At 73.0% G+C, this 57,671-nt stretch carries 43 protein-coding genes; 28 read left to right on the top strand and 15 right to left on the bottom strand.

From position 1 onward, the window contains the following. Window positions 1–235: 235 nt before the first annotated feature. The 3 genes from tuf (at window position 236) to helR (ending at window position 5,327) form a co-directional block, all read left to right on the top strand. The gene (tuf, locus tag ABTW87_RS06320; RefSeq protein ID WP_350649083.1) at window positions 236–1,423 is read left to right on the top strand and encodes an elongation factor Tu; all 1,188 of its coding nucleotides are present in this window, start codon (window positions 236–238) and stop codon (window positions 1,421–1,423) included. A 140-nt stretch (window positions 1,424–1,563) separates the two neighbouring features. Then, complete coding sequence (locus ABTW87_RS06315) at window positions 1,564–2,787, top strand: trypsin-like serine peptidase (RefSeq protein ID WP_350649081.1); 1,224 nt, start codon at window positions 1,564–1,566, stop codon at window positions 2,785–2,787. A 395-nt stretch (window positions 2,788–3,182) separates the two neighbouring features. Then, the gene (gene helR, locus ABTW87_RS06310; protein WP_350649079.1) at window positions 3,183–5,327 is read left to right on the top strand and encodes an RNA polymerase recycling motor ATPase HelR; all 2,145 of its coding nucleotides are present in this window, start codon (window positions 3,183–3,185) and stop codon (window positions 5,325–5,327) included. A gap of 66 nt (window positions 5,328–5,393) precedes the next feature. Here the strand turns inward: helR and ABTW87_RS06305 are convergent, their stop codons facing one another. From ABTW87_RS06305 to ABTW87_RS06270, 8 genes are all read right to left on the bottom strand, one after another. Then, a complete protein-coding gene (locus tag ABTW87_RS06305) occupies window positions 5,394–8,183 on the bottom strand; it encodes a DUF5682 family protein (RefSeq protein ID WP_350649077.1) in 2,790 nt (929 codons plus the stop codon). Further along, window positions 8,180–9,295, bottom strand: coding sequence for an ATP-binding protein (locus ABTW87_RS06300; protein WP_350649075.1), 1,116 nt, complete (start codon window positions 9,293–9,295; stop codon window positions 8,180–8,182). The genes ABTW87_RS06305 and ABTW87_RS06300 overlap by 4 nt, the downstream gene beginning before the upstream one ends. A 30-nt stretch (window positions 9,296–9,325) precedes the next feature. Continuing rightward, complete coding sequence (locus tag ABTW87_RS06295) at window positions 9,326–10,669, bottom strand: VWA domain-containing protein (protein WP_350649073.1); 1,344 nt, start codon at window positions 10,667–10,669, stop codon at window positions 9,326–9,328. Then, a complete protein-coding gene (locus ABTW87_RS06290; protein ID WP_350649071.1) occupies window positions 10,666–12,033 on the bottom strand; it encodes a hypothetical protein in 1,368 nt (455 codons plus the stop codon). The genes ABTW87_RS06295 and ABTW87_RS06290 overlap by 4 nt, the downstream gene beginning before the upstream one ends. After that, on the bottom strand, window positions 12,033–12,530 hold the full coding sequence (locus tag ABTW87_RS06285; RefSeq protein WP_350649069.1) for a hypothetical protein: 498 nt from the start codon (window positions 12,528–12,530) through the stop codon (window positions 12,033–12,035). Before ABTW87_RS06285 ends, ABTW87_RS06290 begins: the two co-directional genes overlap by 1 nt. Before the next feature lie 61 nt (window positions 12,531–12,591). Further along, window positions 12,592–16,194: a CHAT domain-containing protein gene (locus ABTW87_RS06280; protein ID WP_350649067.1), complete on the bottom strand. Its 3,603-nt coding sequence runs from the start codon at window positions 16,192–16,194 to the stop codon at window positions 12,592–12,594. Further along, entirely contained in the window at window positions 16,191–16,376 is a 186-nt protein-coding gene (locus ABTW87_RS06275) for a hypothetical protein (RefSeq protein WP_350649065.1), read from the bottom strand. Before ABTW87_RS06275 ends, ABTW87_RS06280 begins: the two co-directional genes overlap by 4 nt. Then, window positions 16,373–16,957, bottom strand: a complete 585-nt coding sequence (locus tag ABTW87_RS06270) for a hypothetical protein (protein WP_350649063.1) — start codon at window positions 16,955–16,957, stop codon at window positions 16,373–16,375. Before ABTW87_RS06270 ends, ABTW87_RS06275 begins: the two co-directional genes overlap by 4 nt. Before the next feature lie 390 nt (window positions 16,958–17,347). On the opposite strand from ABTW87_RS06270, the gene ABTW87_RS06265 reads away from it, so the two are divergent. Both ABTW87_RS06265 and ABTW87_RS06260 read left to right on the top strand, forming a co-directional pair. Next, window positions 17,348–21,271 (top strand): ThuA domain-containing protein, encoded by a 3,924-nt coding sequence (locus tag ABTW87_RS06265; protein ID WP_350649061.1) that lies wholly within the window; start codon window positions 17,348–17,350, stop codon window positions 21,269–21,271. A 153-nt stretch (window positions 21,272–21,424) separates the two neighbouring features. After that, window positions 21,425–22,891 carry a carboxyl transferase domain-containing protein gene (locus tag ABTW87_RS06260; RefSeq protein WP_350649059.1) on the top strand — a complete coding sequence of 489 codons (1,467 nt, stop codon included), beginning with the start codon at window positions 21,425–21,427 and terminating at the stop codon, window positions 22,889–22,891. A gap of 78 nt (window positions 22,892–22,969) precedes the next feature. On the opposite strand, the gene ABTW87_RS06255 is transcribed toward ABTW87_RS06260, so the two are convergent. Next, a complete protein-coding gene (locus ABTW87_RS06255; RefSeq protein WP_350649057.1) occupies window positions 22,970–23,830 on the bottom strand; it encodes a bile acid:sodium symporter family protein in 861 nt (286 codons plus the stop codon). 212 nt (window positions 23,831–24,042) lie between these two features. Between ABTW87_RS06255 and ABTW87_RS06250 the strand changes: the two genes are divergently transcribed. After that, entirely contained in the window at window positions 24,043–24,510 is a 468-nt protein-coding gene (locus ABTW87_RS06250; protein ID WP_350649055.1) for a hypothetical protein, read from the top strand. A gap of 6 nt (window positions 24,511–24,516) precedes the next feature. Here ABTW87_RS06250 and iolD read toward each other — a convergent pair whose 3' ends face one another. Genes iolD through iolC form a run of 4 tightly spaced genes read right to left on the bottom strand, consistent with a single transcriptional unit; the run spans window position 24,517 to window position 29,112 of the window. Continuing rightward, a complete protein-coding gene (gene iolD, locus ABTW87_RS06245; RefSeq protein ID WP_350649053.1) occupies window positions 24,517–26,361 on the bottom strand; it encodes a 3D-(3,5/4)-trihydroxycyclohexane-1,2-dione acylhydrolase (decyclizing) in 1,845 nt (614 codons plus the stop codon). Continuing rightward, window positions 26,361–27,257 (bottom strand): 5-deoxy-glucuronate isomerase, encoded by an 897-nt coding sequence (gene iolB / locus ABTW87_RS06240; protein WP_350649051.1) that lies wholly within the window; start codon window positions 27,255–27,257, stop codon window positions 26,361–26,363. The genes iolD and iolB overlap by 1 nt, the downstream gene beginning before the upstream one ends. Continuing rightward, window positions 27,254–28,141, bottom strand: a complete 888-nt coding sequence (locus ABTW87_RS06235; protein ID WP_350649049.1) for a Cgl0159 family (beta/alpha)8-fold protein — start codon at window positions 28,139–28,141, stop codon at window positions 27,254–27,256. Before ABTW87_RS06235 ends, iolB begins: the two co-directional genes overlap by 4 nt. Continuing rightward, window positions 28,138–29,112, bottom strand: a complete 975-nt coding sequence (iolC, locus tag ABTW87_RS06230; protein WP_350649047.1) for a 5-dehydro-2-deoxygluconokinase — start codon at window positions 29,110–29,112, stop codon at window positions 28,138–28,140. Before iolC ends, ABTW87_RS06235 begins: the two co-directional genes overlap by 4 nt. A gap of 188 nt (window positions 29,113–29,300) precedes the next feature. Here iolC and ABTW87_RS06225 point away from each other — a divergent pair, with 188 nt between their 5' ends. The 9 genes from ABTW87_RS06225 (at window position 29,301) to ABTW87_RS06185 (ending at window position 40,568) form a co-directional block, all read left to right on the top strand. Beyond that, window positions 29,301–30,038 carry a GntR family transcriptional regulator gene (locus tag ABTW87_RS06225; RefSeq protein ID WP_350649045.1) on the top strand — a complete coding sequence of 246 codons (738 nt, stop codon included), beginning with the start codon at window positions 29,301–29,303 and terminating at the stop codon, window positions 30,036–30,038. Between the two features lie 155 nt (window positions 30,039–30,193). Further along, entirely contained in the window at window positions 30,194–31,591 is a 1,398-nt protein-coding gene (locus tag ABTW87_RS06220) for an extracellular solute-binding protein (RefSeq protein WP_350649043.1), read from the top strand. Beyond that, complete coding sequence (locus ABTW87_RS06215) at window positions 31,566–32,513, top strand: carbohydrate ABC transporter permease (RefSeq protein ID WP_350649041.1); 948 nt, start codon at window positions 31,566–31,568, stop codon at window positions 32,511–32,513. The genes ABTW87_RS06220 and ABTW87_RS06215 overlap by 26 nt, the downstream gene beginning before the upstream one ends. Then, a complete protein-coding gene (locus ABTW87_RS06210; RefSeq protein ID WP_350649039.1) occupies window positions 32,510–33,391 on the top strand; it encodes a carbohydrate ABC transporter permease in 882 nt (293 codons plus the stop codon). Before ABTW87_RS06215 ends, ABTW87_RS06210 begins: the two co-directional genes overlap by 4 nt. Beyond that, on the top strand, window positions 33,391–34,566 hold the full coding sequence (locus tag ABTW87_RS06205) for an ABC transporter ATP-binding protein (RefSeq protein WP_350649037.1): 1,176 nt from the start codon (window positions 33,391–33,393) through the stop codon (window positions 34,564–34,566). Before ABTW87_RS06210 ends, ABTW87_RS06205 begins: the two co-directional genes overlap by 1 nt. A gap of 2 nt (window positions 34,567–34,568) precedes the next feature. Next, entirely contained in the window at window positions 34,569–35,777 is a 1,209-nt protein-coding gene (locus ABTW87_RS06200; RefSeq protein ID WP_350649035.1) for a CehA/McbA family metallohydrolase, read from the top strand. Then, a complete protein-coding gene (locus ABTW87_RS06195; RefSeq protein ID WP_350649033.1) occupies window positions 35,768–36,679 on the top strand; it encodes a sugar phosphate isomerase/epimerase family protein in 912 nt (303 codons plus the stop codon). Before ABTW87_RS06200 ends, ABTW87_RS06195 begins: the two co-directional genes overlap by 10 nt. Continuing rightward, complete coding sequence (locus ABTW87_RS06190; RefSeq protein WP_350649031.1) at window positions 36,676–37,824, top strand: Gfo/Idh/MocA family protein; 1,149 nt, start codon at window positions 36,676–36,678, stop codon at window positions 37,822–37,824. The genes ABTW87_RS06195 and ABTW87_RS06190 overlap by 4 nt, the downstream gene beginning before the upstream one ends. Then, on the top strand, window positions 37,821–40,568 hold the full coding sequence (locus ABTW87_RS06185; RefSeq protein ID WP_350649029.1) for a glycoside hydrolase family 38 N-terminal domain-containing protein: 2,748 nt from the start codon (window positions 37,821–37,823) through the stop codon (window positions 40,566–40,568). Before ABTW87_RS06190 ends, ABTW87_RS06185 begins: the two co-directional genes overlap by 4 nt. Window positions 40,569–40,606: 38 nt before the next feature. Here the strand turns inward: ABTW87_RS06185 and ABTW87_RS06180 are convergent, their stop codons facing one another. Then, the gene (locus tag ABTW87_RS06180; protein WP_350649027.1) at window positions 40,607–41,167 is read right to left on the bottom strand and encodes a GNAT family N-acetyltransferase; all 561 of its coding nucleotides are present in this window, start codon (window positions 41,165–41,167) and stop codon (window positions 40,607–40,609) included. A 118-nt stretch (window positions 41,168–41,285) separates the two neighbouring features. Here ABTW87_RS06180 and ABTW87_RS06175 point away from each other — a divergent pair, with 118 nt between their 5' ends. The 13 genes from ABTW87_RS06175 to ABTW87_RS06115 all read left to right on the top strand — a co-directional run bounded on the left by ABTW87_RS06175 (window position 41,286) and on the right by ABTW87_RS06115 (window position 56,601). After that, entirely contained in the window at window positions 41,286–41,996 is a 711-nt protein-coding gene (locus ABTW87_RS06175; protein ID WP_350649025.1) for a siderophore-interacting protein, read from the top strand. After that, a complete protein-coding gene (locus ABTW87_RS06170; RefSeq protein WP_350649023.1) occupies window positions 41,993–43,252 on the top strand; it encodes an MFS transporter in 1,260 nt (419 codons plus the stop codon). The genes ABTW87_RS06175 and ABTW87_RS06170 overlap by 4 nt, the downstream gene beginning before the upstream one ends. A 96-nt stretch (window positions 43,253–43,348) precedes the next feature. Next, entirely contained in the window at window positions 43,349–44,905 is a 1,557-nt protein-coding gene (locus ABTW87_RS06165) for a pyridoxal phosphate-dependent decarboxylase family protein (RefSeq protein ID WP_350649021.1), read from the top strand. Between the two features lie 24 nt (window positions 44,906–44,929). After that, complete coding sequence (locus ABTW87_RS06160; RefSeq protein ID WP_350649019.1) at window positions 44,930–46,222, top strand: lysine N(6)-hydroxylase/L-ornithine N(5)-oxygenase family protein; 1,293 nt, start codon at window positions 44,930–44,932, stop codon at window positions 46,220–46,222. After that, a complete protein-coding gene (locus ABTW87_RS06155; RefSeq protein WP_350649017.1) occupies window positions 46,219–46,788 on the top strand; it encodes a GNAT family N-acetyltransferase in 570 nt (189 codons plus the stop codon). Before ABTW87_RS06160 ends, ABTW87_RS06155 begins: the two co-directional genes overlap by 4 nt. After that, window positions 46,785–48,569 carry an IucA/IucC family protein gene (locus ABTW87_RS06150; protein ID WP_350649015.1) on the top strand — a complete coding sequence of 595 codons (1,785 nt, stop codon included), beginning with the start codon at window positions 46,785–46,787 and terminating at the stop codon, window positions 48,567–48,569. The genes ABTW87_RS06155 and ABTW87_RS06150 overlap by 4 nt, the downstream gene beginning before the upstream one ends. Further along, complete coding sequence (locus ABTW87_RS06145) at window positions 48,566–50,131, top strand: MFS transporter (RefSeq protein WP_350649013.1); 1,566 nt, start codon at window positions 48,566–48,568, stop codon at window positions 50,129–50,131. Before ABTW87_RS06150 ends, ABTW87_RS06145 begins: the two co-directional genes overlap by 4 nt. Then, window positions 50,107–51,282 carry an ATP-grasp domain-containing protein gene (locus tag ABTW87_RS06140; protein ID WP_350649011.1) on the top strand — a complete coding sequence of 392 codons (1,176 nt, stop codon included), beginning with the start codon at window positions 50,107–50,109 and terminating at the stop codon, window positions 51,280–51,282. The genes ABTW87_RS06145 and ABTW87_RS06140 overlap by 25 nt, the downstream gene beginning before the upstream one ends. Continuing rightward, window positions 51,279–52,907, top strand: a complete 1,629-nt coding sequence (locus tag ABTW87_RS06135) for an IucA/IucC family protein (protein ID WP_350649009.1) — start codon at window positions 51,279–51,281, stop codon at window positions 52,905–52,907. Before ABTW87_RS06140 ends, ABTW87_RS06135 begins: the two co-directional genes overlap by 4 nt. Continuing rightward, on the top strand, window positions 52,904–54,505 hold the full coding sequence (locus ABTW87_RS06130) for an IucA/IucC family protein (protein WP_350649007.1): 1,602 nt from the start codon (window positions 52,904–52,906) through the stop codon (window positions 54,503–54,505). The genes ABTW87_RS06135 and ABTW87_RS06130 overlap by 4 nt, the downstream gene beginning before the upstream one ends. After that, on the top strand, window positions 54,502–55,650 hold the full coding sequence (locus tag ABTW87_RS06125) for an alanine racemase (RefSeq protein ID WP_350649005.1): 1,149 nt from the start codon (window positions 54,502–54,504) through the stop codon (window positions 55,648–55,650). The genes ABTW87_RS06130 and ABTW87_RS06125 overlap by 4 nt, the downstream gene beginning before the upstream one ends. A gap of 98 nt (window positions 55,651–55,748) precedes the next feature. Further along, the gene (locus ABTW87_RS06120; RefSeq protein WP_350649004.1) at window positions 55,749–56,075 is read left to right on the top strand and encodes a DMT family transporter; all 327 of its coding nucleotides are present in this window, start codon (window positions 55,749–55,751) and stop codon (window positions 56,073–56,075) included. Between the two features lie 271 nt (window positions 56,076–56,346). Continuing rightward, window positions 56,347–56,601: a hypothetical protein gene (locus ABTW87_RS06115; RefSeq protein ID WP_350649003.1), complete on the top strand. Its 255-nt coding sequence runs from the start codon at window positions 56,347–56,349 to the stop codon at window positions 56,599–56,601. Between the two features lie 29 nt (window positions 56,602–56,630). On the opposite strand, the gene ABTW87_RS06110 is transcribed toward ABTW87_RS06115, so the two are convergent. Beyond that, window positions 56,631–57,206, bottom strand: a complete 576-nt coding sequence (locus ABTW87_RS06110; RefSeq protein WP_350649001.1) for a hypothetical protein — start codon at window positions 57,204–57,206, stop codon at window positions 56,631–56,633. Between the last annotated feature and the right edge of the window lie 465 nt (window positions 57,207–57,671).

Genomic DNA, 57,671 nt, shown 5'->3' with positions numbered 1-57,671 from the left:
CGTGCCGCCCGCAGGTCTTCACCTGCCGGGCGCCGCCGGCGTGTGCGCCTGGCTGGCTGCTGATACCCGACGCTGACCCTCCTCCGCTGCGGCAGAACCACGGAGGAGGGTGGCCCGGTGTTCCGGCGCTGCCCTTCGCGGTCGCGCCGGGACGTGCGGTTCTGGCGCGGTTCCGCGGAGTGGCACCCGCCCGCGTTCGTCGTCCGCCGGTAGTTCCCAGCGTGGAGTTCCCACCATGGCCAAGAGCCAGTTCGTACGCACGAAGCTACACCTCAACATCGGCACGATGGGGCACGTCGACCACGGAAAGACGACCCTGACGGCCGCCATCACCAAGGTCCTCGCCGACCGCGACCCGGTCGCCAACCGGTTCGTGTCCTTCGAGGGCATCGACCGCGCGCCGGAGGAGGTCGCCCGGGGCATCACGATCAACATCGCGCACGTCGAGTACGAGACCGCGACCCGGCACTACGCCCACGTGGACATGCCCGGTCACGCCGACTTCGTCAAGAACATGATCACGGGAGCGGCGCAGGTCGACGGGGCGATCCTTGTCGTCTCGGCGCTCGACGGGGCGATGCCGCAGACCCGTGAGCACGTGCTGCTCGCCCGGCGGGTCGGAGTGCCCTACCTGGTGGTGGCGATGAACAAGGCCGACGCGGTGCAGGACCCGGAGCTGCTCGACCTGGTCGAGCTGGAGGTCCGGGAGCTGGTCTCCGACTACGGGTTCCCCGGCGACGAGGTGCCCGTCGTACGGGTGTCGGCGCTGCGGGCCCTCGAGGGCGATCCGCGCTGGGTGGCGTCCGTCGTGGAACTGCTCGACGCGGTCGACCGGTACGTCCCGGTGCCGCCCCGCGAGCTCGGCGAGCCGTTCCTGATGCCGATCGAGAACGTCCTGACGATCTCCGGGCGGGGAACGGTGGTGACCGGCGCGGTCGAGCGGGGCACGCTGCGGATCGGTGACCCGGTGGAGGTGGTCGGCCTCGGCCCGACGCTGTCGACCGTGGCGACCGGCCTGGAGACGTTCGGCAAGTCGCTGGCGACCGCCGAGGCCGGGGACAACGCGGCCGTGTTGCTGCGCGGGGTCAAGCGCGACCAGGTGCAGCGGGGTCAGGTGGTGGCGCTGCCGGGCAGCGTCACGCCGCACCGGCGGTTCCGGGCCCGGCTCTACGCGCTGACCACCGCCGAGGGCGGACGCCACACGCCCTTCTTCGCCCATTACCGTCCGCAGTTCTACTTCCGCACCACGGACGTGGTCGGGTCGGTGGATCTCGGCGACGTGACGATGGTCGTGCCCGGCGACACCGTCGACCTGTCGGTGGAGCTGGGCAAGCCGGTCGCGATGGACGTCGGGCTCGGCTTCGCGGTCCGCGAGGGTGGCCGTACGGTGGCCGCCGGAACGGTCACTGAGCTGCTCGACTGAGGTACGGGAAGGCCCCTTGCCCAGGCAGGGGGCCTTCCCGCGCGCGTTGCAAAGGCATCGATAGTCTTGCATGTATCACTGAACTTCGTGTATGAAGGCCGAAAGCACGTCCACGTGCTGGTTCCTGGGGAGGAGCGCCAATGAAGCACGCTCTGCGTCGCCTGCGAACAGCGGCCGTCACGCTCGCCGTCTGCACCCTCGGCCTGAGCCTGATGTCCGCGCCCGCCGAGGCGTACTCGGATCAACCACTCGCACCGCACTCCGCGCGGGCACCCGAATCCGAGCAGTTCTCGGTGGAGGGCGTCACCACGGTCGGCGAACTCAGAACCGTCGACGGCGCACTGTCGCACGCCCGCAACGGCCGCACCCAGATCATCCGGCACCCCGGGGCGTCGTACGTCAAGGTGCACTTCAGCTCGCTGCGACTGGCCCACGGTGACTACGTCACGGTGTCGAGCCCGGACGGCCGGGAAAGCTACCGGTACGACCGCTACCTGAACCGGGCGACCGGCTCGGACTACACCACCGACGGGCAGCCGGGCTTCTGGGCGATGTCGGTCGAGGGCGACACCGCGGTGGTCACGCTGCACAGCAGCCGACCGTCGCGCGGCAACGCCGCCACCATCGACCGCTTCTGGCGCGGGTACGACCGCACCGAGGTCGCGCAGCACAACTTCTCCACGCTGTCGGTCTGCAGCACCGACGCCCGCCGCGACGTGGTCTGCTACCAGAGCAGCCACCCCACCGAGTACGCCCGCAGCAACGCGGTGGCACGGCTGCTGATCAGCGGCGGTGGGATGTGCACCACCTGGCGGGTCGGCGACACCAACCGGATGCTGACCAACAAGCACTGCTTCTCGACGCAGTCCGCCGTCAGCGGCAGCGAGATGCAGTTCAACTACCAGTGCGCCACCTGCGGCGGCAACAACCCGGGCCCCGGCACCAAGGTCAGTGGTGCCACCCTCTACCGGGTGAGCAGCGGTGGTTCCAGCCAGCTCGACTACGCCCTCTACTCGGTGAACAACTTCGCCAGCATCCAGGGATTCGGCACGCTCTACCTGGCGACCACCGCCACCACCACCGGTGCCCAGATGTACATCCCCGGGCACGGCGACGGCCGGCCCAAGCGTCTGTCGATCTACGACAACACCCAGGGCGGCGCGAGGTGCACCGTACGGAACGCGAACTACAACACCTGGAACATCAGCTACAGCTGTGACACGTCCGGCGGCAACTCGGGCTCGCCGGTGTTGAACGCCAGCCACCGGGTGATCGCCCTGCACCACCTCGGCGGCTGCCCGTCGAACCAGGGCGCGAAGGCACACCTGATCTACAACGAGATCGCCAGCCTGATCGACAACTGACGGCGACGGGCCGTTGGGACGCGACGCCCGCCCCAACGGCCCGTCCGCGAAAGGTCGGGGCGGCGGCCCGCGCGCCGCCGCTCCGACCGCGCCGTGAGATCGCCGGCCCCGTACGTCGGCGAGCGTCTACCGCTCGCCGGTGTGCGGGGCTGCACCGGCTCCGGCGCAACGGCTGTGCCCTGGAATCCGATGCGGTTCCGGGGCATTCGGCTGGAGGCGGTCAATCGAGGGGCGAAATCGCTCCCTCCATTTTCAAGATATAGCGGACCCGGGGGCTTGCGGCAAGACCCGGGTACTGCCGCAAAATCACCGGCCGGAGCCCGGACGTAAGGGAAATTGAAAGTCGCCGCGGCGCAATTGTTGACGCGAGCCGTCGATCGGAGCCGATGAACCACATGTCGTTCAATGTGTTCGACCTACCCGCCCAGCTTTCCGCCAAGGCCGATCCGGCGCTGATCGCCGGCGACGAACGGCATTTCACGGCCGTCGAGCAGCGACTCGAGACACTGTCCGCCGAGCTGACCGGCCGGCTCGACGCCGCACGCCGCGCACCCGGTGGCATCGGTCAGCAGGCGTTGGACCGGGACCAGGAGGTCCGCCGCCTGTCCGCCCGCCTGCGTACCCTGCGCCGCTACGGCCTGGACCTGTGCCTGGGACGGATGGTGGGCGCGGACGGCGCCGAAACCGTGTACGTCGGCCGGCTCGGCCTCACCGACAGCGCGGGTCGCCAACTGCTTGTCGACTGGCGCTCCCCCGCGGCCGAGCCGTTCTTCGGCGCGACCCACGCGAACCCGATGGGCCTGGCCAGCCGCCGCCGGTACCGCTGGACGAAGGGCCGGATCACCGACTACTGGGACGAGGTGTTCACCACCGACGGGCTCGACGGGCACGCCGCCCTCGACGACCAGTCCGCCTTCATCGCCAGCCTCGGCAGCAGCCGGTCGGCCCGGATGCGCGACGTGCTCGGCACCATCCAGGCCGACCAGGACGCCATCATCCGGGCGGGGTCCAGCGGCGCTCTCGTGGTGGACGGCGGTCCGGGCACCGGGAAGACCGTCGTCGCGCTGCACCGCACCGCCTACCTCCGGTACTCCGACCCCCGCCTCGGTCAGCGCCGGGGCGGCGTGCTGTTCGTCGGCCCGCACCAGCCGTACCTGGCCTACGTCGCCGACGTCCTCCCCAGCCTCGGCGACGAGGACGTGCAGACCTGCACCCTGCGGGACCTCGTACCGGAGGGCGCCGCGGCCGGCGTCGAGACCGACCCGGACGTGGCACGGCTGAAGTCGTCCGCGGACCTGGTGAAGGCGATCGAAGCGGCCGTGCGCTTCTACGAGGAGCCACCGGCCAGGGGCATGACGGTCACGACCGGCTATTCCGACATCCGGCTGAGCGCCGAGGACTGGGCCGAGGCGTTCGGAGCTCCGGATCCCGGCACCCCGCACAACGAGGCGCGGGACGAGATCTGGGCAGCGCTGCTCGCGATCCTGCTGGACCGGTACGACGGCGACGAGCCGGTCGACCTGGTGCGCGGATCGCTGCTGCGGAACCGGGAACTGCGCACCGCCGTCCACCGCGCCTGGCCGCTGCTCGACGCGGCCGACATCGTCGCGGACCTCTGGTCGGTCCCCGCCTACCTGCGCAGGTGCGCGCCCTGGCTCAGCCCGGACGAGGTCCGGAAGCTGCAGCGCCGCGACGCCCGGGCCTGGACGGTGTCCGACCTGCCGCTGCTGGACGCGGCCCGACAGCGGCTCGGGGATCCGGAGGCGTCCGGGCGCAGGCGCCGGCACGACGCGGCGGTCGCCGCGGAACGCGAGCGCATGACCCGGGTCGTGGACGACCTGATCGAGGCCGTCGACGACGACTACGGCATGGGTCTGGTGACGATGCTGCGGGGCGAGGACTTCCAGGACGCCCTGGTCGACGAGGCCGGCCTGCCCGGCTCCGACCCGGACCGGCTCGCCGGCCCGTTCGCGCACATCGTCGTGGACGAGGCGCAGGAGCTGACCGACGCGGAGTGGCAGATGCTGGTGCTGCGCTGCCCGTCCCGCAGCTTCACCATCGTCGGGGACCGCGCCCAGGCCCGGCGCGGCTTCTCCGAGTCGTGGCCGGAACGGCTCGCCCGGGTCGGGCTCGACCGGATCAACCTGGCCTCCCTGACCATCAACTACCGCACACCGACGGAGGTCATGGCGGAGGCCGAGCCGGTCATCCGGGCCGTGCTACCGGACGCCAACGTGCCGACCTCCGTCCGCCGCGGCGGTCTCCCGGTCGTACACGGACCCGCCACTGATCTCGGTTCGACCCTCGACACCTGGCTCGCCGCGCACGCCGAGGGAATCGCCTGCGTCATCGGCGCTCCCACGTTCCGGGCAACGCCCCGCGTCCGGTCGCTGACCCCGGCACTGGCCAAGGGCCTCGAGTTCGACCTCGTCGTCCTCGTCGACCCGCAGGGCTTCGGCACCGGTGTCGAGGGGGCGGTCGACCGGTACGTCGCGATGACCCGGGCGACCGGGCAACTGGTTGTCCTCACCAGTTCCTGACCGGCGACGACCATCCGTGGACGGACCGGCGCCACGGGTACGACCCGTGGCGCCGGCCCGGACGCGTCAGCTCCCGACCAGCGCGGCCACGGCCGTGCCGGCGTCCGGGTGCCGCGCGAGCAGCGCAGCCGCCGCGGTGGCCTGGGTGGCACCGGTCCCGGTGTCGATCACCGACCACTCCCCCGCACAGCCGAGCAGCGACGCCACCCCGTCGGCGGCCGCCGGGTGCGCGGCCAGCAACGCTGCGGCCACGGCGGCACCGGGCCCGGCCACCGCCATCGCGGCATCCACACGCGCAGCCCGCCGCGCCTCCCACGGCGGCGTCCACGAGTCGACCCCGGCCAACGTGCCCGGGAACGTACGCCCCGCCTCGCGGGTCAGCACCGGAACCAGCTCCGCGGCCTGATGCCTCAGCGTCGTGATCAACGTGGGCAACCATGGCAACAGAACCGGGTCCGGCAGCCGCCCGAACGCCTTCGTCAGGGTTTCCACGACGAACGGCGCAAGCCGCGGCACCGGCTCCAGCGCCTGCACGAACCCGCTGACGTACTGCGGGAAGGCGGGCACGACGAGCGGGTTGCCGAGCAGGTCGTCGACGCGCCTCCGCAGGTCGGCGAGGGGAAGGGTGCCGAGCTGGTGCCGCGCCGCCCAGACCAGCGCGACCTTCGCCGGCGCCTCCGGGTGCGACTGCCGTACCGCAAGCTCCAGCTGGGTCCGGTCGCAGCCCAGGGAGAGGGCCAGGCTCTCAAGGCTGAACAGGAACCCGAGCATGGCGCCGACCTGGCGGACCCCGGTCTCCTCCTCGACGAACGCGGCGGGCAGCAGCGTGCAGTAGTGGGCGTACCCGGCGGTGACGAACCGTTCGGACCAGGCCGGCAGCGCTGCCGTGGTGGCCCGGTAGTGGGCGAGGAGACGGCGGATGCGCCGCAGCACCGTTGGCGCCTCGTCGACCGTACGTTCGGCGGCCAGCAACTCGACCGCGCGGGCGCCGAGTTCCTCGGTGAGCCGAGGGCTCTGCAGGAACAGCAGCGAGTGCTCGACCGCCTTGAGGGCGGTGGCGGCGGTCGCCTCGGGCCCCCACGCGGCCCGGCGGAGGCGCTGGTCGAGGACCTGTTCGACGGTGACGCCCTCGTAGCCCAGCTCGATGATGGCGCGCTGGTGACGGCCGAGGTCGAGGTCCCAGCTCTCCTGGATGTGCCTTTCGCCGAGTCGGCGGGAGCCCATGATCGGCCGGACGGCCTTGTCGGGCAGGAGGTAGCGGAGGACCCAGAGGAGCTGGGAGCAGGCGGCGAGTTCCGGCCGGGCCGCCAGATCGAGCAGCGCCCGCTGGATCGTGCGCTGTTCGAGGTCGAGCCCGAGCGGCGCGAGCCGGTCGTGGACGTCCCGCGCGAGCGGGGGCAGCGCGTCGTAGCCGACCTGCCCGACCCGGTCGCCGCCGAGCAGGATCTCGCAGAGCCGGCGCACGTCGCGGCGGCCGGGAACGACGTCCTTCTCGATGCAGGTGACGGCGGCGTCCTGGAAGTCGTACGGCGTGGGCCGGGCCCGCCCGCGCATGCCGGCGAGCAGGATCGACGTCTCGAAGACGGCGATGGCGTCGGCGGTGCTGGCGAGGTAGCCGCTGCGCCGGGCCAGCCGGACGAGGTCCACGCACCAGCGGCGCAGCTCCTCCTCGTCGAACCCGTCGAGGGCCGCCGGTCCGCAGAGGAAGCCGGTGAGCTGGTCGGTGACGGGGGCGCCCCGGGGGGCGGGCGGAAGCGCCTTCTTCACCCGTCTCCGCTCACCCTTCTGCCCCGCCAGCCGGAAGGGGGTGAGCCCGGTCCGGCCGAGTGCCTTCTGCCAGGTGGCGGCCGCGAGGGACACGGAACCGGGTGCGAGCCCGAACTGGCTTTCGATCGCCGAGTGGCTGGACGGGATGAGCCCGAAGAGCCACCTGGTGGCGGTGCGCGGGGTGATCACGAAATCCGGCGCCGACGGGTCGGAGCCGGCCTCGGGTACGCGGCTGACGGCGTGGAAGGCGCCGCAGACGTAGAGGCAGTCCGCCCGGTCGACGCCGGTGGCGGCGAGGTGCTCGCGGATACGCGTCCACATGTGACGTTCGCGGTTCTCGTCGTTGGCGTACCGGCGGGTGTCGTGCGGGGCGAGCCGCCGGAAGAGGCTCCCGATCAGCAGCATCACCTGCCGGTACCGGTCGTGGTCGGCGCCGGCGAGGGGCTGTTCCACGTACTGGTCCCACCACTCGGACCAGTGCCGGACCCGGCCGTGGTGCAGCAGATGCTCCTCCAGTTCGGCGAAGCGGGGCCGCAGGTCGCCGATCTCCACCCCGACCGCGTCGCCGTGCAGGTCCTCGTCGGACGCGGTCTCCGCCGCCGGCCGGGGATCCTCGCCGTCAGGCTGCCACTGGAAGACGTGGTCGGTGGACCGGTCCACGAGGACCAGGTCGACCCCGGGGGTCTCCAGTGCGTACGCGATCGCCTGGTACTCGGCGGAGGCCTCGGTGACCGGGGCGATGACGCTCAACGGCGCCGACTCCTTCGGCAGTTCGTGCACCTCGGAGGCGAAGGCCTGCAGCGCCACGGGCAGCCGGCAGTTGCGCAACTCGGTCAGCAGCGGCCCGAGGTCCTCGCAGAGCTCCAGGTAGATGACCTTCGGTTGTTTTTCCCGCAGGCGCCGCACCATGGCGAGGGCGGAGGCCGGCGAGTGGTGGCAGACCGGGAAGATCTCCAACGGCTCGCGCAGGGCGTGGTCGATGTCGTCGACGATCCCGGCGAGGATCTCCGGCAGCGCGGCCGGCCCTCCGGAGAGGGCCGCCGCGGCGTCGAGGAGTCGCGCTCGTAGCGCGTCGAAGGGTGCGCTCATGACAGGCCGGCGATCGCCTGCCGGCCACCCTCCAGGAAGCCGGCCCACTCCCCGCCGTTGTCCCGGCTGCGCGGTTCGACGACGCCGTGCCAGTACTTGTTGAGAATGGCCAGATCTTCGGGGCTTCGTCGGGCGAGCGACCCGACCAGGGAGCCGGCGAGGGTCTCGGCGGTGAGCACACGGGCGCCGAAGAACGTGCTGTGCAGGGTGGCGTCCTCCAGCACACCGATCTGCTCGGCCGTGGAGAGCGACGATTCCAGCCGCTCGTCGTCGCTGGTGGCCGACGCGGCGGCGGCGCGCAGGTCGGCGAAACTCTGCAGCAGCACGTCGAGCAGGGTCGGCGGGATCTCCAGCTCGATGTTGTGCCGGCGCAGCAACTCCTCGGTGCGGAACCGGACGATCTCCGCCTCGCTCTTCTTGTTGGTGACGACGGGGATCCGGACGAAGTTGAAGCGGCGCTTCAGCGCGGAGGACAGGTCATTGACGCCCCGGTCCCGGCTGTTCGCGGTGGCGATGACGGAGAAGCCGGGCTTGGCGAACACGACGTTGTCCGCGTCGAGCTCGGGGATGGAGATGTACTTCTCGGAGAGGATCGAGATCAGCGCGTCCTGCACGTCGCTGGTGGCGCGGGTCAACTCCTCGAAGCGGCCGATGACACCGCCCTCCATCGCGGTCATGATCGGCGACGGGATCATCGAGGTGCGGGACTGGCCCTTGGCGATCACCATCGAGACGTTCCACGAGTACTTGATGTGGTCCTCGGTGGTGCCGGCGGTGCCCTGCACCACGAGCGTGGAGTTGCGGCTGATCGCGGCGGCCAGCAGCTCGGCCAGCCAGCTCTTGCCGGTGCCGGGGTCACCGATGAGCAGCAGGCCGCGATCGGAGGCGAGTGTGACGATGGCGCGTTCGACCAGTCCGCGGTCGCCGAACCACTTCTGCGGGATCTCGCGGTCCAGGCCGTCGCCGCGTTCCGAACCGAGGATGAACAGGCGCACCATCTTCGGGCTGAGCCGCCAGGAGAACGGCTTCGGTCCGTCGTCGACCGACTCGAGCCAGTCCAGCTCGTCGGCGTACTTGACCTCGGCGGGGGCGCGCAGCAGTTCGTTGCTCATGGGGTGTCGGTCTCCTTGCCGGGGTGGCGGTCAGGTGAGGAAGTTCTTGAGTTCGGTGATCAGCGTGGTGACTCGGCCGGAGAGCACCGGCGTGCCCTGGTCCTTGAGCCGCTGGCGGAACCTCGGGTTGACGCTCTGGTGGCCGCCGCTGCTCACCGACCCGACCGGGATGAGCCGGGTGCCGGAGCGGTGGATCGCCGCGAGGCCGTCGAACACGGCCTGCTCGTGCCACTCGTAGAAGTCCGAGATCCAGACGACGACGGTGTTGCGCGGGTCGGCGATCTTCGGCCGTGCCAGGTCGAGCGCGACGGTGCCGTCCGTACCGCCGCCGAGCCTGGTACGCAGGAGCACCTCGAACGGGTCGTGCACCCACGGCGTGAGGTCCAGTGCCCGCGTGTCGTACGCGATCAGGTGCACGTCCACCTTGGGCAGCCCGGCGAAGATCGAGGCGAGGATCGTGCAGTTGACCATCGCGTCGACCATCGACCCGGACTGGTCCACCACGACGACGAGCCGTGCCGGGGTGACCCGCTTGGCGGTCTGCCGGTAGTAGAGGCGGTCGACGTAGAGGCGCTCGTCCTCCGGGCTCCAGTTCGGCAGGTTCTTCCAGATGGTCCGGTCGAGGTCGATGTTGCGGAAGACCCGCTTCGGCGGAACGGACCGGTCGATCGCGCCGGTGCTGGCCTGCGCCACCTGGGTCCGCAGCACCTCCGCGACCTCGTCGACGAACCTGCGGATCAGCGCCTTGGCGTTGGCGAGGGCGACGCCGTCGAGGTTGTCCTTGTCGCGCAGGAGCTGCTCGATGAGGGACATGCTGGGCGTGAGCTGCCGGGCGAGCCGGTTGTCGGCGAGCACCTCCCGCAGGTGCATCCGGTTGACCAGGTCCGCCTCGATGTCGGCGAGGACGGGGGCGAGGTTGCCCGGCGTTCCGGTGGCGCCCGTGCCGGCGCCGGCGGTGCCCGCACGCGCCGCGCCGGTGCCGCGACCCCGCAGTTGCCCCGGCTCGCAGCCCAGCGCACGTTCGAACCAGCCCGCGTCGGCCTGCCACCGGCTGAGCCGCTCGGCGGTGACGCTCCCGGAGCCGGTGTCGAAGAGGTTCAGCAGCAGCTTGGACGCCAGAGCAGCCCGCCGCACCTCGCCGTCCCGGCCCTCGTCCACCGTGGACATGAGTCCGTCGAACTCGGGCCCCAACTGGGGAAAACGCTGCACGACGGTGTCCACCGAGACGGACGGGTCGAGCAGCGCCGCCGGCAGCCCGAGGTCGTCCACGATCGCCACGCTCGCGGCCTCCAGCGCGGCCTGTTCCTGCGGGTCGAAGAGCCGGGCCAAGAGCCGCCAGTAGAGGACCTGCCGCCTGTTCTCCGCCGCGGTCACTTGCGCAGCAGCCTTCCCGCGCGCTCCCGCAGGACGTCGACGGCCGCGCCTGCGGCCGCCTCCGCCTTCGCGGCCTTCGCCTCGGTCGGGCCGAGCGCCCAGTCGCCAGTGTGCACGGCGACGGCCTTCCGCTTGACCACGGCCTGCACGGCGAGCGGCTGCAGCGCCCACCGGCCGCCGTCCCAACGCAGCAGGCCGAGGCAGGCGGTGGAGGCGGCGACCAGCGCCGGCGTGAGCGGACCGGCCGCGGGCAGCCGGTCGAGGTCGAGCGGCAGGAGCGTGCCGCCGAGGTCGAACGACTCCGGCCCCGCCACGTACCCCTCGAGCAGCACCGGTTCGGCGATCGCCGCCGGATGCCGGTCCAGTGGCGGCGCCGGCGCGGCGGTCGCGGCAGCGAGCCGGACCCGCGCCGTCGCGAACGGGTCGGCGGGCTCCCCCGCCGCCGCGCGGAACTCGTCCCAGATCAGATCCCCGGCCGGCGTGAGCGGCATCCCCGACACCTCGATCGCGCGGCGGGCGGCGAGTGCGGCCCGGAAGACCGGGAACGCGCCGAGCATCCGCCAGGCGGAGGGACCGGTGATCGTGTCGACCTTGGGGCCCGCCACGCTGGCCCGGACCAGGCGGACCTCGCCCCCGGGCGTCTCCAGCAGGCCGTGCGCCTGCGCCCGGAACACCGTCGGGTGCTCGTGCAGGTCCACGCCGAGGATCAGCAGCCGGCCGTCGACCGGCGTGGCCGCGTACGCGGGAAAGGCGTCCTGCGACAGCAGCAGGGCACGAGCCCAGAGGTCGGCCCAGCGGCGGACCGGGACCCGCGGGAACCCGGTGACCGGCGCGGCGGCCCGCAGCTCGGCCGCCAACCCGTCGAGCAGCACCGCGAGGCGGCGGGCGGACGGGACGGCGAGCAGCGCCTGCACGGCCGGTCTGCCGCCGTCGGCCAGGTCGTGGTCGACATTACGCCAGCCGGCAATCGCCACCTCCCGCAGCCAGAAACGGGAGCCGGCCAGCGAGTGGCCCGGTTCCGGCGGAACGGCCGTGGCCGACCACGGCTGCCGTGCCCGGCCGAGCGCGGCGTCCACGCCGGCGAGCAGTGCGTCGTGGGCGGCGCCGAGCAGACCGGCACGGGCACCGGCCAGCGCCGCCAGGTGCTCGTCGGTCACCGTACCCGCGACGATCTTGCCGACCGCGTCGCCGATCCGGTCGGCCAGCGGCGACCCGGTGAACGCCGCGGCGAGGGAGTCGAGGGCGACGGCACGCTCGTCGTCGATCCGGGCGAGGCCGTGAAGGAAGGCGTCGTCGAGGCCGTCGGTCAAGGCGAGCGCCTCGTCGAGCCCGGCCGGATGGGCCCGCAGCGCGTCGACGAGCATCAGGACACCGCCTTGCCCGCCGGGAACCAGTGCAGCTCGGGCAGCGGCTCGACGCTCGGCGGCAGCTCCAGGTACGCCAGGTGGCGCAGGAAGCTGCTGAACACCTCGGCGGCCCGGTCCGGCGCGGTCGTCGGGTGCAGACCGGCCCGGAGGTTCTCCCCGCCGTCCGGCAGCTCCACCTTCAGGTAGCGGGCCACCCGATCCGGTCCGTACTGCGCCACCGCCGCGTCGACAAGCGCGCCGATGTGGTTGCACGGGTAGGCACCGCTGAGGCCGCCGCACGGGCGGTTGTTGTTGGTGCGACAGCTCAGCCCGTGGTCACCGGCGGTGATCGATGAGACGTATACCCGCGAGACGTCCGAGCCGCTGGACACCACCCCCTGCAGCCGCCCCTCGGCCAGCTCCACGAACGGCACCTTGGCCAGCTTCCTCGGCCGCACCTGGGCGATGACGGAAGCCGCGCTGCGCCGCTCGTTGACGACGCCTTCGCTTGTCACGATCGGTCCTCCCTCACGAACATGAGGGCGTAGTTGTACCGGACGGGTCGGACAAGATCCGTCAGGCGTCGCGGGGATCCGCCGCCGGCAACAGGTCGTCGATGAGGCGGCGCAGCCGCTCCAGCTCGTCGTGGCGGGTCCCGGCGAGCACCAGGTCGGCCAGCGCTGCCCGGGCGTAGGCGAGGGCGTCGGCCGGGCGACCATGCCGTCGTAGCAGGTTGGCCAGATCCCACCGCGCCATACCGGCCTGGCTGTGGTCGCCGACCGCGACCCAGTGCCGCAGTGCCTGCTGGACATGGCCGAACGCCGGCTCGAGCTGGTCCGTGGCTGCGTAGATCGTTCCCAGCCGCTGGTGGATACGGGCCCGGACGGGAATGGCGTCCGCCGGGGCGACCCGCAGCGCCTGCTCGTTCTCCCGGGCCGCCTGCAGCAGGTGCCGGACCCGGGCCTCGGGCGGCGCCTCGTCGGCGAGGGCGGCCTCGTAACGCTCGAACCGTAGCATCCCGAGCCAGCTGAGGACGTCGGCGTGAAAGGGGTCCGCCGCAGTGGTGAGGGTCAGTGCCCGCCGGTAGTGCCGCTCCGCCACCTCTGGGTTCCGGATCGGTTCGAGCTGCGCGTAGGCGTGACCGAGCCGCATCGCGATCATCGCCTCCTCGCGCTGTTGGCCCAGCCAGCGGAAGAGGTCGGTGGCCCGGTCGTAGTACTCGACGCAGTCCGGCAGCCGCTCGAACCGGAGGAGATCACCCATGGTCTGCAGGGTGACCGCGAAGTTGTGAACGGCCGTCTGCTGCTCGTCGGTCAGCTCGGCGTGATCCGGCGGGCGGGCGGCCAGCAGCGCACCGATCGGCTCGGCCCGGTACGCGAGCTGGAGCTTCTGCAGCTCGACGGCCTCCCGCAGCTGCCCCGCATCTCCGGCGATCTTGACGCGGTAGTCGGTGAGGACGCTCCACTGCTCCGGCCAGTCGCCGAGCGCTCCCCCGGTGGCCGGGTCGACGAGGCCGGGAACCAGCTCGGCCACCAGCCGGGACCACTCGGCCCGCCGGCCGTCATGGGTCAGCAGCACGTTCAGGCCGCGCATGCACCACATCACGAGGTCCCACCAGCCGTGCGTCATGGCCAGCTCGCGGGCCGCGAGCAGGTTGGACTCGTCGGCGCGCAGGGTCGGCACCGCGCCCCGGACGCCGTTCTGGTGCATTCGGAACAGGTAGTAGGAGTGCATGGCGACCGAGCTGGCGTAGGCACGGCGGGCCTTTTGCGGGTCCGCTCCGTACGCCTCGTCGAAGAACCGGGTGAGATACCACGGCAGGGCCGGATGGATGGTGTACCGGTCCTGGCCAGCGCGCGTGAGCAGCCCCCCGTCGGCCGCGCGGTCCAGCAGGTCCGTGGCGGCCGGCCGGCTCAGCTCCCGCAGCTCCGGCAGGCTGGCGGCGTTTGTGGCGTAGGCCGCGAGTTCCGCCGACCCCATGGCCAGCAGACCGCTCACCGCGACCTGGTCGCGGAACAGGTGCAGCAGTGCCAGGATGCCTCGTTCCCGGTCGTCGAACGCGTTGGCGAAGCCGTAGCTCAACGAGGCGTGCAACTCGGTGCTCTGCCCGTACGGCTCCTCGGAGGGCCCGTCCCCGGCCTGGCCGGTCCCGCTGCGCAGCCGGTCGACGAGTGCGGTCAGGGCCGACCGGCTGGTGGCCGCCTCCCGGAGCGCCTGCCCGACGGTCACCAGGATCGTCAACGGATTGCCGGCGCAGTAGCGCAGCAGCGGTCGCCAGTCCTCGTACCGGTCGAACCGGTCGTCCCGCAGCTCGACCACGGCCCGGGTCAGCCCGAGCGACTCCGCCATGGCCAGGGGCGGCATGCTCAGTCGGTAGGGCAGGGCACCGAGCCACGCCCGCTCGGCGCGGCGGGAGGTCAGCAACACCTTGGCCCGGCTCTCCGTGGCCAGGTCCCGCAGCAGTTGCGCCAGCTCGGGAACCTCACCGGCGGTCTCCACGTTGTCCCAGATCCAGAGCACCGGATGGGCCCGCAGCAGAGCGAGGACGACGTCCCGCCGGGCCGGCCCGGGCAGGGTGGCCCTGGCGGCGCCCAGTTGCGACACCTCGACCGGGAACGCGTCGGCGACCTGGTCCAACAGCTCCGGCAGACCACGCTTGTGGACGAAGGACGTGACGAGCACCCGTCCGCCGGGCATGCCGCCGGTCGACCGGTACCAGCGGGCGAACTCGGCGGCCGTACTGGTCTTGCCGCTGCCGGCGAACGCGGTGAGCAGGACGACCTGTCGTTCGTCGAAGGCACGGTCCAGCGCCAGCAGGGTCTCGTCGCGGCCATGGAAGCCGGTGGGCGGGACCGGCAGTTGGGGATCGTCACCTGCGCCCGCCGCGGCCGGCGCGGCGCCGGCCGCCGTCCGACCGCCCGTACCGGTGCGGGCGGCTCCGTCGCCCGCGGCCGTCCCGAGCAGCCGGACCGGTGAGCGTTGGTAGACCACTGGGACGACCCAGTCCTGCAACTGCCGTGGTCCGAGCGGCGTCGGTCGCTCCGGCAGGGCCGCGAGCAGTCGCCGCCCGCTGCGCACAGCCTGCCCCAGGGGCACCCCGTCGCGCAGGTCACGGTAAAGCGCCCTGGTGAACCGCACCGCCGTGCCGACGTAGACGTTGTGGCCCATCGCCACCACCGCGGGCACGCCTGACTCGGCAACCTCATGGGCGAACGACCCGAACGCCCGTAGCCGGTCGTGTCCCGGTCCGTCGCCGGGCTCGGTGCCGGCGGCCGGCGCCGGCGGCGCCTCGGCATAGGCCGATCGGCAGGCGTTGAGTACGAGCAGCGGCACCTGGCCGCGTACCAGCAGGTCACCCACCGTCCGGCCATCGACCGGCCGCCGGTTCTCGCCGCTGCCCGATTGCTCGAAGAGCAGGTACCCGCGGCGTCGCGAGCCGGTCGGCGCCCCGTAGGTGCCGTGCCCGTCGAAGTGCACGACGTGATAGGGCCGGCCGGCTCTGGCGGCCGCAAGGACGGTCTCGGCCAACCGTTCGACGGTGGCAGGGCGGAGCACATCCAGTCGCAGGTCGTCGGCAGAGCCCGATCCGGACGGCGGAACGGGCCCGGTCCGCAGGAGTTGCCGGGCCACGGACCGGAACGGCACGTCGGCGGCCCCGTCCGGTCGGCAGATCACCAGCAGCACCCGCAGCGGTCCAGAGCTGGACGGAGCCGGAGCCGACGCGGCGGACCCGGCCGGCAGGCGGACGAATGAGGCGGCCTCCAGGGCGATCACCTCGTCGTTCGCGGGATCCCGGAGCAGTTCCCACGGCAGCCCGGCGCCCTCGGGCGAATCCGCGCTGATCTCGATCGACAGCTCCGCGAGCCGCTCCCGCAGATCCCGCCACCGGGCCCGGGCTTCGGCGCCACCGAGGAGCGTCGTGAAGAGCCGGGCGCCGACCGCCCACAGCGTACGCTCGGCGGCGCGGGCGAGATCGGGGACCGGATCGGTCGGGTACGCCAGCGAATCCTCCAGGTACCAGCGCAGCTTCTCCCGCTCGGCGGGCTGGTACTCGAAGGAGAACGAGCTCGTGGTGGTGCTCGGACCCGGTGGGGAACCGACCGCCGTCGGCCAGGTGATCCGCACCGTGGCTGTGCCGTCGTCCGCCAGGGCGTGGTGCACGCGCAGGGTGTCGGTCACCGCCCGTCCTCGTCCCCGCTCCGTGACGGGTCGTCGCTCTGCTCGGCGAGGGCGACGATGGCGGCGAGCCCCGCCATGTCCGGAAAGTCCTCGTAGGGACACCCCTTCTCATGCTCCCGGCTCTGGTGGCACCCTGGGCACTTGGGCTCCGGCCCGGTCCAACCGGGCAGGACGTACGTCATGAGCGTCTCCCCGATCGCTGTCGGCGATAGCTGGTCAGGGGTTGCCAGGCGAGCTGAACCGCCGCAGCCGACACGGCCAACCCCGTCGCCAGCCAACGGATGGCCTCCTGGGCGCCGTCGCCGCCCGGCGGGGCAACCGCCGCCGCGACGGCGAGCAGCAGGACGGCCAGGCCCGTGTTGTAGGACCACCGGGTCCAGCCCGACCAGTGGTGCCAGCGCCGGTAGTCGTGGCGCTGCTGGTCGCGCAACTTCCGTTCGCGGTCACTGTCGTCGGCGACATCGGGCCACCAGTCCCGGACGTCGGCGGCGGAGTAAAGGTACCGGCGGGCGGTGAAGCCGCACTGTAGCGCCGAGAGCAGGAGCACGGCCGCCCCGACCAGGAGCAGGACGACCAGGCCGGGCCAGCGAAACTTGTCGAAGTCCTGGCCGATGGCCACCGACCCGGCGAGGCTGAAACCGGCGAGCAGCGGGGCCGCCACGGTGGAGACGGTCTCCAGGGCGACGCCGTAGCTCAACGGTGCCGGCTTCTCCCACTTGGGTGGGACGAACCGCTCCCGGCCGCCGGAGGTGGATTCGGGCACGGAACCTCCCGCCGATCGGTCCATTGAGGAGCCGCAAGTTTAGTGATCCGGGCCGGTGGCGGCCCTTCTACCGTCCGACAGCCGACACCTTCCGCCTTTCGCCGGGGGTGCCGGATGCCGCCGCCAGCACCCGCGAGACGACGTACCGGCTCGCCGCGATGCGGCTTTCGGAAACGCGGTGAGCAGCAGGGATAACGCTCTCTCGGATTGCGGCAAAACCTTGACACGGCGCGACCGCCCGGCCCAGGATGTATCGACGGATCTCGCTTCCGGCCCGGCACCGGTGCCGTCCGGACGGCGCGAGCGGATGCGCCCGGCGCGCTCCGCGGTCCCGTCAACCACCACCCGGCGTGATCGGCGCACGCCCTCCCTGAGCCGAAAGGACCTCTCGTGCGCAGATCCCTGAGGCGGTGGCTCGGCGTCGTGCTGAGCATGATCCTCCTGACCGGCGGCCTCGCAGCCGCACCGTCCCCGGCCGGCGCCGCCCCCTTCACGGTGCTGGTGTTCAGCAAGACCGCAGGCTTCCGGCACGGCTCCATAACCCCCGGCATCACCGCGGTCCAGCAACTCGGCGCGGCCAATGGTTTCACCGTCGAGACCACCGAGGACGCGACCCGGTTCAACGACGCCAACCTCGCCCGGTACGCCGCCGTCATCTGGCTCAACACCACCGGTGACGTCCTGGACGCCGCGCAGCAGGCCGCCTTCGAGCGGTACATCCAGGGCGGTGGTGGCTACGTGGGAGTGCACGCCGCCGCCGACACCGAGTACGACTGGCCCTGGTACGGCGGGCTCGTCGGGGCTTACTTCGCCTCGCACCCGGCCGAGCAGACCGCCACGATCAAGGTCGCCGACCAGGTCCACCCGTCCACGGCGCACCTGCCGCAACGGTGGAGCCGGCTGGACGAGTGGTACAACTACCGCGCCAACCCCCGGGGCGACGTGCACGTGCTGGCCACTGTGGACGAGAGCACCTACACCGGTGGCGGGAACGGTTACGACCACCCGATCTCCTGGTGCCACAACTACTCCGGCGGCCGGTCCTGGTACACCGGCCTCGGGCACACCGACGCCTCGTACGCCGACCCCGCGTTCCGCCAGCACCTGCTCGGCGGCATCCTGAGCGCGGCCGACGCGGCGGAGGCCGACTGCGGCGCCACCGTCGACAGCAACTTCCAACAGGTCGAGTTGGCCAAGGGAGTGGCCGAGACCGGTGAGCCGATGAGCCTGACGGTGCTGCCGAACCGGGGCGTGCTGCACACCGCCCGCAACGGGGTGATCCGGTACACCGACGCGGCCGGCAACACCAAGGTCGCGGCCACCTTGCCGGTGTACACCGGCGACGAGGAGGGGTTGCAGGGCATCGCCGTGGACCCGGACTTCGCCACCAACCGCTGGGTCTACGTGTTCTACGCGCCGCCGCTGAACACGCCGCCCGGCGCCGCCCCGGCCACCGGCACGCCGGCCGACTTCGCGCCGTGGAACGGAGTGAACCGGCTGTCCCGCTTCAACGTCCGCACCGACCACACCCTCGACCCGGCCAGCGAGACGCTGATCCTGGACGTGCCGACCAGCCGGGGCATGTGCTGCCACGTCGGCGGCGACCTCGCCTTCGACGCGGCCGGCAACCTCTACCTGTCCACCGGCGACGACACCAACCCGTTCGACTCCGGCGGGTACACGCCGATCGACGAGCGGCCCGGCCGGAACCCGGCCTTCGACGCGCAACGCACCTCGGCCAACAGCAACGACCTGCGCGGCAAGGTGCTGCGGATCAGGCCGAGCGCCGGCGGCGGCTACACCGTGCCCGCCGGCAACATGTTCGCGCCGGGCACCCCGCGAACCCGCCCGGAGATCTACGCGATGGGCTTCCGCAACCCGTTCCGGATGAGCGTCGACAAGGCCACCGGCGTCGTCTACCTCGGCGACTACGGCCCTGACGCGGGCACCGCCGACCCGAACCGGGGCCCGGCCGGCAACGTGGAGTTCGCCCGCATCGACCGGCCCGGCTTCTACGGCTGGCCGTACTGCACCGCCCGCAACGACGCGTACAACGACTACACCTTCCCGTCCGGCCCGTCCGGGCCGAAGTTCGACTGCGCCAACGGGCCGGTGAACGACTCACCGAACAACACCGGGATCACCCAGCTTCCACCGGCCGTGCCCGCCTGGCTGCCGTACGGCGGGTCCGGCTCGCCGCCGGAGTTCACCGGCGGCGGCCTGTCGCCGATGGGCGGCCCGGTCTACCGGTACGACCCGGACAGCACCTCGGCCGTGGCGTTCCCCGAGTACTACGACGGGACGTACTTCGCCGGGGAGTTCGGTCGCCGCTGGATCAAGAACATCAAGCTCGACGCCGCCGGCCAACCCTTCAAGATCAACCCGTTTCCGTGGACCGGCACCCAGGTCATGGATCTGGAGTTCGGCCCGGACGGCGCCCTGTACGTGCTCGACTACGGCACCGGCTGGTTCAACGGCGACGCCAACTCGGCGCTCTACCGCATCGAGTACGCCCGTGCCGGCCGCGCTCCGGTGCCGCAGGTCCGGGCCACCCCGACCAGCGGCGTCGCACCGCTGACCGTGCAGTTCTCCTCCGCCGGCACGCTGGACCCCGACGGCGACCCGATCACCTACGCGTGGGACTTCGACAACAACGGCACCACCGACTCCACCGCGCCGAACCCCACCCACACGTACACCACCAACGGGGTACGCACCCCGACGCTGACCGTACGCGACAGCACCGGCAAGACGGCCACCGCCAGCACCGTGGTCACGGTCGGCAACAGCGCCCCGGTGGTCACGGTCACCACCCCGGCCAACGGGCAGACGTTCGCCTTCGGCGACGCGGTGCCGTTCAGCGTGACCGTCACCGACGCCCAGGACGGCACCATCGATTGCTCCCGGGTGCGGGTGGCCTACGTCCTCGGCCACGACTCGCACGGCCACGAGATCAGCAGCGCACAGGGCTGCTCCGGCGTCATCCAGACCACCGCCGACGGCGAGCACGACACGGCGGCGAACATCTTCGGCATCATCGACGCCTCGTACACCGACCTGGGCGGCGGCGGGCAACCACCGCTTACCACCCACGCCCAGGCGGTGCTGCAACCACGCACCCGGCAGGCCGAGCACCACGGCGACTCGTCCGGCGTCCAGGTCGTGACCCCGGGCAGCGCGCACGGCGGAGCGGCAATCGGCTACGTCGACAACAACGACTGGATCTCGTTCACCCCGTACCACCTGACCGGGGTGCGGTCGTTCAGCGTCCGGGCCGGCGCGCCGGCCGGCGCCGGGGGCACCCTGGAGCTGCGGGTGGACTCGCCCACCGGGCCCCTGGTCGGCTCGACCACAGTGACACCCACCGGCGGGTACGGCACGTTCGCCACGTTCACCGGCACGGTCACCCCACCCGCCGGCACGCGGACGCTCTACCTGGTGTTCAAGGGCCCCGGCGGGATGTACGACGTGGACGAGTTCACCCTGTCCGGCACCCCTGGCGGTGACCCCGACCCGGAGCCGGGGGCGAACCTGGCCCGCGGCAAGCCGGCTCGGGCGTCCACGGTGGAGGGCGCCTACGTGGCGGCCAACGCGGTGGACGGCATCGCCACCACCCGCTGGTCGAGTCAGTTCGCCGACCCGCAGTGGATCGACGTCGACCTGGGCGCCACGTACGCCGTCAGCCGGGTGAAGCTGACCTGGGAGGCGGCGTACGGAAGCGGCTACCAGATCCAGACCTCCACCGACGGGGTCACCTTCACCACCCGCCGTACCGTCACCGGCGGTGACGGCGGCGTGGACGACATCACCGGCCTGACCGGCTCCGGGCGCTGGGTCCGGATCCTCGGCACCACCCGGGGCACCGGCTGGGGCTACTCGCTGTTCGAATTCGAGGTGTACGGCGAACCGGACGGTCCGCCGTCCGGCACCAACCTGCTGCGCGGAAAGCCGACCACCACCTCGAGCAACGAGAGCCCGGCGATGACCGGCGCGCAGGCGGTCGACGGCGACGCCACCACCCGCTGGTCGAGCGCGTTCGCCGACCCGCAGTGGATCCGGGTCGACCTCGGCGCCCCGACCGCGATCGGCCGGATCAGGATGAGCTGGGAGGCCGCCTACAGCAGCGCGTACGTCATCCAGACCTCGAACGACGGCAGCAGCTGGGTCGACGTGAAGACGGTGACCGGCGCCGACGGCGGCGTGGACGAGCACGCCGGGCTCGGCGCGAACGGGCGCTACCTGCGGATCCTGGGCACCGCCCGGGGCACCGCGTGGGGGCACTCGCTGTGGGAGCTGGAGGCGTACACCTCCTGACGCCGCATCGGCGTGCCCGGCACGGATCGTGCCGGGCACGCCGGTGCCGGTCGCGAGCACGACGCCGCCCGGCTCCGGCTATGGTGTCGTCGTGTCTGGTGACCGGTGCGACGAGGCGGCACCCGTTCCCGTACCCGCGGAGGCCGACAAGCGGTGAGACGGTCGGCGCAGGACCTGATCGACCTGGTCATCGAGCCGGGGACGTGGGTGTCGTGGGACGGGCCGATCGCCGATCCGGCCCCGCTCGATCCCGGTTACGCGGCCGCCCTGGCCGGCGCGCGGCGGGCGACGGGCGTCGACGAGGCCGTCGTCACCGGCGCGGGCCGGCTGGGCGGCCGGCGCGTCGCCGTCGTCGCCGGCGAGTTCGGCTTCCTCGGCGGCTCGATCGGGGTCGCGGCGGCCGAGCGGCTCACCCGGGCCGTCGAGCGGGCGACCGCCGAGCGGATCCCGCTGCTCGCCGCGCCCGCGAGCGGCGGCACCCGGATGCAGGAGGGCACGATCGCGTTCCTGCAGATGGTCAAGATCAGCCAGGCGATCACCGCGCACAAGGCCGCGGGCCTGCCGTACCTGGTGTACCTGCGGCACCCGACGACCGGGGGCGTGTACGCGTCGTGGGGCTCCCTCGGGCACCTCACGGTCGCCGAGCCGGGCGCGCTGATCGGCTTCCTCGGGCCCCGGGTGCACGAGGCGCTGACGGGCTCGCCGTTTCCGCCCGGCGTGCAGGTCGCCGAGAACCTCCACAGCCACGGCCTGATCGACGCGGTCGTCGCGCCGGAGCAGGTGGCGCCGCTCGCCGCCCGGGCGCTGGCCACCCTCTGCGCGCCACGCCGCCGGTCCGGCACGCCGGTCCCGCCGGAGGAACCACCCGGCGAGCCGGATGCCTGGGACGCCGTCCGGCGGTCCCGCCGAGCGGAGCGTCCCGGAATCCGCCGGCTGCTGAGACACGCCGGCCGGGACGTGGTGCCGTTGCACGGCACGCAGAGCGGCGAGACCGGAGCCGGGGTGATCGTGGCGCTGGCCCGTTTCGGCGAGGCCCCGGCCGTGGTCGTCGGGCACGACCGGCGCGACACCCCGCCCGACCCGGCCGGCCTGCGGGCCGTCCGGCGGGGGTTCAAACTCGCCGCGGAGCTGGGCCTGCCCGTTCTCACCGTCGTCGACACGCCGGGCGCCGCGCTGTCCGCGCAGGCGGAGGAGGGCGGCCTGGCCGGCGAGATCGCCCACTGCCTCGCCGACCTCGTCAACCTGCCGGTGCCCACGCTGTGCGTGCTGCTGGGTCAGGGCAGCGGCGGCGCCGCCCTCGCCCTGCTGCCGGCCGACCGCGTCGTCGCCGCGGCGCACGGCTGGTTGTCGCCGCTGCCGCCGGAGGGCGCGTCGGTGATCCTCCACCGCTCGACCGAGCGGGCGGCCGAGGTCGCCGCCGCCCAGGGCATCCGTGCGCACGACCTGCTGGCCGGGGGCATCGTGGACCGGATCGTGCCGGAGCGGCCGGATGCCGCCGACGAGCCGGAGGCGTTCCTCGGCCGGCTGGGGGCGGTGCTGGCGCACGAGTTGGCCGGCCTGCTCGACGCCGACCCGGAGACCCGCCTGCTGGCCCGCCGGACCCGCTACCGTCAGCTCTGAACGACCCGGCAGAGCCCGAGCGTCCAGGTCGTACGCACAGCGCTGGACCGGCGTGGCCGGCGCGGCGCGCCGCCCGCGCTAACCGGGCCGCCCGACCGGCACCGGTTCGCGGCGGCGCAGCACCATCGCGACGGGGAAGAGCAGCGCGAAGCCGGCAAGCGACGTGACGATCACCATGACCACCGTGTCGTGGTCGGCGAAGCCCTGGGTCGCCATCACGGTCGCGGCGGCGATGTTGCGCTGCGAGGTGCCGAGGCCGAGTACGGTGCGCGCGTTGCGGTCCCGGCCGCCGAGCAGGTAGCCGAGCCCGAACGCGCCCGCGATCACCAGCAGGGCCGGCAGGATCGCTCCCTCGACGAACAGGGCGATGATCGTCGAGACGTTCGCCAGCGTGGTGGCCAGGACGACCACGACCAGCGCGAGAGTCGAGACCCGGCGGGCCGGCGGTCCCCACCGCCGGGCCGGCGCCGGCCAGCGGGAGTTGACAAGCAGACCGGCGGCGAGGGGCAGAAGCATGGTCAGGAACAGGGGCAGCGCGAGGGCACCGACGGAGACGTCGGCTTCGGGCAGCACCCGGGGTACCACGACCGGGGCGTACACGACGGTGGCGGGCAGGAGCAGCACCAGCAGCGTGGCGCTGAGCGCGACGTCCGACCGCGCCACCTCGGTCAGCGTGATCAGAAACGGGGCGCCGGCCGACAGCGCCACCAGGATCAGCCCGGCCGCCAGTGGTCGGTCGAGCCGCCAGAGCCACAGGACGCCGAGCGCGAAGACAGGGACCAGCACGAAGTTGGCGACCAGGGCCCGCGCCAGCGCTCCCACATCACGTAGCGGACCGAGGATCTGCCGGGCCGAGTGGGCGAGACCGACCGAGAGCATCGAGGTCACGGCGAACACCAGGACCGCCAGATCCGCCACCGTGGCGAGGACAGCACGCATCGTCCGATCAGCCCCTGGTGACCGGCGACATCGTGGTGGCCATGGGCGCTATTACCTGCCTGCCGCGCCTTCTAACCTCGTCCGCACCGGTCAACCGAGCCGTCCTGGCCAGGCGAGCGCGGAAGTGGCGGGGGTTGCCACTGTGAACGATCATCGAGCACACTCCCCTGACCGGCCCGCCGGACCCCGGGGGCCCGACCGAGCAGGGGACCATGCAGCCGTCGCGTCCGGAACCGACACCACAGCGCTCGATCTGGATGTGGGCTGGCGCCGCGGCGGGGCTCGCGCTCGCCGTCCTCATGTTCCTCAACAGCGGCGGAGGGCGGGTCCCGGCCGCGGCGAACCAGCCGGTCACCGACACCTTCGCGGTCTCCGGCACGGTGGTGCTCGGCGCTGCCGCGGCCTTCATCCGGGACGACCATGGTGGCTGCGCCGGCACGGGCGCCCACGCCGACGTTGTCGACGGTGCCCTGGTGCTCGTCGCGGCCGCCGGCGGGTTGGCCGCCGGGAAGTTGACCGAGCCGCAGGCGCTCCCCGACGGCACCTGCCGATTCCGGTTCTCCGTCGACCGGGTGCCGGCCGGACAGGACGCCTACCTGATCATGGTGGCCGACCGGGAGCCACGCCAGCTCACCGAACCGGAGCTGACCGGCCCCCAGCTGAGCCTGCGCATCGACTGAGCCGGGTCAGGCGGGACGCAGGTGGCTGCGCCGGTTTGCCCGCCCCGCCTCGTACGCGGCCCGGGCGGCCTGTGCGTCCGCGGTGGTGGAGACCTCGGCGACCGGGACGTCCCACCAGGCCCCGGCCTCGGGACCGGCCTGGAACCGGTCGGTCCGCACGAGCACGACCGTCGTCCGGGGCGCCGCCTTCGCCGTCGCCAGGGCCGCCTCAAGCTCCGCCATGGTCGACACCCGGATCAGGTCGGCTCCGAGGCTGGCCGCGTTCGCCCCGAGGTCGATCGGCAGCGGACCCCCGCCCCGGTCGGTGTACGCGGTGCCGAGCCGGTACGCGCCGACGCTCTCCGACAGCCGGCCGATCGAGGCGAAGCCGGAGTTGTCGACGAGCACCACGACCAGCTTGACGCCCTCCGCGACCGCGGTGGCCAGCTCGCTCGGCAGCATCAGGTAGGACCCGTCGCCGACCAGCACGAACACCTCGCGCTCCGGCGCAGCCAGCTTCACCCCGATGCCACCGGCGATCTCGTAGCCCATGCAGGAGTAGCCGTACTCCACGTGGTAGCTCTTCGGGTCGCGGCTGCGCCACAGCCGGTGCAGGTCGCCGGGCATCGAACCGGCTGCGCACACCACCACGCCACGGTCCCCGGCGGCGTCGTTGACCGCGCCGATGACCGCGGTCTGGCTGGGCGCCGCGTCCGCGCCGGCGTGCCGGGCGGCGTCCGCCACCTGCGCCCACCGATCCCGCAGCCGGGTCACCGACTCCCGGTACTCCGGCGGCGTCTCCCAACCGGAACAGGCCGCGTCCAGAGCGGCGAGACTCTCGCGGGCGTCGCCGACCACCTGCGTACCGGACAGTTTCGCCGCGTCGAAGCCGGTGACGTTCAGGTTGACGAACCGCACGCCCTCGCCGAACAGGGTGCCGGAGGCGGTGGTGAAGTCGCTGTAGCGGGTGCCCACCCCGATCACCACGTCGGCCTCGGCCGCGATCCCGTTGGCCGCGGTGGTCCCGGTGACGCCGACCGCGCCGAGGGCGAGCGGGTGGTCGTACGGCATCGCGCCGGTGCCGGCCTGGGTCTCGGCGACCGGCACGCCGTGGTCCTCGGCGAACCAGCGCAGCACCTCGGTCGCCCCGCTGTAGATCACCCCACCGCCGGCCACCACAAGCGGCCGGCGCGCCGCCCGGACGATCCCGGCCGCCCGGGCCAGCGCTGCGATGTCCGGCAGCGGCCGGGGCACGTGCCAGACCCGCTCGGCGAACAGGTCGTCGGGCCAGTCGTACGCCTCGGCCTGCACGTCCTGGGGAAGGGCCAGGGTCACCGCGCCGGTCTCCGCCGGATCGGTAAGCACCCGCATCGCGGCCAGCAGCGCCGCGGGTAGCTGTTCCGGCCGGTTGATCCGGTCCCAGTAGCGGGAGACCGGCCGCAGCGCGTCGGTGACGCTGACGTCGTAGGAGCGCGGATCCTCCAGCTCCTGGAGCACCGGGTTGGCCGCCCGGGTGGCGAAGATGTCGCCGGGCAGCAGCAGCACCGGCAGCCGGTTGATGGTGGCGCCCGCCGCGCCGGTGACCAGGTTCGTCGCGCCCGGCCCGATCGACGTGGTGCAGGCCAGGGTGCTCAACCGGTCGGTCATCCGGGCGTACGCGGCGGCCGTGTGCACCATGCCCTGCTCGGTGCGGCACAGGTGGTACGGCAGGTCCGCCCCGGCGGAGGCCAGTGCCTCGCCGAGGCCGGCGACGTTGCCGTGGCCGAAGATACCGAAGCAGGCCGGGACGAGCCGGCGCCGCTGCCCGTCGCGTTCGGAGAACTGCCGGGCGAGGAACGTCACGACCGCCTGCGCCACCGTCAACCTGGGCATCACGCCTCTTTCGTTCCGGGCCGGGTCAGCGGCAGCCGCGGGTCGACCGGCTGGCCGGCCCAGCTGCCCCGGATCCAGCCGTGCCGGGGATCGTCCACACAGGCCATGGTCCGGGTGACGCCGGGCCCGGCGAGCACGTTGAGGTAGTACAGGTCGTAGCCGGGCGCCGCCATCGACGGCCCGTGGTAGCCGTACGGGACGAGGACCACGTCGCCGGTGCGCACCTCGGCCAGCACGTCGATCGGCCGCTCGGCGGTGCCGTAGACGCGCTGGTAGCCCACCGGGCCGTCGCCGGGCCTGCCGCCGGCCACCTCGAAGTAGTAGACCTCCTCCAGCGCCGCCTCGACCTGCCCGTCGTCGTGGGTGCGGTCCTCCTCGTGCTTGTGCGGCGGGTACGACGACCAGTTCCCGGCCGGGGTGAGCACCTCGACGGCGACGAGCCGGTCGCAGTCGAAGGCCTCCGGCGCACAGAAGTTGTTGACCTGCCGGCTGGCCGGCCCCGCGCCGCGCAGCTCGACCGGCACGTCCCGGGCCGCGCCGTAGCGGGGTGACAGCCGACGGGTGGCCCGCGCCGAGGGCAGGGCGAAGCGGCCCGCGCCGCGGATCGTCGCCGTCGCGTCCCGGGGCAGGTAGGCGAAGTCGGTGACCGCGGCGAACACCGACTCGCGCCCGGTCAGGTTGAGCCGCAGCCCGTCGCAGTGCACGCTGGCCGCGCCGGCCAGCGGCACGACCAGCATCTCCTCGTCGCCGGTGACGAAGGTCAGCTCGCCGCCGGGGGGCAGGGTGAGCACGCGCAGCCCGGCGTACCGCCAGCCGGCCCACTCGGGGGTGACCTCCAAGGCCCAGGGCGGGCGGGCGGTGCCGCCCCAGGGCAGGTGCGCGTCGGCGGTCCTCACGCGTCCTGCCCGGTGGGCAGCAGCGAGCCGGCGAGGTCCACCGCGGCGGCCACGTCGTCGTCCGGCGGGTAGAGCAACGCCCGGCCGACCACCAGGCCGCGTACGCCGGGCAGCCGCAGGGCCCGCTGCCACCGCGCGTACACCACGTCGGGCGCCTCCACCGGGTCGCCGCCGAGCAGCAGGACCGGCAGGGTGGTCGCGGCCGTCACGCGCTCCATCTCGTCGACGGCCGGCAGCTTCAACCAGGTGTACGCGCTTGTCACGCCGAGTGCCTGCCCGACGCTGACGCCCCTGATCACCGCCTCCGGGCGCAGGTCGACGCTGACCCGGCCGCCGGCGCGGGTCACCCACAGCGGCTCGACCAGGGCGATGGTGCGCCGGGCCGCCAGCGCCGTGACCGCCTGGGCGCAGGCCTGCAGGGTGGAGGCGGTGCCCGGGTCGTCCGGGTCGATGCGGCAGAGCATCTTGCCGCCGTCGTAGCGCATCGCGGCGATGCTGTCGGCGTCGTACGCGGTGAACCGGTCGTCGAGTTCGAAGGTGGCGCCGGAGAGGCCGCCGCGGTTCATCGAGCCGATGGCGAGCCGGTTCTCCAGCGCCCCGAGCAGCAGCAGGTCCTCCAGGATGTCCGGGGTGCCGAGCACGCCGTCGACGCCGGGCCGGGACAGCGCCAGGCGCAGCCGGTCGAGCAGGTCGGCCCGGCCGGCCATGGCCATCGGCCGGTCCCGTACGCCGAGGGCGCCCCGGGCCGGGTGGTCGGCGGCGATGACGAACAGCGGCCGGCCGGGCTCGGGCCACGGCCGGCGGGTACGCCGGGCGGCGGCTTCGGCGATCGCCTGCGGCCGGTGCGCGCGGGTGCGGGTCAGCGCGTCGTACTCGGTGCTCACCGGTCTTCTCCTGTCAGGACGGCGGTCGGCGCGGTCGTGGCGTCCCCGGCCAGCGCCGCGGTCTCGGCGTAGTGGGGCATGGCGGCCGAGCAGGCCAGTCGGGAGGCGACGATGGCACCGGCGGCGTTGGCGAAGCGCAGGGTCCGCTCCAGCGGCCAACCGCGCAGCAGCCCGAGGCAGAGCGCCCCGCCGAAGGCGTCACCCGCGCCGAGCCCGTTGACCACGTCCACCGGCACCGGCGGCACCCGTACGCTCTGCTGCCCGGTGCGGGCGAGCACCCCGGCCGGACCGAGCTTGACCACGGCGAGCCCGGGACCGCGTGCCAGCAGCAGGTCCGCGGCCCGGTCCGGGTCGCGGGTGCCGACCGCGACCTCGACCTCGTCCAGGTTGCCGACGGCGACGGTGACCTGGGGCAGCACCTCGGCGACGGCCGCGCCGGCGGCGGCCCGGTCCGGCCAGAACATCGGGCGGTGGTCCAGGTCCAGCACGGTGTGCGGGTGGCCGTCCCGGGCGGCCAGCGCGGCGCGGTGCGCGGCGCGGCTGGGCTGCTGGCACAGGCCGGTGCCGGTGAGCCAGAAGACCCGGGCGGCGGCGATCGCGTCGAGGTCGAGTTCCTCGGCCCGGATCTGGAGGTCGGGTGCGGTCGGGGTGCGGTAGAACCAGAGCGGGAAGTCGTCGGGCGGGAAGATCTCACAGAAGGTGACCGGGGTGGGCAGCCCGTCGACCGGGCGGACCTGGCTGTCGTCCACACCGAACTCGCGAAGGGCCTTGTGCACGTAGTGGCCGAAGGCGTCCGCGCCGGTACGGGTGATCACGCCGGCCCGCAACCCCTGGCGGCTGGCCGCGACGGCGACGTTCGTGGGGCTGCCGCCGAGGAACTTGCCGAAGGTCTCCACCTCGGCCAGCGGCGTGGCGATCTGCAGCGGATAGATGTCCACCCCGACGCGGCCGATGGTGAGCACATCGAGCATGCGGCGCCCTTCGTCCCGGCCGGCGACGGCGCGCCCGCCAGCCCGCTTTCGTCCTTGACAGGTAACAGTGCCCTGCGAGTTGTGTCAATGTGTTGTCATGACATCCGCCCTCTCCGCGCGGTGACCGCTTCGGTACAGTGGCGCCCATCCCCCCGAGATCCCCGCGCTTCGCACAGCGAGGAGGTGCCGTGAGCGGCCCCGAGATCGCGGTCGACCGGAGCAGCCCGGTCCCGCTCTACTTCCAGGTCGCCGAGCAGTTCGCCGCCGCGATCCAACGCGGCGACCTGGCACCCGGTGACCGTCTGGACAGCGAGTTGCAGCTGGCCGACCGGCTCGGGTTGTCCCGCCCGACGGTCCGGCAGGCCATCCAGCACCTGGTCGACAAGGGGCTGATCGTGCGCCGCCGCGGGGTCGGCACCCAGGTGGTGCGGGGCGAGGTACGGCGCTCGGTCGAGCTGACCAGCCTGTACGACGACCTGCGGCGCGCCGGCCAGCGACCGTCCACGTCGGTGCTGGAACTGGCCACCGTGCCCTGCCCGGCCGAGGTCGCCGCCGCGCTCGGCGTGCCCGCCGACAGCGAGGTGCGGCACCTGCGCCGGCTGCGGTTCGCCGACGGGGAGCCCCTCGCCGTGATGGAGAACTGGCTGCCGGTCGACCGGGTGCGGCTCACCATCGACGCCCTGCAGAACAACGGCCTGTACGGGATCCTGCGCGCGGGTGGTGTCCGGGTCCGCGGTGCCCACCAGCGCATCGGTGCCCGGGCGGCGACCGGGGCGGAGGCGCAGATGCTCGGCGAGCGGCGCGGCGCGCCGGTGCTCACCATGACCCGCACGGCGTACGACGACCAGGGGCACTACGTCGAGCACGGCGCGCACATCTACCGGGCCAGCCGCTACTCGCTCGAGGTGACCGTCGCCGAGCGGTGACGGTAGATGTTTCACGCCCATTTCAGTGACAGGTATTTACGTCGTCAGGCTGTCATGACATTGTGGCCGCAAGCACCGCCGGCGTCGGGGGACCTGCGGCCGGCGGGCGACCCGCGAGTCTCTTCGAAGTCTCTCCTTGCGAAGGGAAGCAGCCCATGTCAGCCAAGCCGAGACACGCAGCGGGCGTGCTCGCCGCGTTCACCGCTGTCGCCCTCGCCGCAACGGCGTGCGGCGACTCGTCCGAGCCCGCCGGCAAGGACGCCAAGAACATCACCCTCACCATCTCGGCCAACGCGATCGCCGGCGGCAAGAACGCCGCGGGTGCGGAGTGGATCGAGAAGTGGGTCATCCCGAGGTTCGTCGAGGCGCAGAAGGCCAAGGGCGTCACCGCCAAGGTGACGTTCGTCCCCAGCGGCGTCGACGACGAGCAGTACAAGACCAAGCTGGCCCTGGACCTGCGCTCCAAGGGCGGCGCCGACGTGATCGCCGTGGACGGCATCTGGGTGGGCGAGTTCGTCCAGGCCGGCTACCTCAAACCGCTGTCGGAGGTGGCCGGCGACCAGGTCGACGCCTGGGAGGGCTGGTCGCAGATCCCGGAAAGCGTACAGGGCCTCGGCAGCTTCGAGGACAAGCGCTACGGGATCCCGCTCGGCACCGACGGCCGCGTCCTCTACTACAACAAGAAACTGTTCGCCCAGGCCGGCCTGCCCGCCGACTGGCAACCGACGAGCTGGCAGGAGGTCCTCGACGCCGGCGCCAAGCTGAAGGCGTTGCCCGGGGTGACCCCGATCCAGATCAACGCCGGCACGGCGATGGGCGAGGCGACCTCGATGCAGGGCGCGCTGCCGCTGCTGGTCGGCGCCGGTGGCGAGATCTACAAGGACGGCAAGTGGGCCGGCGCCAGCCAGCCGGTCAAGGACATGCTCGACCTCTACAGCAAGGTCTACGGCGGCGGCCTGGGCGACCCGAAGCTCCAGCAGGAGGCCAAGGGGCGCGACAAGTCCTTCGCCGAGTTCGCCGCCGGCAAGATCGGCATCCTCGCCGAGGGCGACTACTTCTGGCGCAGCGTGGTGAACCCCAAGGACGGCATCGCCAAGATGGCCGACCGGGACGCCACCGTCGGCTACGCGATGATCCCCGCCAAGCAGCCCGGCGCCGGGATCCGGGGCCAGGACTTCGTCAGCATGTCCGGCGGCGGCGTGCGGGTGCTCAACCCCAACTCGAAGTTCCCGTCCCAGGCCTGGGAACTGCTGTCGTTCATGCACTCGGCGGAGGCGGTCAAGGCCGAACTGGCCGGCGCCACCCGGATCACCGCCCGCACCGACGTCAACAAGGACGTGCTCGCCGCCGACCCGATGCTCAACTTCGTCGCCGAGAAGGTGCTGCCGCTCACCGCGTACCGGCCGCCGCTGGCGGTCTACCCGCAGGTCTCGGTCGCGCTGCAGGAGGCCACCGCCGAGGTGACCGCCGGAAAGAGCGTGGACGAGGCGGCCGCGGCGTACCAGAAGAAGGTCGAGGGGATCGTCGGTGGCGCAGGCAACGTCACCTCCTGACGAACTGGTCGAGGGAGCGCGCCCGGTCCCGGGCGCCTCCCCCGCCCCCGACGCCGCCGGGCTCGGGCGGGCCCGGGCCACCGGGTTCCTCGTCCCCGCCATGGCGCTGATCCTGGTCTTCCTGGTGGTGCCGGCGGTCTGGACGATCTACCTGGGAATTACCAACTACCGGCTGACCGGCCTGGCCGCAGCCAACCCGGAGATCGTCGGCCTGGACAACTACACCAGGGCGCTGGGCGACGAACGGTTCCGCACCTCGCTGCTGCTGACCCTGCAGTTCGTCCTCGGCTCGGCGGTCATCGGCCAGGCCGGGCTCGGCTTCGCCATCGCCTTCGCGCTGCGCGACCGCCGCGGGCCGCTGCGCCGGGTGGTCGAGGGGTTCGTCCTGCTGTCCTGGATCCTGCCCAGCTCGGTGGTCGCGTTCCTGTGGATCGCGCTGCTCGACCGGGACGCCGGCACGCTCAACGCGCTGCTGGGCATCCCCGGGATGGCCTGGCTGCTCGACTACCCGATGCTGTCCATCATCATCTTCAACACCTGGCGCGGCACCGCGTTCTCGATGATGCTCTACGCCGCCGCGCTGGAGAACGTCCCCCGCTCCCACCTGGAGACCGCCCGGCTGGCCGGCGCCTCGACCTGGCAACAGTTGCGCGACGTGGTGTTCCCCCGCATCCGCGGGCACGTGCTGACCAACCTGCTGCTGATCAGCCTCTGGACGTTCAACGACTTCGCGCCGTTCCTGATCACCGCCGGCGGCCCCGAGCAGCGATCGGAGATCCTGCCGGTCTACGTCTACAAGGTGGCGCTCTCCGGTGGTGAACTCGGCTTCGGCGCCGCGATCTCGTTCGTCATGCTGCTGATCAACCTGGTCATCGCGCTCGTCTACCTGCGCCTGCTCGGCCGGCGGAAGGAGTCGGCGTGACCGCCACCACCGCACCGCCCGCGCCCGCCACCGAGCCGACCGGCGAACGGCCCAGGGCCGCGATCCGGCACGTGCTCGGTCAGATCGGTCGCTACACGTTCCTCTGCGCCGTGCTCGGCTTCTTCGCGCTGCCGCTGCTCTGGCTGGCCACCGCCCCGTTCGACGACACCCCGACGGTCACCGCCTCGCTGCCGCAGTTCACCCTGGACAACTTCCGCACCCTGCTGGACAACCCGTACGCGCTCAGCTCGCTGCTCAACTCCGTCTACCTGGCCGGCGGCACCGCCGCCCTGGTGGTGACGTTCGCCGCGCTGGCGGCGTACGCGCTGAGCCGGGTCCGGGTGCCCGGCCGCGACGCGTTGCTCTACGGGCTGCTGCTGCTCTCGTCGATCGTGACCGGCACCGCGACCATGGTGCCGCTGTTCGAGCTGGCCTTCCGGCTCAACCTGATCGACTCCCGCCTCGGCGTGATCCTGATCCTCAGCGGTGGGCTGCTGCCGGCGGCCATCTTCATCCTCAAGGACTTCATGGACTCCACCCCGACGTCCTACGAGGAGTCGGCCCGCGTCTTCGGCGCCAGCCCGCTGCAGATCATGCGGCACATCGTGGTGCCGGTGGTCCGCCCCGGTCTGGCCACCGTCGGAGTGTGGGCGGTCGCCAACGTCTGGGGCAACTTCCTGGTGCCGTTCCTGCTGCTGCGCGGCCCGGACAAGGCACCCGCCGCGGTGATCATGTACACCCTCTACACCGAGGGCGGCCAGGCCGACCTGCGGCTGCTCTCCACCTTCTCGCTGCTCTACTCGCTGCCGGTGGCGCTCATGTTCGTCTTCGTCAGCAGCCGGTACGGGTTCCGCTTCCACGGAGGGATCAAGCGCTGATGTCCGCCATCACCATGCGCGAACTGACCAAGGTCTACCCCAACGGGGTACGCGCCCTGGACGCCCTCGACCTGGAGATCGCCGACGGCGAGTTCTTCGCCCTGCTCGGCCCGTCCGGCTGCGGCAAGACCACCCTGCTGCGCACCATCGCCGGGCTGGAGGTCGCCTCCGGCGGCAGTGTGCGCATCGGCGACCGCGACGTAACAAACCTGCCACCCGGCAGGCGGGACGTGGCCATGGTCTTCCAGGACTACGCCCTCTTCCCGCACATGACCGTGCAGGACAACATCGCGTACCCGTTGCGGATCAAGAAGGTCGACCGGCGGGAGCGCGCCGGCAAGGCCGCCGAGACCGCCGACGAGCTCGGCCTGTCCGGCCTGCTGCAGCGCCGCCCGGGGCAGCTCTCCGGCGGCCAGCAGCAGCGGGTCGCGCTCGCCCGGGCGATGGCCTGCCACCCCCAGGTGTTCCTGCTCGACGAGCCGCTGTCCAACCTCGACGCCCGGCTCCGGCTCGAGGCGCGGACCTTCCTCAAGCGGCTGCAACGGGAACTGGGCGTCACCACCGTCTTCGTCACCCACGACCAGGCCGAGGCACTGGCCCTGGCCGACCGGATCGCGGTCATGGAGGGCGGCCGGATCCGTCAGGTCGGCACGCCCACCGAGGTGTTCCGCCGCCCCGCCAACACCTTCGTCGCCGGGTTCATCGGCTCCACCCCGATGAACCTCGTCGACGCCCGGGTGCACGGCGGCGAACTGGCCGTGGGTACGGCCCGGCTGCCGCTGCCCGAGGACGCCCACGGCCGGGTCACCGACGGGGAACGGCTGGTCTACGGTGTCCGCCCGGAGTACCTCGACTACTCCCCCGCCCCGGTGCCCGGCGCGCTCACCGGGCGGGTCGTGGTCGTGGAGAACCTGGGCAGCGTCTCCCTGGTCTCCCTGGACGTACCCGCGGGCGACACCGCCGGCGACGGCCCGGACGCCGCGGGCGACACCGGCGCCGGCCGGACCAGTCTGCAGGTGGTCGTCGCGGAAGGCCGCGAACCCGAACCGGGCGACACCGGTTGGGTGGTGCCCCGACCCGGCCGGTCCCTGCTCTACCGCGACGGGTACCTGGTCACCGACGGCGGGACGGCGAGCGTGCCGGCCCCCCGCGCCGGTGCCGGCGTGCAGGGCTGACCATGGTCGTGCACCGCGGCAGGTGGACCCTGCAGGACCGGGCCGACGACGTGATGCGGGCCCTGCCGGTCACCGTCGCGCCCGGCACCGCCGCCCTCACGGTCCGGCTGGACTACCCGCGGGCGGCGGGCGTGCTCGACCTCGGCTGCGCCGGCCCGGCCGGCTTCCGCGGCTGGTCCGGTGGCGCCCGGGACGGCTACACCGTCACCGCCGACTGGGCCACCCCCGGCTACCTGCCGGGTGAGCTGGAACCCGGCGAGTGGCAGGTGCTGCTGCGGCTGCACCGCGTCCCGCCCGACGGGCTGGACTACGAGGTCACCGCCACCACCAGCAGCACTCCGCCACCGGCACCCGAGCCACCGGCCGCGCCGGCTCGCCCCGACCGGCCGCCCCACCGGGACCTGCCCGACGTCGACGGCCGGCGGTGGCTCCCCGGTGACCTGCACGCGCACACCGTGCACAGCGACGGCGCGTACACAATCGACGAGCTCGCCGCGCTCGCCGCCTCCCGTGGCCTGGACTTCCTCGCCGTCACCGACCACAACACGGTCAGCCACCACCGGTGGCTGCCGGCCGCCTCCGCCCGCTACGGCATCACCCTGCTGCCCGGTCAGGAGGTGACCACCGACCGGGGGCACGCCAACGTCTTCGGCCCGGTCGGCTGGGTCGACTTCCGGCGACCACCCGACGAGTGGCTCGCCGCCGCGCGACGCGACGGCGGGCTGATGTCGGTCAACCACCCGCTCGGCGGCGACTGCGCCTGGCGCCAGCCGCTGGCCGACCGCACCCCGCTTGTCGAGGTGTGGCACTCCGGCTGGTGGGACCGCACCTGGGGCGCTCCGCTGGCCTGGGCGCGGGCGTGGCGCGCCGACGTCGTACCGGTCGGCGGCAGCGACTTCCACCGACCCGGCGCCGACGCGCTGCCCGGCTCCCCCACCACCTGGCTGCTCGCCGACACCGACGTCCCGCCCGGGGACGCGGTGCTGGACGCGCTGCGCGCCGGCCGTACCGCCGTCGCCACCGACCCGGACGGGCCGCTGCTGGTGCGGCTGGGTGACGAGTTGCTGGCGCTCGACGCCGACGGCGCGCTGCTGGCCTACCCGGACGGGCGGCACCGGCTGGTCCGTGGCGACCGGTGCCGGCTGCCGGCCGGCGACGGACTGCACGTCCTGGAGTCCCACCGCATGGAGGTGATCGCACTGTGCAGCTGAGCGGACGCACACGGGTGGCCGGCGCCCCCGTCAATTACGGCATCTACCGGCCGACGGACCCGCCCGTCGGCGCGGAGGACCTGCTCGCGGCGCTGGCCGACGACGGCTACACCGGGGTGGACTCCGGCCCGATCGGTTACCTCGGCACCGGCGTGGCCCTGGCACGCCGGCTGGACGCGGCCGGCGTCGGGCTCGCCGGCGGCTGGGTGGACCTGCGCTTCGCCGATCCGGCCGGCTTCGCCGAGGACCTCGCCCAGCTCGACGCCGCGCTTGACGTGTTCACCGCCGTCCCGGCGGACGACCCCCGGTTCGCGCCCCGGCCGACCCTGGCCTGCCCCGGCAGTCCGGCCCGGATGGCCCGGCCGGGCACCCCGACCGACCTGGCGTCGGCGCTGCCCGCCGCGGCCTGGCCGGACTTCGCCGCCCGGGTGCGGCAGGCCGCCGACCGGTGCCGCGACCGCGGCCTGGAACCGGTGTTCCACCACCACCTCGGCACCGACGTGGAGACCGAGGCGGAGGCCGACCGGCTGCTCGAACTCACCGACATCGCCATCTGCCTGGACACCGGGCACCTGACGCTGGCCGGCGGGGACCCGGTGGCCGCGGTACGCCGGTGGGCCGGCCGGATCGGCCAGGTGCACCTGAAGGACGCCGACCTCGCCGCCCACGCCCGGGTCCGGGCGGCCGGCGGTGGGCTGATGGACGTGGTCGCCGCCGGCGGCTTCTGCGCGCTGGGCCGCGGCGACGTGGACCTCGCCGGGGTGCTCGCCGGCCTCGACGACATCGGGTACGCCGGCTGGCTGGTGATCGAACAGGACAGCCCCGAGGACGGGCGGGACCTGGACCGGATCCGCGCCGACCAGCACGCCAACCTCCGGTGGCTCGAGGAGGCGCTGCGATGACCGAGCCGGGCAAGCGGGTCCGGATCGCGGTGGCCGGGCTGGGCGTCATCGCCCGCACCGTGCATCTGCCGCTGCTGCTACGCCGGGGCGACCTGTTCGAGGTCGTGGCGCTGGCCGACCTGTCCCCGTCACGGGTCACCGAGCTGGGCGGGCGGTACGGGGTCGAGCCGGCCCGCCGTTACACCGACGCGGTCCGGATGGTCACCGACGGCGGGTGCGACGCCGTCCTGCTGGCCACCTCCGGCTCGCACGGTGAGCTGGCCGCGACCGCGCTGCGCGCCGGGCTGCCGGTGCTGTGCGAGAAACCGCTGGCCTACACGCTCGCCGAGACGGACCGGCTGGCCGAGCTGGGCAGCGGCGGCGCGACGCTGATGGTCGGCTACATGAAGCAGTACGACCCGGCCGTGGCCGAGGCCGCGCGGTTGCTCGCCGACCTCGGTGGGGCGGAGGCGGTGCACGCGGTGGAGGTGACCGTGCTGCACGCCGGCGGGGACCGGCAGCTGCGCTTCGCCAACCTGCCCCCGGCCGCCGCCGACGTGCCGGCCGACGAGGCGCTCCGGTTCGCCGCCGCCGACCGGGCGCTGCTGGACGCCGCCGTCGGCACCAACCCGGCCGCACACACCCTCTACCGGATCCTGCTCAACAGCATCTCGCACGACCTGTCCCTGCTGCGGCTGTTCACCGGCGCACCGGCCACCGTCGAGCACGTGGCCACCTGGCCGCTGACCCCGGACGGTCCGGCCGAGCCGTCGGTGGAGATCAGCGGGCGGCTGTCCAGCGGCGCCCGCTACGGCATCCGGTGGCTCAACCTGCCGGACTACCCCGCCTACCGGGAGACCGTCACCGTGCACCACGCCCGAGGCTCACTGGAACTGGTGTTCCCGTCGCCGTACCTGCTCAACGCGCCCACCACGCTGACGGTGGTCGAGGACCACGGCGGCGGCGAGCGGCGGGCCGCGTTCCGGTCGGTGACCGAGGCTTTCGAGCAGGAACTTGTCGCGTTCCACGCGATGGTCACCGCGGCCGCCGCGCCGCTGACCGGCATCGCCGAGGGCGCGCAGGACGTACGGACCAGCCAGCAGGTGGTACGCCGCTACGGTGAGCTGACCGGGGCGGCGATCGGCGGAGAGGCGGCGAGCCGATGACGCGACCGACCGAGATCATCGTGGTGCCACACACCCACTGGGACCGGGAGTGGTACGAGCCGTTCCAGCGGTTCCGGCTGCGGCTGGTCGCGCTGCTCGACGAGGTGTTCGACCGGATGGAACGCGACCACCGGCAGCGGTTCACCCTCGACGGGCAGCTCGCCGCGGTCGACGACTACCTGGAGGTGCGCCCGGAACGCCGGGAGCAGGTGACCGCCCTGGTGCGCGCCGGGCGGCTGGCGGTGGGCCCGTGGCAGATCCTGCTCGACGAGTTCCTCTGCTCCGGGGAGAACATCGTCCGCAACCTGGAGCGCGGGCTGAGCCGCAGCGCGGAGCTGGGCGGCGCCATGCCGGTGGGCTACCTGCCCGACATGTTCGGCCACATCGCGCAGATGCCGCAGCTGCTGGCCGGCGCCGGGCTGGCCCACGCCTGCGTGTTCCGCGGCGTGCCGGAGCGGATGCACCGTCACGCCTTCGCCTGGCAGGCGCCGGACGGCACCACCGTGCGCACCGAGTACCTGCCGGGCGGCTACGGCAACGCCGCCGGCCTGATGGACGACGCGGCGCAGGTCACCCGTCGGGCCGGCGACCTCACCGACCGGCTGGCCGGGTGGCGGTTCGACGGCGAGGACACCCCGGCGCTGGCCATGTACGGCACCGACCACGCGGCGCCGGCGCCCGACGCGCCCGACCTGCTCGCCGCCGCCGACCTCGCCGGGACGCGGCTGCGGCTGGGCACCCTCAGCGAGTACTTCGCCACCCAACCGACGAGCGTCGACGGCCTACCCGTCGTCCGGGGCGAGCTGCGCTCGCACGCCCGGGCCAACATCCTGCCCGGCGTGATCTCCGTCCGCGGCCACCTGAAGCGGGCGATGAACCGCGCCGAACGGCGGGTCGAACGGTACGCCGAACCGCTCGCCGCGCTGACCCACGACGGGTCGGTGCAGCGCTTCCTCGACATGGCCTGGACCCGGCTGATCGACGCCAGCTGCCACGACTCGGTGACCGGCTGCGGCTGCGACGAGACCGCCGAGCAGGTCGCCGCCCGCCTCGCCGAGGCCGACCAGCTCGGCCGGGCGGTCTGCGACCTGGTCGGGGCGCGGCTGGCCGGGGCCGTACCCCGGGACGGCCACCTGCTGTTCAACCCGACGCCGACGGCCCGTACCGCCCTGGTGCGCCTGGACGTGGAGGCACCGGCGGACAGCACGGTCGCCCTGGCCGACGCCGCCGGCCGCAGCGTCGCCGCACAGGTCCTCGACCGCAGCCGCACGCTGCTCGCCGACGACGTGGTGCCGGCGGCCGACCTACCGGCCGTCCTCACCCGGGTGCACGGCCGCGAGCTGTACGGCCAGGAGGTCACCGCCTGGTCGGTGTCGCCCGACGACGGCACCCTCACCTTCCAGGTCGCCCGGCACGGCGATCCCGAATTCGACGTGGCGGACGTCCAGCGGGCGCTGGCCGCCGCCGAACGGGCCGGGCCGTGGCGGGTCCGGATCCTGGCCGCGCCCCGGGCCACCGTCGCCGCCCTGGTCGAGGTGCCGCCACTCGGGCGCGCCGCGGTCCGGCCGGTGCCCCTGCCGGCGACCGCTGAGCCGGATGGCGTCCCGGTCACGGTGAGCGGTCGCAGCCTGGACAACGGGCTGCTGCGCGTCGACGTCGCCGAGGACGGCACCCTGGCGCTGACCACCTCCGACGGCGTCACGGTGGACGGGGTGGGCCGCCTCGTCGACGGCGGCGACGTGGGCGACAGCTACAACTACGCCCCGCCCGCCGCCGACGAACTCGTCGAGAAACCCCGGGCGGTACGCGTCGCGGTGCGCCACGACGGGCCGCTGGTCGGGGTGCTGGACGTCATCAGGGAGTACCGCTGGCCGGTCGCCGCGGACGTGGACGCGGGAGCCCGGGCCGTGGACCGCGAGCCGGTCACCGTCACCACCCGGGTCGAGCTGCGCTGCGGCGAGCGGTTCGCGCGGCTGCGCGTCGAGTTCGACAACCGGTGCGACGACCACCGGGTCCGGCTGCACCTGTCGCTGCCGTCACCGGCCGCGACGTCGTACGCGGAGGGCCAGTTCGCCGTCGTCGAGCGCGGCCTGACCGCGGAGGGCGGCGGTGGCGAGGTGCCGTTGCCCACCTTCCCGGCCAACGGTTTCGTCGCCGCCGGTGGGCCGGGCGGGGCCCTCGCCGTGCTGCTCACCCAGCCCACCGAGTACGAGCTGACCGACTCCGGCCGGGAACTGGCGGTCACCCTGCTGCGCGCGATCGGGATGTTGTCCCGTAACCGGCACGCCCTGCGTGACGAGCCCGCCGGTCCGCAACTGCCCACCCCCGAGGCGCAGTGCCGCGGCACGCGGACGGTCGAGCTGGCGGTGCTGCCGTACCGGGGCGCCTGGCACGAGGCCGGCGTTCTGGCGGCTGCCGAGACGTACCGGCACGAACTGCTGGCGTTCCCCGGCACCGCCGACCCGGCCACCGCGCTGCCGGCGCCGGCGAGCGGGCTCTCCGTCGACGGCCGGGGCGTCGTGCTGACGAGCGTCCGGGACCGTGCGGGCCGCACCGAGGTGCGGCTGGTGGCGCAGTCCCCGACGGAAACCACCGCCGTGCTCGGCGGCGCGACGATCCGTGGGGCGTGGCGGACCGACCTGCTCGGTCGGGACGGCGAACCGCTGCCCGTCGGCGGTGACGGGTTGGTGCGGCTGCCGCTGCGGGCCTGGGAGATCGCCACGGTGCAACTCGACCTGCCCTGACCCGCACAACCCACCCGGTCTGCGGCGGGGCTTCGCTGTCAGGCCGGGGTGGAGTGATCCGCCTCGAACCGAGCCCGGGGCAGGAAGGCCAGCTGGGCGCGCTTGTCCGGCATGTCGATCTCGGAGGCGAAGGTGAAGCCCTCGGCCTCCAGCCGGCGCAGGGCGAACTGATTGCGTACGTCCGGCTCGACGACGATCCGCTGCGCGGCCGGGTCACGGAACAGGAACCGGGCGAGCGCGGGGCCGACGGCGGTGGTCAGGCCCCGGGCGTGGCGCCGGCCGGGGTTGAGCAGCAGGTGCATGCCGATGTCGCCGGGCTGGACGGAGTAGCGTTCGCCGACCGGGTCCGCTTCGGGCTGGTAGGTCTGGAAGAGCCCGACCGGCTCATCGTCGATCATGACCAGGTAGGCGTGGTGCGTCGGCAGGCTGTCGATGAACGCGTAGATCTCGTGCACCTGCTCGAGCGTGTGCGTCCCCATCCCCCAGAACGAGTTGCGTGGCTGGGTCACCCAGCCGTGCAGCAGTTCGGCGTGCCGGTCCGGCTCGACCGGCACGAGCGACAACTCGCCGAAACCGGAGATCTTCTCCTGGTACGTCATGGTGCGCTGTCCTTCGCTACGAGTGCGGACGGGCCGGAGTGAGGGACACACGCATTCCGTCGGACACTCGGATTAGGTTACCCTCCCCTAACAAAGGCTGACCTTACCGGGAGGGTGTGTGAAGCGGAACTGGGAGGCCCTGGTCCTCAAGGCCATGGGAGGCCGGGACTTCCGGTTGACCGTGCTGGGCACCGAGTCGATCGACGGGCACTACCAGCGGTTGCTCCTCGACGGCGGCGGCCTGCTGGAGGCGTGCGGGGTCCACCCGACGATGTGGATCCGGCTGTGGTTCGACAACGACGGCCGCGCACACCAGCGCGCGTACACCCTGGTGGACCCGGACCCCTCCACGGGGCGGTTCACACTCGAGTTCGCCCTCCACGACGGCTGCGCCGCCCGCTGGGCCACGGCGGCGCAGGTCGGTGACACCATCGACGCGACCGTGCAGGGCAGCGGGTTCCACCTGCCGGACCCGGCGCCCGGGCACCTCTACCTGGTCGGCGACGCGGCGTCCCTGCCGGCGGTCAACAGCCTGCTCGACGCGGGGGCCGACATCCCGGCCACGGTCTGGCTCGAGTACGCCCACCAGGGCGAGCAGGCGCTGGCGCCACGGGCCCGGACGCATCACGAGGTGACCTGGGTGCCCCGCCGTGACGCCGGCCAGCACCTGGTCGACACCGTCTGCGGCGCGCTGCCGGCCAGCGACTCGGCGCACTACTGGGTCGCCTGCGAGGCGGCCAGCACCCGCAGCATCACCCGGCACATCCGGCGCACCCTCGGCGTCGACAAGCAGCAGGTCACCTCGCTCGGCTACTGGAGGGCCACGTGAAGGGCCGGCTCGGCACGCTCACCGCTCTGTACGTCACCCAGTACCTCGGCGTCGGTTTCATCACCGTCGGACTGACCGCCATCCTGCGCGACGGTGGCACGTCCCTGGAAACTCTGGCGCTGCTGCAGATCGTGGGTCTGATCTGGCCGATCAAGTTCCTCTGGGCACCCGTCCTCGACCGCTACGGATCCCGGCACCGCGGCCACTACCGGTCCTGGTTGCTGGTGCTCCAGACCGCTCTGGTGCTGGCTCTGCTGGCGCTGCTGCCGTTCTCCCGCCCCGCCGAACAGCTCGGCCCGATCGTCGCCATCTGCGCCGCCTTCGTCTTCTTCTCCGCCACCCAGGACATCGCGGCGGACGCGGTGGCGGTGCGGCTGCTGGCCGAGTCGGCCCGGGGAGTCGGCAACGGGATCCAGGTCGCCGCCAGCTACCTGGGCAACCTGCTCGGCGGCGGCGCCTGCGTGCTCGTCTACGACCGGTTCGGCTGGGTTCCGGCGATCGGCCTGCTGGCCGGGCTGACGGCGGTCGGCCTTGTGGTGGTGTGGCGGTTCCGGGAACCGGCCCGCATCGACCGGGTCGCCCGCATGGCGACGGCCTACCGGGCGCTGCTCTCGGTCTTCGGCCAGCCCGGTTGCCGGTGGTGGACCTTCGGGGTGGTCCCGCTGGTCTACGTCGGTGCGGGGATGGCGTACGCCCTGGTCACGCCCGCGCTTGTGGACGCGGGCTGGTCACTGGGCCGGATCGGTGTGGTGACCGGCGTGGTGACAAGCGTGCCGGCCATCGTGGCCGGTCTGCTCGCCGGGCTCGGGGTCCGGCGGTTCGGGCGCGGCGGCGTGCTGGTCGCCGGCGGCGCCGCCCTGGCGCTGTCGACGATGCTGCTCCTGCCGCTGATGAACGGCCGGGCGCCACTGGGCGGCACGGTCGCGGCCCTCTGCTGTTTCCTGGCGGCCTACACCATCGCCAACGTCGTGCTCTACACGGTCAACATGGACTATTCGCGCCCGGGCAGCGGCGGCACGGACTTCACCGTCCTGTCGTCGTTCGGCCTGGTCTGCTCCTTCGTGGCGGCCTCCGTCGGTCTCGCGGCCGCGGACTGGTTCGGCTACCCGGCGGTCGCCATCGCCTCCATCGTGCTCGTGGTCGCCGGGGTCGCCGCCGGCCTCGCGCACCAGCGGCGGTTCCGTCGCCCGCCCACACCCTTGGTCGGGACGCGCGAGCAGCGGTCCGCGACGGACGGCGCGGCAAGTGTGGCGTAAGCCTCGCCGGATCTTCTTGATCCGAGCAGAGGTTAGGCTAACCTAACTCCGCGGCGCCAGCCGTTCCGTGTCCACCTTGACCCTTGAGGACCTGCCTTGAGCCTGACCGGAAGCACGCTCGACAGCTCGCCGACCGGAGCCGCCGCGGACCTGGCCGCCGCTCGGACCCACCTGTTCAACGCCGGCTCCGTCGCGCACTACCGGCGCATCCTCGCCGCCGGCGTGGAGCGGGTGGCCGACCGGGTGGCCGGGACCGACCGCCCGTTCACCGGCGTCACGCCGGACGCGCTGGCACCCGTGATCGCCGGCATCGACCTGGACCGGCCGCTTCCCGACACCGACGCGGCCCTCGACGAACTGCACGACGTCTGGCTGCGGGACGCGGTCTGGTTCCACCACCCGCGCTACCTGGCGCACCTGAACTGCCCGGTGGTGATTCCGGCACTGCTCGGCGAGGCCGTCCTCAGCGCGGTCAACTCCTCTCTGGACACCTGGGACCAGAGCATCGGCGCAACCCTGATGGAGCGACGGCTCATCGAGTGGACGGCCGGGCGGATCGGCCTCGGCGCCGCCGCCGACGGCGTCTTCACCAGCGGCGGCACCCAGTCGAACCTGCAGGCGATGCTGCTGGCCCGGGAGGAGGCGTACCGCCGGGTGGTCGGGGCGTCCAGCGCACGCCCGGCCCGGGCCGAGGTGCTCGCCCGGCTGCGGATCGTCACCTCCACCGCCGGGCACTTCAGCGTGCAGAAGGCGGCCAAGATGCTCGGTCTCGGCGCCGACGCGGTGCTCACCGTGCCGACCGACGCCGGCCGCCGGGTGCGCACCGACGAGCTCGCCCGCACGATCGACCGCTGCCGCCAGGACGGCCTGGTGGTGATGGCCGTCGTGGCCACCGCCGGCACCACCGACTTCGGCACCATCGACCCGCTGCCCCAGATCGCCGACATCTGCACGGCGGCCGGGGTGTGGCTGCACGTCGACGCCGCATACGGCTGCGGCCTGCTGGTGTCCCCCACCCGACGGCACCTGCTGGACGGCATCGAGCGGGCCGACTCGGTGACCGTCGACTACCACAAGTCCTTCTTCCAGCCGGTCAGCTCCAGCGCGCTTCTGGTGCGCGAAGGCCGGGTGCTGCGCCACGCCACCTGGCACGCCGACTACCTCAACCCCGCCCGGGCCGTCGAGCAGGGCATCCCCAACCAGGTCGACAAGAGCATCCAGACCACGCGCCGGTTCGATGCGTGCAAGCTCTGGTTGACGCTGCGCATCATGGGCCCGGACGCCATCGGCGCGCTCTTCGACCGGGTGGTCGACCTCGCGGCTGAGGTGTGGCAGCTGCTCGAGGCCGATCCCCGCTTCCAGGTGGCGGCCCGGTCACAGCTGAGCACCGTGGTCTTCCGGTACGTCCCGGAGGGGGTCGACCCGACGCTTGTCGACGAGGCCAACCTGCACGCCCGCGAGGCCCTCGCCGCCTCCGGCGCCGCACTGGTGGCCGGCACCAAGGTGGACGGCGCCCACTACCTGAAGTTCACCCTGCTCAACCCCGAGACCACGGCGCAGGACGTCGCCCACGTCCTCGACCTCATCGCCGAGCACGCCGCCTGGTACACCCGCGCCAGCTCGGCCGCCGAGTTGTCCTGCCCGGTCGGCTGACGCCCCGCCGCTTTGGAGAAACGCATGTCGACTCACGACTTCATCGCCATCGGCCTGGGTCCGTACAACCTCGGCCTGGCCTGCCTGACCGCACCGATCGACGACCTGGACGGGGTGTTCCTGGAGGCCCGCGACGGCTTCGACTGGCATCCCGGAATGCTCATCGAATCGACCCGGCTGCAGACGCCGTTCATCGCCGACCTGGTCAGTCTCGCGGACCCGACCTCGCCCTACTCCTTCCTCAACTACCTGAAGGAGAGCGGCCGGCTCTACCCCTTCTACATCCGGGAGAGCTTCTTCCCGCTCCGGGTGGAGTACAACGACTACTGCCGCTGGGCGGCGGCGAAGCTGCCGAACCTGCGCTTCGGGCACACCGTCACCGCCGTCGAGCACGACGCCGCCGACGGCCGCTACGTGGTGCACGCCGACACCGCCGACGGGCCGGTCACCCACCGGGCCCGGCACCTGGTGCTCGGCACCGGCACCCCGCCGTACGTCCCGGACGCCTGCGCCGGCCTCGGTGGCGACCTGATCCACAACTCGCGGTACCTGGAGCACCGCGACGCGCTGCGGACCAAGCGCAGCATCACGATCGTCGGCAGTGGGCAGAGCGCCGCCGAGATCTACCACGACCTGCTCGGCGACCTCGGCACGTACGGCTACCAGCTCAGCTGGGTCACCCGCTCGCCGCGCTTCTTCCCGCTGGAGTACACGAAGCTCACGCTGGAGATGACCTCACCGGACTACGTGGACTACTTCCACGAGCTGCCGGAGGACACCCGCTACCGGCTCGAGACCGAGCAGAAGGGCCTGTTCAAGGGGATCAACTCCGACCTGATCAACGACATCTACGACCTGCTCTACGCCCGCAGCGTCCACGGGCCGGTGCCGACCCGGCTGCTCACCAACACCGAGCTGACCGGCGCCAGCCACGACGCCGCGACCGGCACGTACACGCTCGGACTGCGCCACGTGGAGCAGGGCCGGGACTTCACCCTGGACACCGAGGGGCTGGTGCTGGCCACCGGCTACCACTACCGGCTGCCCGAGTTCCTGGCACCGGTCCGCGACCGGATCCGCTGGGACGGCCACGGCCGCTTCGACGTGGCCCGCAACTACAGCATCGACAACGCCGGCCGGGAGATCTTCCTGCAGAACGCCGGCACCCACACCCACAGCATCACCTCGCCCGACCTGGGTATGGGCCCGTACCGCAACTCGTGGATCATCCGGGAGCTGACCGGCAGCGAGCACTACCCGATCGAGAAGAGCATCGCGTTCCAGGAGTTCGGTGCGCCCGCGGTGGGTGCGCGATGACCGTCCACACCCGGGTCGACGACCGGCTCGGCGAGTTCGCGCTGCGCCCCCTCGACCCCGACGCCGACGCCGCGCTGCTGCACCGCTGGGTGACCGACCCCAAGGCCGCGTTCTGGCTGATGCAGGACGCCGACGTGGCCGGGGTCGCGGCGGAGTACCGGCGGATCGCCGAGCACCCGCACCACGACGCGTACCTCGGCTCGTGGCGCGGCGAGCCGGCGTTCCTGGCCGAACGGTACGACCCCGCCCGGGTCGAACTCGCCGGCCTGTACGACGCCGAGCACGGCGACGTCGGGATGCACTTCCTCTGCGCGCCCACCGACGCGCCGGTGCACGGCTTCACCCGCGCCGTGATCACGACGGTGCTGGACTGGCTCTTCGCCGACCCGGCGACCCGACGGGTGGTCGTCGAACCCGACGTGCGCAACACGGCGGTGCACGCCCTCAACGCCGCCGTCGGCTTCACCGTCGTGGGCCCGATCCGCAAGCCCGAGAAGGAAGCGCTGTTGAGCATCTGCACCCGGGACCAGTTCCTGGCCGCGACCCGGAAGGAGGTGCCCGCGTGAACCCGACCACCGCGGTGGACCACCTGACCCCCGACACCTGGGCGACGGCCAACCGGCTACTGGTACGCAAGGCCCTCGCGGAGTTCGCCCACGAGCGCCTGATCACCCCGGAGCCGACGGGCGCCGGCCGGTGGCTCGTACGCGGTGACGACGACGCCGTGACGTACCGCTTCGCCGCCCAGCGGCTCGCCCTCGACCACTGGCAGATCGACCCGGACAGCATCACCCGGGACCGCGACGGCACGGAGCTCCCGCTCGACGCCGTCGACCTCTGCCTGGAACTGCGCGGCGCGCTCGGGCTCACCGACGCGATCCTGCCGGTCTACCTGGAGGAGATCACGTCCACCCTGGCGGGCACCGCGTACAAGCTCGGCAAGCCGGCGGTCAGCGCCGTCGAACTCGCCCGCGCGGACTTCCAGGCCATCGAGACGGGCATGACCGAGGGGCACCCGTGCTTCGTGGCGAACAACGGCCGCATCGGGTTCGGGGTGCACGAGTACCACCGCTACGCCCCGGAGGCGGCGGCGCCCGTCCGGCTGCTCTGGCTGGCCGCGCACCGCGACCACGCCACCTTCACCAGTGCCGCCGACCTGGACTACGACACCCTGATGCGGGCCGAGTTGGGCGCCGGCACGTTCGACCGTTTCGCGGGCACCCTCACCGGGCTCGGCCTGGATCCGGCCGACTACCTGCTCATCCCGGTGCACCCGTGGCAGTGGTGGAACAAGCTCGCGGTCACGTTCGCCGGTGAGGTGGCCCGGCGCCGGCTGGTCTGCCTCGGCGAGGGACCCGACGAGTACCTCGCCCAGCAGTCGATCCGGACCTTCTTCAACGTCACCGACCCGACGAAGCACTACGTGAAGACCGCGCTGTCGGTGCTGAACATGGGCTTCATGCGGGGCCTGTCCGCCGCTTACATGGAGGCCACCCCCGCGATCAACGACTGGCTGGCCGACCTGATCGACGACGACCCGGTGCTCAAGCGGACCCGCCTGTCGATCATCCGCGAGCGGGCCGCGGTCGGCTACCGGCACCGGCAGTACGAGGCGGCGACCGACCGCTACTCCCCGTACCGGAAGATGTTGGCCGCACTCTGGCGGGAGAGCCCGGTCGGCGCGCTGGAGCCCGGCCGCCGGCTCGCGACCATGGCCTCGCTGCTGCACGTCGACGGCGACGGCCGCTCGCTCGCCGGTGCCCTGATCGCCGAGTCGGGACTGGGCGCGGTGCGGTGGCTGCGCCGCTACCTGGACGCGTACCTGGTGCCCCTGCTGCACAGCCTGTACGCCTACGACCTGGCGTTCATGCCGCACGGCGAGAACGTCATCCTCGTCCTGCAGGCCGGCGCGGTGGAACGGGTGGTCTTCAAGGACATCGCCGAGGAGATCGTGGTGATGGGTCCCGACACGCCGCTGCCGCCGGCGGTGGAGCGGGTCCGGGCGGCCGTTCCGGAGGACGAGAAGATCCTGTCCATCTTCACCGACGTCTTCGACTGTTTCCTCCGCCACCTCGCCGCCATCCTGCACACCGAGGGGGTCCTGGCCGAGGACGACTTCTGGCGGACGGTCGCCGGGTGCGCCGCCGACTACGCCGACAGCGTGCCCCACCTGGCTGACCGGTTGCGACGGCACGACCTGTTCGCCGAGCGGTTCGCGCTGTCCTGCCTCAACCGTCTGCAGCTGCGCAACAACCAGCAGATGGTCGACCTGGCCGATCCGTCCGCCGCGCTTCAGTTCGCCGGCACCCTGACCAACCCGCTCGCCCGCTTCGCGCCGAAACGATGAGCATCGACCCGGCTCCCGTCGCGCCGGCCGGCGCGGTGGGCCGCGCCGGCGACCCGTCGGAGCGCCCGCCGCGCCGGTCCCCCACCCGCTGGCTGATCCTTGCGGTGCTGTGTCTCGCCCAGCTCGTCGTGGTGCTGGACAACACCGTCCTGACCGTGGCGGTGCCGGTGCTGACCGCCGAGCTGGATGCCAGCACCGCCCAGGTGCAGTGGATGATCAACGCGTACGCGCTGGTGCTGTCCGGGCTGCTGCTCACCGCCGGCAGCGCCGCCGACCGGTACGGGCGCCGCCGGATGCTGCTGGTGGGGCTCGTCCTGTTCGGGCTGGGCTCGCTGGCCGCCGGGCTCGCGCGCACCGGTGAGCAGCTGATCGCGGCCCGGGCCGGCATGGGGATCGGCGGTGCCCTGCTGGTCACCGCCACCCTTGCGGTCGCGATGCAGGTCTTCCACGGGGCCGAGCGGTCCCGGGCGATCGGCATCTGGGCGGCCACCAGCGCGCTGGGCTTCGCCGCCGGGCCGCCGATCGGCGGTGCCGTGCTGGCGCACCTGCCCTGGGGTGCCATCTTTCTGATGAACGTCCCGATCGTGCTGGTCTGCCTGGTGGCCGGCCGAGCGCTGGTCCCGGAGTCCCGCGACCCGGCCGGCGGGCGCCTCGACCTCGGCGGCGTGGTTCTGTCCATCGCCGGCCTGACCGCGGTCGTCTGGTCGATCATCGCCGGACCCGAGCGGGGCTGGACGTCGGTCGAGGTGCTCGGTGCGGCCGCCGCCGGTCTGCTCCTGCTCGCGCTCTTCGTCCACTGGGAGCGGCGGGTCGCGGATCCCATGCTGGACATGGCCTTCTTCCGGGACCGCCGGTTCGTGGGCGCGGTCTCCGGCGTCGTCCTGATCACCTTCGGGGCCACCGGCGCGCTCTTCCTGCTCACCCAGCAGCTGCAGTTCGTCCGGGGCTACTCCGCCTGGGAGGCGGGCCTGCGGATGGCGCCGTTCGCGCTGTCCATCGTGCTGCTCAACGTCAGTGGCGCCGCCGCGCTGGCGATCCGCCGGCTCGGCCTCCCGGCCGCCATCGCGGTCGGCATGTCGCTGCTCGCGGGGGGCCTGGCGCTCGTCACGCACGGCCCGTCCGAGGGTTACGCCGGGCTGCTGGCCGGGCTCCTCGTCATGGGTACGGGCTGCGCACTGGCCAACCCGGCGATCGTCGAGGCGGTGATGAGCGCGATCCCGACCGAGAAGGCCGGCGCCGGAGCCGGCGTCGACGGCACCATGACCGAGGTCGGCAGCAGTCTCGGCATCGCGGTGCTCGGGGCGGTGCTGAACGCCCGGTTCACCGCCCTGCTGCCCGCGGCCCTGGCCGGCGCCGGGTCGTTCCCGGCCGCCCTCGCCGCGGCCGGGCCGGACGGGGAGACCGTCACCGCCGCCTTCGCCGACGCGCTGTCGACCGGTCAGACGGTGGGCGCGGTCGCCGTCCTGGCAGGTGGGCTGGTCGCCGCCGGACTGCTGCACCGGGCGGAGCGGCTGGGCGCGTCGGGCCAGGAGGGTGGATGCGGCTCTACCTCACCGCGCTGAACCCCACCGACGCCGTCCTGGAGGGATTCCTACCAGCGGCGTCCGTGCTCGGCCTACCGGTCACCGTGCTGACCGACCGGCCGGAACAGTGGCCCGCCGACGTGCTGACGGTCCGCTGCGCGGTCCGGGACCCGGCCGCCGTGGTCGCGGCGACAGCAGCGGCCCGACCGGCGGCGCTGCTGTCCAACAGCGACCATCTCCAGGCGGCGACCGCGGTCGCCGCCCGCGAGCTCGGCCTGCCCGGAAAGGATCCCGACGCGGCGCGGCTCTGCAAGGACAAGGCCGCCGCCCGCGCGGCCGTCGCCGCCGCCGGGATCGACGCGGTCCGCGCCGTCGCCGTGGACCCCGGCGCCGCGCCCGCCGTGCCCGCCGGGATTTTCCCCGCCGTGGTCAAGCCCCGCGACGGAGTGGCCAGCGAGGACGCCTACCTGGTGGCCGACCGGCGCGAGTTGGCCGCGCGGGTCGCCGAGATTCGCGGCCGCCGGCCCGAGGTCGCGCTGGTCGTCGAGGAGTACCTGGCCGGCGAGCTGCGCACCTGCGAGACCCTCGGCGACGGCACCGGCCTGGCCACCCTCGGCGGCTGGCGCACCGGTCTCGGCCCGCCGCCCACCTTCACCGAGGTCAGCCTCGACTGGTCGCCGCCCTCGGAGCGGGACAGCAGCCAGCTGCGGGCCCGGCTCGACGCGCTCGGCGTGGGTTTCGGCGCCTGCCACACCGAGTACGTGGTGCACGGCGACCGGGTGCGGCTCATCGAGGTGAACTACCGCCTGATCGGTGACCGGATGGACCTGATCCTCGCCGAACTGCTCGACGTCCCGCTGTTCGAACACGTCATCCGGCTGCACCTCGGTGAGCCGCTGACCGCACTCGACCTGCCCGTCGCGACCGCCACCGGCCGCCACGCCCGGGTCGAGTACGTCTGCGCCGACCGGTCGGGCCGGCTCGCGGCCGCGCCCGGCCGGCTGGACACCGTCGTGGACGGCGTACGGCTGAGCTGCCGGCCGATGCGCGAGGTCGGCCGGTCCGCCGCCCGAACCGGGACCAACCGCGACTACCTCGCCGCGCTGTACGCCATCGGGCCGGACCGGGGCACTGTCCACAACGCGCTGGCCGCCTTCCGGCGGGACCTCCGGTGGACGATGGTCGAGTGACCGACGACAGCGAGCGGGAGGTGTTCACGCGGGTGCTCGACGCGCTGCTCCGGGAGGACCATCTCGGCCTGCTCACCCGCGGCCGCCCGGGCGGGCCCGGCTGGTGGGAGGTGCCGCACGCGGGCGGGCTGCTGCGGATCCCGGTGCGCGCGGACGGGTTCCAGCAGTTCCTCCGCACCGCCGCACCCGTGGTGGACGTGGTCGCCGACGGCCGGGTGCAACGCCGGGCGGACACGGTGGACGGTCTGCTCGCGCTGCTCGCGCCGGACGGCGACCCGGAGGCCGAGGCCGGCTGGCAGGTCCTCGCCGCCGAGTGCCGGTCGGACCTGCGGGCCCGCCGGTCCGCCGCCCGGGCCCGGTCGCGGGTCTTCGCCGCGATCGTGGCCGAGCGCGAGGCCACACCCACCGGAATGCCGGCGGCGCTGCTCGACGACGTGCTGGCCGCGTACGCGGGCCATCCGGTCTACCCCACCGACCGGTGCCGGCACGGGCTCGACGACGACGACCTGCGCCGGTACGCCCCGGAACACGCACCGCGCTTCGAGCTGCGCTGGTACGGCACGCCGATCGACGCGGTACGGCTGACCGGCGACCTTCCCACGTGGTGGCCCGGCCCGGAGCGCGACGACCAGATGCTGATGCCGGTGCACCCGCTCACCGCGGCACGGTACGCGCTGCCGGTCACCGACCGGCCGGCGATCGCCGTACGACCCACCCTGTCGATGCGGACCGTGGCGCTGGCACACGACCCGGGCACCCATCTGAAGCTGCCGCTGCCGACCGCGACCCTCGGCGCCCGGAACCGGCGGACACTGCAGCCGGACGCGCTGGCCGACGGTGCGGCCGTCGCCGCCCTGCTCGACGGCATCGCCGCCGGGGAACCGGCCTTCGCCGGCCGCGTCCGGCACGCCGACGAGCGGACGTTCGGGCACGTCGGCGGCGACGAGCGGCTCGGCTTCCTGCTGCGCCGGTTCCCGCCCGACCTGGCCGGGGTGCGGGTGGTGCCGGTCGCCGCGCTCGCCGCACCCGACCCGGTGGGCGGCACCGTGCTGGAACGGATCAGCCCCGGGCGCCCCGGCGCGGTCCTGGAGTCCTACCTGGACCTGCTGATCGACTGGCACGTCTGCCTGTGGCTACGCTACGGCGTGGCTCTGGAGGCGCATCCGCAGAACATCCACCTGCTGGTGCACTCGGACGGTACGGTCGGTCTGCTCTACAAGGACAACGACGGTGCCCGGCTGGACCGGCGGCACCGACGGCCCGGCGGGCCGTCCCTGCGGGACGGCCGGATGTGGGCGGGCGACCCACAGGAACTGGCCGACATGTTCATCACCATCACCCTGCACCTGGCCGCTGCCGCGCCGCTGTTCGCCCTCGCCGCGCGGGGAGTCCCGGTCCCGTCGCCGGCGGCCGCGCTGGGGCCCCGGCTCGCCGCGGCCCGGGACCGCTGGGGCGACGCGGCAACGGCCCGCTACTTCACCGACCGGGTGCTGCGGGCCGCCCACCTTCCGGTCAAGGCGATGCTCACCGCCGGCACCCTGTTACCGAAACAGCGGCTCGGCTGCGCCGACATCAACAAGTACTACCGGCGTACCGGCCCCAACTACCTGCGGGAGACGCGATGACGCGCACCGTGCTGGACGCCCCGGCGCGCTCCGCCACCGACCGCCGGGCCGACCTGGCCGCCGCGCACGCCGTCTTCGGCTGCCTGGTACGTGAGCTCGCCCTGCCCGACGGTGCGGTGACCGTCGGCGGTGGCCGGGCCCGCCTCCGGCTGCGGCACACCGGTGCGACGCTGCGCTGCGCCGTCGCGCGGGTCTCGCCGCTGGGCGCCCACCGCTACCGCGGACCGGTGCAGCGGCTGGCCGGCGGCGACCGGTGGGCGGACCTGCCGGCTGCCGCGCTTGCCGACCTGGTCGCGACGGAGCTCACCGCCCGCACCGGCCGTACCAACGACGAGTTCCTCGGGCAGGTGCGGGCCAGCCGCGACGCGATCGCCCGGCTGCTGGCCGAGCGGCCGGCCCGGGATCCCGCACCCAGCGGAGAGCCGGCCATCGACGCGTACGTGGACTCCGAACAGTCCCTGGTCTTCGGCCATCCGCACCACCCCACGCCGAAGTGGCGCAGCGGCGACCCGGACGGCTGGCGGTCGTACGCGCCGGAGCTACGCACCACGTTCCGGTTGCACTGGCTGGCGGTCCCGGACGAGCTGGCCGCCGACGCCGGGCCGTTCGACCCGCTGGTGGCGGGCCTCGACCCGCCACGGCCGCCGGCCGGGCACCGGGTGCTGCCCGTACACCCCTGGCAGCTCGCGTTGCGCCCGGCGGTGCTACCACCCCACGTCCGCCGGCTCGGCCCCGGCGGGGTCACGGTACGGCCGACGGCAAGCGTCCGCACCCTCTACGCCCCCGCCGCCGACCTGTTCCTCAAGACCAGCCTGCACGTGCGGATCACCAACTGCCTGCGCAAGAACGCCCGGTACGAACTCACCGGAGCGGTCGCCCTGACCGAGCTGCTGTCCGGTGTGCCGCTACCGGCCGGCGTCGCGCTGCTCACCGAACCCGCCTACCGAACGGTCGACGTGCCGGGCGCGGACGAGGCGTACGGCTCGATCCTGCGCACCGGCCTGCGCCCGCACCTCGGCCCCGGGGAGACGCCGCTGCTGGCGGCGGCGCTGGCCGCCGCGCCGCTGCCGGTGCCGGACCCGGTGGCCTGGTGGTCGGCGTACGTCGCGCTGCTCGTGCCGGCGGTGCTGGGCTGCTGGATCGGGCACGGCGTCGTGCACGAGGCACACCTGCAGAACGTGGTGGTGGTGCTCGACCGTGAGCGCCGGCCGGTCCGGATGCTCCTGCGGGACCTGGAGGGGGTGAAGCTGGACACCAGCCGATGGGCCGGCTGGCCGGACGGCGTACCGCGGCAGGCCGGCTACGGTCCCCGGGACGCCCGCCGCCGCGTCGTCTACTGCCTGTTCGTCAACCACCTCGCCGGCATCTGCGGGGCGCTCGCCGACGCGACCCCGGGTGTCGAGCCGCGGCTGTGGCAGGAGCTGCGGGCGGTGGTCGCGGCCGTCAGCGCCGACCTCGGCGAACCGGCGGAGCTGCGGGCGCTGCTGACCGGGGAGCCGCTGGTCGCCAAGGCGAACCTGCTGGTCCGGTGGCGGCGCGAAGCCGACCGGACCGCGCCGTTCGTGCCGGTGCCGAACCCGCTCGGCCGGCCCCGGTGACCCGGCCGGTCTACGTCCACGACCTCGACGGGCTGGCGGCGCACGCCCGGGCCGTCCGGGCGGCGCTGCCGCCACGGGTCGAGCTGCTCTACGCGGTCAAGGCGAATCCCGAGCCGGACGTGCTGCGGGTGCTCGCCCCGACCGTAGACGGGTTCGAGACCGCCAGCCGCGGCGAACTGCGTCGACTCGCCGAGGTGCTGCCGGACCGGACGCCCGCCGCGTACGCCGGCCCCGGCAAGACCGACCGGGACCTGGCCGCCGCCCTCGCCGCCGGGGTGGCCCGCATCCACGTGGAATCCCCGGCGGAGCTGCGGCGCCTCGGCGCGCTGGCCGTGGCCGCCGGCACCACCGCCCGGGTGCTGCTGCGGGTGAACCTGCCGGTGGACGCGCCCGGGGCGAGCCTGGTCATGGGCGGCGGGCCGAGCCCGTTCGGCATGGAGCCGGCCGACGCCGTGGCGTGCGCCCGCCGCCCGCCCGCCGGGATCGAGGTACGGGGCGTGCACGCACACCTGGCCAGTGGGCTGGACGCCCCACTCGCCGGCGCGGTCGCCGCCGCCGTGGTCCGCTGGTCGGTCGACCAGATCGACGCCGCGGAGGTCGACGTGGGCGGCGGCATGGCCGTCGACTACACCGACCCGGCGGCCCGGTTCGACTGGGCCGGGTACGGCCGGATGCTGGCGCGGATCCTGGACGCGCACCCACGGCTGCGGTTGCGCATCGAGCCGGGCCGGTCGGTCACCGCCTACAGCGGGTCGTACCTGACCGAGGTGATCGACGTGAAGCGCTCGCACGGCGAGTGGTTCGCGGTGGTGGCGGGCGGCACGCACCACCTGCGTACGCCAGCCGCGAAGGGGCATGCGCAGCCGTTCACGGTGCACCGGCGGGCGGACGCGGCAGGTCCGCGTACCGACGGTGGGCCGGTCACCGTCGTCGGGCAGCTGTGCACCCCCAAGGACGTGCTGTCCCGGTCGGTCACGGCCGGTCCGGTCGGGGTGGGTGACGTGCTGGTCTTCGCCATGGCCGGCGCGTACGCCTGGAACATCAGCCACCGGGACTTCCTGCTGCACGAGCCACCGGTGTTCCGCACCGGCGATCCGCAGCGGGTGGCCGCCGAGTGGGCGGCCCGGCCGTACGGTCGCCGGTGACCGGCGGCGAGCGACCGGCGTCCGGGCGCGAACCGCCGCCCGCGCCGCGGCCCTTCATGGCGCGACCCGCGCCGACCGCCCTGTACCGAGGAGTGCCCGTGCCGTACGTCTTCCTGCTCGCCGCCATCGCGGCCGAGGTCTTCGCCACCAGCATGCTCAAGGTGACCGACGGTTTCAGCCGGCTCTGGCCGACGGTCGCCTGCCTGGCCGGGTACCTGGTCTCCTTCGCCGCGCTGTCGCAGGCGGTGCGGCACATCCCGGTCGGCGTCGCGTACGCGCTCTGGTCGGCCCTGGGCACCGCGGCGATCGTCGCCATCGGCGCGGCCTTCCTCGACGAGCCGATCACCGGAGTGAAGGTAGTCGGGGTCAGCCTCATCGTCGCCGGTGTGGTGACGCTCAACGTGGGCGGGGCGACGGCGCACTGACGGGCCAGGCTCCCGAAATCTTCGTTCCCGGAGCAACCCCGGCACCTGGACCCGGCGTGACTATCTCGAACCGGAGATCGGAGGCCTGGACGGGCCAGCGTAACGCGGCGTTTACCCTCTGGCCGCTACTAATCGCTCAATGGGGCTTTGAGTGGGCCCGGGCATGGCCGGAACCAGCGCCAATGGTGGCGACATAGGAGCCGGGAAATCGCTTATGGTGCGGGCTCCTCGGGTGTCGACCCGGTGGCGGCCCAGGTGTCATGCTGACCTGATGAGCGGACTTACGCGGGATGAGCTGCTGGCGCTTCTGAGGGTTGTGATGTTGGTCCAGGCCGATGCGATGCTGGGTTCGCTTCACGGCAAGACGCTGCGCAAGCTCGCGGAAGCCTTCGCCGAGTTCGAGGAACTGGCGCCAGTGGAGCCGGACGTTAAGCGGGTCATTCAGGGTCTTGAGCGGCTCAACCATCGCCTGAGGCTGAGCATGGGAGAGAGCGTGCTGCCAGAAGATGCCCGGCCACTGGCGTGACCGGGCATAATGTTGCACTGGTGGTGGGGTTATCGCTGCGGGGTTCCGCCGCCTCCGCTGCCTGCCGAAAGGGTGATGCAGTCGTAGTCGCTGCCGGTCACCTTGGCGGTGTTTCCGTTCGATGAGACGTAGTAGTAGGCGTATCCGATGGTGTCAACGCAGATTCGCACGGTGCTCGTGATGGGCCAGCGTGCGAGGTAGGTCGGGCCGGACCGCTCGCAACTGCTAATCGTGGTCGTCGCACCCTGGCAGTACGCGCTGCCGGTCTTGACGACCGTGCCGCTGTTGTTGCGGATCTTCCACTCCAGGTTGAGCCTGCGGTACGCCTGGTTGCTCGTGGCCCAACCGTTCATCAGGCCAGAGGTGTAGACGTTGGCGTCACAGACCTTGACGCCGCTCTGGGTCGCGCAGGAGGCAGTGCCCTGCCAGATCGAACCGGAGACGTTGCCAGGGCCGGGTGCTGGCCAGGTGGCGAACGTTCCGTTCTCCGGGTCGGCGGAGGCTGGGGCGGCCATGAGTGACAGCGCGGCGATGCAGATTGCCATGGTCGTGACGGCGGCTCTGATCAGTCGGGCGGTCGGGTGAACCGGGTTACGTGAGGACATGCTGGAACCTTTCGTGGCTTCCTTGGGGTGTTGGAAGATCCGTTCTCCGAGTTCGTGTCCATGTCGCTTCGAGAGGGCCGCGAGGGCTACGGGTGGACGGAGGTCCCCGCGCTCGCGGCGCATTGTCGTCCCTCACTGCGGTCCTCCGCGTGCCCGAGCCCAGGCGAGAAACCGTTCCGTCAGGTCTTGCGGCTTGCTCGGGTTAAGCTGGGCGAGCTGATCGCGCGCCTCGGCCATCTGCTGAGCCAGGTAGACCATCAGGCCCGTGCGGTCCCCCCGGTACTCGACGAGCAGGGACAGACGGGCCGGCTGGCAGGGCCACTCCGCGCCGCAACTCCGGCACCGCCAGAGTGGACGCATCGGGGTGTGAGGTCACGTCCGCGCTGGTGGTGTAGGAGACGGCCATCGCGGGATCCGGTTTGATGTTATGCGGCGATCGGTGCCGGGTCGGTCTGGTCGGTGTCG

The sequence above is a fragment of the Micromonospora sp. NPDC126480 genome (assembly GCF_040302465.1).
Taxonomy (GTDB): domain Bacteria; phylum Actinomycetota; class Actinomycetes; order Mycobacteriales; family Micromonosporaceae; genus Micromonospora.
The sequence above is the reverse complement of the archived record's forward strand: the minus strand, read 5'-3'. Positions and strand labels throughout refer to the sequence as shown.

Coding starts and splice junctions, on each gene's coding strand:
- ABTW87_RS06200 (WP_350649035.1), top strand. CDS start 34,569: ATGGTCGTGCACCGCGGCAGGTGGACCCTGCAGGACCGGGCCGACGAC.
- ABTW87_RS06250 (WP_350649055.1), top strand. CDS start 24,043: ATGCAGCCGTCGCGTCCGGAACCGACACCACAGCGCTCGATCTGGATG.
- ABTW87_RS06205 (WP_350649037.1), top strand. CDS start 33,391: ATGTCCGCCATCACCATGCGCGAACTGACCAAGGTCTACCCCAACGGG.
- helR (WP_350649079.1), top strand. CDS start 3,183: ATGTCGTTCAATGTGTTCGACCTACCCGCCCAGCTTTCCGCCAAGGCC.
- ABTW87_RS06300 (WP_350649075.1), bottom strand. CDS start 9,295: ATGAGCAACGAACTGCTGCGCGCCCCCGCCGAGGTCAAGTACGCCGAC.
- ABTW87_RS06115 (WP_350649003.1), top strand. CDS start 56,347: ATGAGCGGACTTACGCGGGATGAGCTGCTGGCGCTTCTGAGGGTTGTG.
- ABTW87_RS06220 (WP_350649043.1), top strand. CDS start 30,194: ATGTCAGCCAAGCCGAGACACGCAGCGGGCGTGCTCGCCGCGTTCACC.
- ABTW87_RS06190 (WP_350649031.1), top strand. CDS start 36,676: ATGACCGAGCCGGGCAAGCGGGTCCGGATCGCGGTGGCCGGGCTGGGC.
- ABTW87_RS06130 (WP_350649007.1), top strand. CDS start 52,904: ATGACGCGCACCGTGCTGGACGCCCCGGCGCGCTCCGCCACCGACCGC.
- ABTW87_RS06140 (WP_350649011.1), top strand. CDS start 50,107: ATGCGGCTCTACCTCACCGCGCTGAACCCCACCGACGCCGTCCTGGAG.
- ABTW87_RS06155 (WP_350649017.1), top strand. CDS start 46,219: ATGACCGTCCACACCCGGGTCGACGACCGGCTCGGCGAGTTCGCGCTG.
- ABTW87_RS06275 (WP_350649065.1), bottom strand. CDS start 16,376: ATGACGTACGTCCTGCCCGGTTGGACCGGGCCGGAGCCCAAGTGCCCA.
- ABTW87_RS06255 (WP_350649057.1), bottom strand. CDS start 23,830: ATGCGTGCTGTCCTCGCCACGGTGGCGGATCTGGCGGTCCTGGTGTTC.
- ABTW87_RS06180 (WP_350649027.1), bottom strand. CDS start 41,167: ATGACGTACCAGGAGAAGATCTCCGGTTTCGGCGAGTTGTCGCTCGTG.
- iolC (WP_350649047.1), bottom strand. CDS start 29,112: ATGCTCGATGTGCTCACCATCGGCCGCGTCGGGGTGGACATCTATCCG.
- ABTW87_RS06185 (WP_350649029.1), top strand. CDS start 37,821: ATGACGCGACCGACCGAGATCATCGTGGTGCCACACACCCACTGGGAC.
- ABTW87_RS06160 (WP_350649019.1), top strand. CDS start 44,930: ATGTCGACTCACGACTTCATCGCCATCGGCCTGGGTCCGTACAACCTC.
- ABTW87_RS06315 (WP_350649081.1), top strand. CDS start 1,564: ATGAAGCACGCTCTGCGTCGCCTGCGAACAGCGGCCGTCACGCTCGCC.
- ABTW87_RS06145 (WP_350649013.1), top strand. CDS start 48,566: ATGAGCATCGACCCGGCTCCCGTCGCGCCGGCCGGCGCGGTGGGCCGC.
- ABTW87_RS06290 (WP_350649071.1), bottom strand. CDS start 12,033: ATGCTCGTCGACGCGCTGCGGGCCCATCCGGCCGGGCTCGACGAGGCG.
- ABTW87_RS06110 (WP_350649001.1), bottom strand. CDS start 57,206: ATGTCCTCACGTAACCCGGTTCACCCGACCGCCCGACTGATCAGAGCC.
- tuf (WP_350649083.1), top strand. CDS start 236: ATGGCCAAGAGCCAGTTCGTACGCACGAAGCTACACCTCAACATCGGC.
- iolD (WP_350649053.1), bottom strand. CDS start 26,361: ATGCCCAGGTTGACGGTGGCGCAGGCGGTCGTGACGTTCCTCGCCCGG.
- ABTW87_RS06305 (WP_350649077.1), bottom strand. CDS start 8,183: ATGAGCGCACCCTTCGACGCGCTACGAGCGCGACTCCTCGACGCCGCG.